Source organism: Flagellimonas alvinocaridis (assembly GCF_004916895.1).
GTDB lineage: Bacteria > Bacteroidota > Bacteroidia > Flavobacteriales > Flavobacteriaceae > Flagellimonas > Flagellimonas alvinocaridis.
In genome coordinates, this window is the sequence record NZ_SNTZ01000016.1 from 1 (window position 1) to 55,030 (window position 55,030).

The 55,030-nt window shown below is 42.3% G+C and carries 69 protein-coding genes (1 of these 69 cut by a window edge); 22 read left to right on the forward strand and 47 right to left on the reverse strand.

All coding sequences use genetic code 11. From position 1 onward, the window contains the following. Positions 1 to 196 precede the first annotated feature (196 nt). From EZV76_RS15765 to EZV76_RS17335, 5 genes are all read left to right on the forward strand, one after another. A complete protein-coding gene (locus tag EZV76_RS15765; protein ID WP_136567521.1) occupies positions 197 to 1,054 on the forward strand; it encodes a tetratricopeptide repeat protein in 858 nt (285 codons plus the stop codon). Positions 1,055 to 1,058: 4 nt separating this feature from the next. Then, entirely contained in the window at positions 1,059 to 1,631 is a 573-nt protein-coding gene (locus tag EZV76_RS15770) for a hypothetical protein (RefSeq protein WP_136567522.1), read from the forward strand. A 931-nt stretch (positions 1,632 to 2,562) separates the two neighbouring features. Next, positions 2,563 to 2,937 (forward strand): ArsR/SmtB family transcription factor, encoded by a 375-nt coding sequence (locus EZV76_RS15775; protein WP_116219472.1) that lies wholly within the window; start codon positions 2,563 to 2,565, stop codon positions 2,935 to 2,937. Next, positions 2,934 to 3,533 (forward strand): mercuric transport protein MerTP, encoded by a 600-nt coding sequence (gene merTP / locus EZV76_RS15780; protein WP_136567523.1) that lies wholly within the window; start codon positions 2,934 to 2,936, stop codon positions 3,531 to 3,533. Before EZV76_RS15775 ends, merTP begins: the two co-directional genes overlap by 4 nt. Position 3,534: 1 nt before the next feature. Next, on the forward strand, positions 3,535 to 3,744 hold the full coding sequence (locus tag EZV76_RS17335; RefSeq protein ID WP_136567575.1) for a GDCCVxC domain-containing (seleno)protein: 210 nt from the start codon (positions 3,535 to 3,537) through the stop codon (positions 3,742 to 3,744). A 10-nt stretch (positions 3,745 to 3,754) separates the two neighbouring features. On the opposite strand, the gene EZV76_RS15790 is transcribed toward EZV76_RS17335, so the two are convergent. The 21 genes from EZV76_RS15790 to EZV76_RS15875 form a co-directional block, all read right to left on the reverse strand. Further along, positions 3,755 to 4,339, reverse strand: coding sequence for a hypothetical protein (locus EZV76_RS15790; RefSeq protein ID WP_136567524.1), 585 nt, complete (start codon positions 4,337 to 4,339; stop codon positions 3,755 to 3,757). Beyond that, the gene (locus EZV76_RS15795; RefSeq protein ID WP_116219457.1) at positions 4,336 to 4,737 is read right to left on the reverse strand and encodes a 3TM-type holin; all 402 of its coding nucleotides are present in this window, start codon (positions 4,735 to 4,737) and stop codon (positions 4,336 to 4,338) included. Before EZV76_RS15795 ends, EZV76_RS15790 begins: the two co-directional genes overlap by 4 nt. Next, positions 4,727 to 4,870 (reverse strand): hypothetical protein, encoded by a 144-nt coding sequence (locus EZV76_RS17095; protein WP_161594431.1) that lies wholly within the window; start codon positions 4,868 to 4,870, stop codon positions 4,727 to 4,729. The genes EZV76_RS15795 and EZV76_RS17095 overlap by 11 nt, the downstream gene beginning before the upstream one ends. Beyond that, the gene (locus tag EZV76_RS15800) at positions 4,867 to 5,271 is read right to left on the reverse strand and encodes a hypothetical protein (protein ID WP_136567525.1); all 405 of its coding nucleotides are present in this window, start codon (positions 5,269 to 5,271) and stop codon (positions 4,867 to 4,869) included. The genes EZV76_RS17095 and EZV76_RS15800 overlap by 4 nt, the downstream gene beginning before the upstream one ends. Next, on the reverse strand, positions 5,216 to 5,650 hold the full coding sequence (locus EZV76_RS15805; protein ID WP_136567526.1) for a hypothetical protein: 435 nt from the start codon (positions 5,648 to 5,650) through the stop codon (positions 5,216 to 5,218). Before EZV76_RS15805 ends, EZV76_RS15800 begins: the two co-directional genes overlap by 56 nt. Then, a complete protein-coding gene (locus tag EZV76_RS15810) occupies positions 5,644 to 5,931 on the reverse strand; it encodes a hypothetical protein (protein WP_116219460.1) in 288 nt (95 codons plus the stop codon). Before EZV76_RS15810 ends, EZV76_RS15805 begins: the two co-directional genes overlap by 7 nt. A gap of 3 nt (positions 5,932 to 5,934) precedes the next feature. After that, positions 5,935 to 6,429 carry a peptidoglycan DD-metalloendopeptidase family protein gene (locus tag EZV76_RS15815; RefSeq protein WP_116219461.1) on the reverse strand — a complete coding sequence of 165 codons (495 nt, stop codon included), beginning with the start codon at positions 6,427 to 6,429 and terminating at the stop codon, positions 5,935 to 5,937. A 57-nt stretch (positions 6,430 to 6,486) separates the two neighbouring features. Beyond that, positions 6,487 to 6,708, reverse strand: coding sequence for a hypothetical protein (locus EZV76_RS15820; RefSeq protein WP_136567527.1), 222 nt, complete (start codon positions 6,706 to 6,708; stop codon positions 6,487 to 6,489). 3 nt (positions 6,709 to 6,711) lie between these two features. Further along, positions 6,712 to 7,173, reverse strand: coding sequence for a hypothetical protein (locus tag EZV76_RS15825; protein WP_136567528.1), 462 nt, complete (start codon positions 7,171 to 7,173; stop codon positions 6,712 to 6,714). Positions 7,174 to 7,179: 6 nt separating this feature from the next. Then, positions 7,180 to 7,302, reverse strand: a complete 123-nt coding sequence (locus EZV76_RS17410; RefSeq protein ID WP_262709771.1) for a hypothetical protein — start codon at positions 7,300 to 7,302, stop codon at positions 7,180 to 7,182. Positions 7,303 to 7,421: 119 nt separating this feature from the next. Next, positions 7,422 to 8,210: a hypothetical protein gene (locus tag EZV76_RS15830; protein WP_136567529.1), complete on the reverse strand. Its 789-nt coding sequence runs from the start codon at positions 8,208 to 8,210 to the stop codon at positions 7,422 to 7,424. Between the two features lie 89 nt (positions 8,211 to 8,299). Beyond that, a complete protein-coding gene (locus EZV76_RS15835; RefSeq protein ID WP_116219465.1) occupies positions 8,300 to 9,052 on the reverse strand; it encodes a hypothetical protein in 753 nt (250 codons plus the stop codon). 144 nt (positions 9,053 to 9,196) lie between these two features. After that, positions 9,197 to 9,376 (reverse strand): hypothetical protein, encoded by a 180-nt coding sequence (locus tag EZV76_RS15840; protein WP_116219466.1) that lies wholly within the window; start codon positions 9,374 to 9,376, stop codon positions 9,197 to 9,199. Positions 9,377 to 9,379: 3 nt separating this feature from the next. Further along, positions 9,380 to 10,522 (reverse strand): replication initiation factor domain-containing protein, encoded by a 1,143-nt coding sequence (locus EZV76_RS15845; RefSeq protein ID WP_136567530.1) that lies wholly within the window; start codon positions 10,520 to 10,522, stop codon positions 9,380 to 9,382. Further along, the gene (locus EZV76_RS17100; RefSeq protein WP_161594432.1) at positions 10,516 to 10,671 is read right to left on the reverse strand and encodes a hypothetical protein; all 156 of its coding nucleotides are present in this window, start codon (positions 10,669 to 10,671) and stop codon (positions 10,516 to 10,518) included. The genes EZV76_RS15845 and EZV76_RS17100 overlap by 7 nt, the downstream gene beginning before the upstream one ends. Positions 10,672 to 10,752: 81 nt before the next feature. Then, on the reverse strand, positions 10,753 to 11,004 hold the full coding sequence (locus EZV76_RS15850; protein WP_136567531.1) for a hypothetical protein: 252 nt from the start codon (positions 11,002 to 11,004) through the stop codon (positions 10,753 to 10,755). Between the two features lies 1 nt (position 11,005). After that, the gene (locus EZV76_RS15855; protein WP_136567532.1) at positions 11,006 to 11,308 is read right to left on the reverse strand and encodes a hypothetical protein; all 303 of its coding nucleotides are present in this window, start codon (positions 11,306 to 11,308) and stop codon (positions 11,006 to 11,008) included. Between the two features lie 3 nt (positions 11,309 to 11,311). Then, positions 11,312 to 11,725 (reverse strand): hypothetical protein, encoded by a 414-nt coding sequence (locus EZV76_RS15860; RefSeq protein WP_136567533.1) that lies wholly within the window; start codon positions 11,723 to 11,725, stop codon positions 11,312 to 11,314. Positions 11,726 to 11,935: 210 nt separating this feature from the next. Further along, on the reverse strand, positions 11,936 to 12,712 hold the full coding sequence (locus EZV76_RS15865; RefSeq protein ID WP_136567534.1) for a universal stress protein: 777 nt from the start codon (positions 12,710 to 12,712) through the stop codon (positions 11,936 to 11,938). 132 nt (positions 12,713 to 12,844) lie between these two features. Then, positions 12,845 to 14,215 (reverse strand): aldehyde dehydrogenase, encoded by a 1,371-nt coding sequence (locus EZV76_RS15870; protein WP_136567535.1) that lies wholly within the window; start codon positions 14,213 to 14,215, stop codon positions 12,845 to 12,847. A gap of 117 nt (positions 14,216 to 14,332) precedes the next feature. Continuing rightward, positions 14,333 to 15,118 carry a hypothetical protein gene (locus EZV76_RS15875; protein ID WP_136567536.1) on the reverse strand — a complete coding sequence of 262 codons (786 nt, stop codon included), beginning with the start codon at positions 15,116 to 15,118 and terminating at the stop codon, positions 14,333 to 14,335. Between the two features lie 147 nt (positions 15,119 to 15,265). On the opposite strand from EZV76_RS15875, the gene EZV76_RS15880 reads away from it, so the two are divergent. Beyond that, positions 15,266 to 15,742, forward strand: coding sequence for a hypothetical protein (locus tag EZV76_RS15880; protein ID WP_136567537.1), 477 nt, complete (start codon positions 15,266 to 15,268; stop codon positions 15,740 to 15,742). 9 nt (positions 15,743 to 15,751) lie between these two features. Here EZV76_RS15880 and EZV76_RS15885 read toward each other — a convergent pair whose 3' ends face one another. The 3 genes from EZV76_RS15885 to EZV76_RS15895 all read right to left on the reverse strand — a co-directional run bounded on the left by EZV76_RS15885 (position 15,752) and on the right by EZV76_RS15895 (position 20,190). Next, a complete protein-coding gene (locus EZV76_RS15885; protein WP_136567538.1) occupies positions 15,752 to 16,411 on the reverse strand; it encodes a class I SAM-dependent methyltransferase in 660 nt (219 codons plus the stop codon). A gap of 6 nt (positions 16,412 to 16,417) precedes the next feature. Next, on the reverse strand, positions 16,418 to 19,669 hold the full coding sequence (locus EZV76_RS15890) for a VPS10 domain-containing protein (protein WP_136567539.1): 3,252 nt from the start codon (positions 19,667 to 19,669) through the stop codon (positions 16,418 to 16,420). A gap of 101 nt (positions 19,670 to 19,770) precedes the next feature. Continuing rightward, positions 19,771 to 20,190, reverse strand: a complete 420-nt coding sequence (locus EZV76_RS15895; protein WP_136567540.1) for a DUF3052 domain-containing protein — start codon at positions 20,188 to 20,190, stop codon at positions 19,771 to 19,773. A 99-nt stretch (positions 20,191 to 20,289) separates the two neighbouring features. On the opposite strand from EZV76_RS15895, the gene EZV76_RS15900 reads away from it, so the two are divergent. From EZV76_RS15900 to EZV76_RS17220, 4 genes are all read left to right on the forward strand, one after another. Then, positions 20,290 to 20,718 (forward strand): SRPBCC family protein, encoded by a 429-nt coding sequence (locus tag EZV76_RS15900; RefSeq protein WP_136567541.1) that lies wholly within the window; start codon positions 20,290 to 20,292, stop codon positions 20,716 to 20,718. After that, complete coding sequence (locus tag EZV76_RS15905; protein ID WP_136567542.1) at positions 20,708 to 21,028, forward strand: ArsR/SmtB family transcription factor; 321 nt, start codon at positions 20,708 to 20,710, stop codon at positions 21,026 to 21,028. Before EZV76_RS15900 ends, EZV76_RS15905 begins: the two co-directional genes overlap by 11 nt. A gap of 61 nt (positions 21,029 to 21,089) precedes the next feature. Then, the gene (locus tag EZV76_RS15910; protein ID WP_136567543.1) at positions 21,090 to 21,740 is read left to right on the forward strand and encodes a GntR family transcriptional regulator; all 651 of its coding nucleotides are present in this window, start codon (positions 21,090 to 21,092) and stop codon (positions 21,738 to 21,740) included. Between the two features lie 45 nt (positions 21,741 to 21,785). Beyond that, positions 21,786 to 21,929, forward strand: a complete 144-nt coding sequence (locus EZV76_RS17220) for a hypothetical protein (RefSeq protein WP_201741879.1) — start codon at positions 21,786 to 21,788, stop codon at positions 21,927 to 21,929. A 1-nt stretch (position 21,930) separates the two neighbouring features. Here the strand turns inward: EZV76_RS17220 and EZV76_RS15915 are convergent, their stop codons facing one another. The 11 genes from EZV76_RS15915 to EZV76_RS15965 all read right to left on the reverse strand — a co-directional run bounded on the left by EZV76_RS15915 (position 21,931) and on the right by EZV76_RS15965 (position 32,296). Continuing rightward, on the reverse strand, positions 21,931 to 22,950 hold the full coding sequence (locus EZV76_RS15915) for an amidohydrolase family protein (RefSeq protein ID WP_236640943.1): 1,020 nt from the start codon (positions 22,948 to 22,950) through the stop codon (positions 21,931 to 21,933). A gap of 73 nt (positions 22,951 to 23,023) precedes the next feature. Next, entirely contained in the window at positions 23,024 to 23,611 is a 588-nt protein-coding gene (locus tag EZV76_RS15920) for a nucleotidyltransferase family protein (protein WP_136567545.1), read from the reverse strand. 1 nt (position 23,612) lies between these two features. Continuing rightward, the gene (locus tag EZV76_RS15925; protein ID WP_136567546.1) at positions 23,613 to 24,611 is read right to left on the reverse strand and encodes an XdhC family protein; all 999 of its coding nucleotides are present in this window, start codon (positions 24,609 to 24,611) and stop codon (positions 23,613 to 23,615) included. After that, entirely contained in the window at positions 24,608 to 25,807 is a 1,200-nt protein-coding gene (locus EZV76_RS15930) for a molybdopterin molybdotransferase MoeA (protein WP_136567547.1), read from the reverse strand. The genes EZV76_RS15925 and EZV76_RS15930 overlap by 4 nt, the downstream gene beginning before the upstream one ends. Then, the gene (locus EZV76_RS15935) at positions 25,804 to 26,586 is read right to left on the reverse strand and encodes a sulfite exporter TauE/SafE family protein (protein ID WP_136567548.1); all 783 of its coding nucleotides are present in this window, start codon (positions 26,584 to 26,586) and stop codon (positions 25,804 to 25,806) included. Before EZV76_RS15935 ends, EZV76_RS15930 begins: the two co-directional genes overlap by 4 nt. Next, a complete protein-coding gene (locus EZV76_RS15940; RefSeq protein WP_136567549.1) occupies positions 26,577 to 27,644 on the reverse strand; it encodes a HesA/MoeB/ThiF family protein in 1,068 nt (355 codons plus the stop codon). The genes EZV76_RS15935 and EZV76_RS15940 overlap by 10 nt, the downstream gene beginning before the upstream one ends. Further along, positions 27,634 to 28,242 (reverse strand): NTP transferase domain-containing protein, encoded by a 609-nt coding sequence (locus EZV76_RS15945; RefSeq protein WP_136567550.1) that lies wholly within the window; start codon positions 28,240 to 28,242, stop codon positions 27,634 to 27,636. The genes EZV76_RS15940 and EZV76_RS15945 overlap by 11 nt, the downstream gene beginning before the upstream one ends. A gap of 32 nt (positions 28,243 to 28,274) precedes the next feature. Next, the gene (gene moaA / locus EZV76_RS15950) at positions 28,275 to 29,261 is read right to left on the reverse strand and encodes a GTP 3',8-cyclase MoaA (protein ID WP_136567551.1); all 987 of its coding nucleotides are present in this window, start codon (positions 29,259 to 29,261) and stop codon (positions 28,275 to 28,277) included. 48 nt (positions 29,262 to 29,309) lie between these two features. Further along, a complete protein-coding gene (locus EZV76_RS15955; protein ID WP_136567552.1) occupies positions 29,310 to 29,564 on the reverse strand; it encodes a MoaD/ThiS family protein in 255 nt (84 codons plus the stop codon). 4 nt (positions 29,565 to 29,568) lie between these two features. Then, positions 29,569 to 31,806, reverse strand: coding sequence for a xanthine dehydrogenase family protein molybdopterin-binding subunit (locus EZV76_RS15960; RefSeq protein ID WP_136567553.1), 2,238 nt, complete (start codon positions 31,804 to 31,806; stop codon positions 29,569 to 29,571). A gap of 28 nt (positions 31,807 to 31,834) precedes the next feature. Then, positions 31,835 to 32,296 (reverse strand): (2Fe-2S)-binding protein, encoded by a 462-nt coding sequence (locus EZV76_RS15965; RefSeq protein ID WP_136567554.1) that lies wholly within the window; start codon positions 32,294 to 32,296, stop codon positions 31,835 to 31,837. Positions 32,297 to 32,471: 175 nt separating this feature from the next. Between EZV76_RS15965 and EZV76_RS15970 the strand changes: the two genes are divergently transcribed. Further along, complete coding sequence (locus EZV76_RS15970) at positions 32,472 to 33,572, forward strand: vWA domain-containing protein (protein WP_409557932.1); 1,101 nt, start codon at positions 32,472 to 32,474, stop codon at positions 33,570 to 33,572. A 51-nt stretch (positions 33,573 to 33,623) separates the two neighbouring features. After that, a complete protein-coding gene (locus tag EZV76_RS15975; protein WP_136567556.1) occupies positions 33,624 to 34,571 on the forward strand; it encodes a 3-keto-disaccharide hydrolase in 948 nt (315 codons plus the stop codon). A 56-nt stretch (positions 34,572 to 34,627) separates the two neighbouring features. Here the strand turns inward: EZV76_RS15975 and EZV76_RS15980 are convergent, their stop codons facing one another. After that, entirely contained in the window at positions 34,628 to 35,233 is a 606-nt protein-coding gene (locus EZV76_RS15980) for a 3-keto-disaccharide hydrolase (RefSeq protein ID WP_136567557.1), read from the reverse strand. Between the two features lie 166 nt (positions 35,234 to 35,399). On the opposite strand from EZV76_RS15980, the gene EZV76_RS17105 reads away from it, so the two are divergent. Then, positions 35,400 to 35,567: a hypothetical protein gene (locus EZV76_RS17105; RefSeq protein WP_161594433.1), complete on the forward strand. Its 168-nt coding sequence runs from the start codon at positions 35,400 to 35,402 to the stop codon at positions 35,565 to 35,567. Here EZV76_RS17105 and EZV76_RS15985 read toward each other — a convergent pair. The 4 genes from EZV76_RS15985 to EZV76_RS16000 are packed head-to-tail and all read right to left on the reverse strand — an operon-like array spanning position 35,564 to position 39,019. Beyond that, entirely contained in the window at positions 35,564 to 37,009 is a 1,446-nt protein-coding gene (locus tag EZV76_RS15985) for a M14 family zinc carboxypeptidase (RefSeq protein WP_136567576.1), read from the reverse strand. The two genes, EZV76_RS17105 and EZV76_RS15985, sit on opposite strands and share 4 nt — an antisense overlap. A 4-nt stretch (positions 37,010 to 37,013) precedes the next feature. Further along, positions 37,014 to 37,673, reverse strand: coding sequence for a peptidoglycan recognition protein family protein (locus EZV76_RS15990; RefSeq protein WP_136567558.1), 660 nt, complete (start codon positions 37,671 to 37,673; stop codon positions 37,014 to 37,016). Continuing rightward, the gene (locus tag EZV76_RS15995; RefSeq protein WP_236640945.1) at positions 37,670 to 38,104 is read right to left on the reverse strand and encodes a 3D domain-containing protein; all 435 of its coding nucleotides are present in this window, start codon (positions 38,102 to 38,104) and stop codon (positions 37,670 to 37,672) included. Before EZV76_RS15995 ends, EZV76_RS15990 begins: the two co-directional genes overlap by 4 nt. A gap of 42 nt (positions 38,105 to 38,146) precedes the next feature. Further along, positions 38,147 to 39,019, reverse strand: a complete 873-nt coding sequence (locus EZV76_RS16000) for a pirin family protein (RefSeq protein WP_136567559.1) — start codon at positions 39,017 to 39,019, stop codon at positions 38,147 to 38,149. A 51-nt stretch (positions 39,020 to 39,070) separates the two neighbouring features. Here EZV76_RS16000 and EZV76_RS16005 point away from each other — a divergent pair, with 51 nt between their 5' ends. From EZV76_RS16005 to EZV76_RS16015, 4 genes are all read left to right on the forward strand, one after another. Further along, positions 39,071 to 39,997, forward strand: coding sequence for a serine hydrolase (locus EZV76_RS16005; RefSeq protein WP_313790968.1), 927 nt, complete (start codon positions 39,071 to 39,073; stop codon positions 39,995 to 39,997). Then, a complete protein-coding gene (locus EZV76_RS17445; protein ID WP_313790969.1) occupies positions 39,937 to 40,413 on the forward strand; it encodes a serine hydrolase domain-containing protein in 477 nt (158 codons plus the stop codon). Before EZV76_RS16005 ends, EZV76_RS17445 begins: the two co-directional genes overlap by 61 nt. A gap of 201 nt (positions 40,414 to 40,614) precedes the next feature. Beyond that, positions 40,615 to 40,956 carry a hypothetical protein gene (locus EZV76_RS16010; RefSeq protein WP_136567560.1) on the forward strand — a complete coding sequence of 114 codons (342 nt, stop codon included), beginning with the start codon at positions 40,615 to 40,617 and terminating at the stop codon, positions 40,954 to 40,956. After that, positions 40,938 to 42,068: an HTTM domain-containing protein gene (locus tag EZV76_RS16015; RefSeq protein ID WP_136567561.1), complete on the forward strand. Its 1,131-nt coding sequence runs from the start codon at positions 40,938 to 40,940 to the stop codon at positions 42,066 to 42,068. The genes EZV76_RS16010 and EZV76_RS16015 overlap by 19 nt, the downstream gene beginning before the upstream one ends. Here the strand turns inward: EZV76_RS16015 and EZV76_RS16020 are convergent. Further along, complete coding sequence (locus tag EZV76_RS16020; RefSeq protein WP_136567562.1) at positions 42,037 to 42,879, reverse strand: 1,4-dihydroxy-2-naphthoyl-CoA synthase; 843 nt, start codon at positions 42,877 to 42,879, stop codon at positions 42,037 to 42,039. The genes EZV76_RS16015 and EZV76_RS16020 overlap by 32 nt on opposite strands. Before the next feature lie 185 nt (positions 42,880 to 43,064). Here EZV76_RS16020 and EZV76_RS16025 point away from each other — a divergent pair, with 185 nt between their 5' ends. The 3 genes from EZV76_RS16025 (at position 43,065) to EZV76_RS16035 (ending at position 46,731) form a co-directional block, all read left to right on the forward strand. Then, positions 43,065 to 44,747 (forward strand): N-acyl-D-amino-acid deacylase family protein, encoded by a 1,683-nt coding sequence (locus EZV76_RS16025; protein ID WP_136567563.1) that lies wholly within the window; start codon positions 43,065 to 43,067, stop codon positions 44,745 to 44,747. A 38-nt stretch (positions 44,748 to 44,785) separates the two neighbouring features. Then, positions 44,786 to 45,889, forward strand: coding sequence for a hypothetical protein (locus EZV76_RS16030; protein ID WP_136567564.1), 1,104 nt, complete (start codon positions 44,786 to 44,788; stop codon positions 45,887 to 45,889). Positions 45,890 to 46,041: 152 nt separating this feature from the next. Then, entirely contained in the window at positions 46,042 to 46,731 is a 690-nt protein-coding gene (locus EZV76_RS16035; protein ID WP_136567565.1) for a DUF8692 domain-containing protein, read from the forward strand. A 2-nt stretch (positions 46,732 to 46,733) separates the two neighbouring features. Here the strand turns inward: EZV76_RS16035 and EZV76_RS16040 are convergent, their stop codons facing one another. Then, positions 46,734 to 47,966: a glycosyltransferase gene (locus EZV76_RS16040; RefSeq protein ID WP_136567566.1), complete on the reverse strand. Its 1,233-nt coding sequence runs from the start codon at positions 47,964 to 47,966 to the stop codon at positions 46,734 to 46,736. A gap of 2 nt (positions 47,967 to 47,968) precedes the next feature. Further along, a complete protein-coding gene (locus tag EZV76_RS16045) occupies positions 47,969 to 49,480 on the reverse strand; it encodes a DEAD/DEAH box helicase (protein ID WP_136567567.1) in 1,512 nt (503 codons plus the stop codon). Between the two features lie 236 nt (positions 49,481 to 49,716). Here EZV76_RS16045 and EZV76_RS16050 point away from each other — a divergent pair, with 236 nt between their 5' ends. Next, the gene (locus EZV76_RS16050; protein ID WP_136567568.1) at positions 49,717 to 50,580 is read left to right on the forward strand and encodes a sigma-70 family RNA polymerase sigma factor; all 864 of its coding nucleotides are present in this window, start codon (positions 49,717 to 49,719) and stop codon (positions 50,578 to 50,580) included. Between the two features lie 437 nt (positions 50,581 to 51,017). Here the strand turns inward: EZV76_RS16050 and EZV76_RS16055 are convergent, their stop codons facing one another. Further along, on the reverse strand, positions 51,018 to 51,371 hold the full coding sequence (locus tag EZV76_RS16055) for a hypothetical protein (RefSeq protein WP_136567569.1): 354 nt from the start codon (positions 51,369 to 51,371) through the stop codon (positions 51,018 to 51,020). A 10-nt stretch (positions 51,372 to 51,381) separates the two neighbouring features. Further along, positions 51,382 to 52,149, reverse strand: coding sequence for a hypothetical protein (locus tag EZV76_RS16060; RefSeq protein ID WP_136567570.1), 768 nt, complete (start codon positions 52,147 to 52,149; stop codon positions 51,382 to 51,384). A gap of 125 nt (positions 52,150 to 52,274) precedes the next feature. Here EZV76_RS16060 and EZV76_RS16065 point away from each other — a divergent pair, with 125 nt between their 5' ends. Continuing rightward, entirely contained in the window at positions 52,275 to 53,558 is a 1,284-nt protein-coding gene (locus tag EZV76_RS16065) for a dipeptidase (protein WP_136567571.1), read from the forward strand. Positions 53,559 to 53,561: 3 nt separating this feature from the next. Here the strand turns inward: EZV76_RS16065 and EZV76_RS16070 are convergent, their stop codons facing one another. Continuing rightward, a complete protein-coding gene (locus EZV76_RS16070; RefSeq protein WP_136567572.1) occupies positions 53,562 to 53,972 on the reverse strand; it encodes an acyl-CoA thioesterase in 411 nt (136 codons plus the stop codon). Between the two features lie 169 nt (positions 53,973 to 54,141). Further along, on the reverse strand, positions 54,142 to 55,030 hold the 3' portion of the coding sequence (locus EZV76_RS16075) for a DUF72 domain-containing protein (RefSeq protein ID WP_136567573.1). The gene runs 8 nt beyond the window's last position; 889 of the gene's 897 nt are visible here — the last part of the coding sequence; its start codon lies off the right edge, out of view; it ends in the stop codon at positions 54,142 to 54,144.

Sequence of the window (55,030 nt, forward strand, 5' to 3'; positions counted from 1 at the left end):
TAACAAAAAAAGCACTTAGACTTTTTACAGATAGATCTAATCTAAAGGTGGTCCACTTTGGCCCGGCGCGGGTGGGTCACTTTCGTCCGGCCAGCTATGGTCACTTTAACCCGGCGAGGGTGGTATACTATGTCCGGCGTTTCCACCTATTGCCTCCACTGATCCTTGGATATTAGCATCAATTTTGGCATTGTCAATGGAAATAGAAAAGCCGTCTAACCATTACAACAAAGGGTTGAAGTTCATAAACGATAAAGGATTTAACCCATACGATATTTCTGAATTAAGCTCTTCCATGGCAACAATGGACTTATATAATGGTAAATTTAAAAGTTCAAGAAAATTATTCGCTCAATCATTAAAAAGGCCTAACGACAATTCTTTGGCTCAGGTGTTTTGGAATAATTCAATTTCCAATTCTAAAAAGTCGGAGGTTATTGAAAATGAGCATTATGCTTTTGAGGCTCGGACTGTTCAAGAATATAAGTTGGAACACATTGAGGAGTCTTTACAGCAAAATATAGAATGGATAAATGATGAACCTTTTTCGACAAGGCCATTTATACTAGCATCCTATAATTCCTTAACGTTTTTAGAAGATTTTGAAAGAGCTGAAAACATTGCGTTACTAGGTCTGAAAAGTAATCCTGCTGACAAGTTTTTAAAAAACAATCTGGCTTACTCTCTAATTATGCAGGATAAAATTAATGAGGCAAGTAATATTTTAGACAGCATACAAGTATCAGACTCTACATTTTCTTCCGTGGCAACTAGAGGGTTATTAGAGTTTAGAAAGGGAAATTATGAAAACGGCAGGCGATTATATAAGTCAGTGATTGAAGAAGCGGGAAAGCGTAAATTGGGATATGTGGAAGCCCTAGCTTATGCTAATTATGTTAGAGAGGAAATCTTGGCAAAATCTGATGATATAGTTAATCTAATGTCAGAATTAAAAAGGAAGTGTAACAAGCGTGATGAACTCGATATAAAGTTCATTTATCAAAAATCTATGGAATTGTTTGAGCAATCAAATAAATTAAATTCAATTAAATAGTTTCATGATAAGTATGGAAAGTGTTTTGCAAGATTGTCAAATGTATATTGACTTTCTCCAAAAATGTGACAGAGGCTATTTTCTAACTCGAGGGGTTCTTGATAAGAATGTTGAAATTGTAAGGAAAGAATATTCTGTTGCACAAAGGAAACCAAAGACTATTGGTCAAGAGCTCCATGACTCGTTGAATATGCATTTTAATGAAATTTTTGGGTGGCCTGTACGTAATGGTTTGTTCTGTTATGGAATAAGAATAGATCTGGAAAAAGAAATAAAAGATTTAGGATATGGAAAAACCCATTTGCTATTCCCTTGTGGAGAATTCAGGTATATCTATGACCCAGATATATTTGATCTCGCTTCATTCCATTTCAAGTTCAAGAAGAATCATGAAGATGGCCCAAATTTTCAAAACTTCATTGAAAAAATCAATTACTTAGATTCTGGTCTTTCAGATTACATATCAAAAGTACATTATGAATGTAGGAGTGTCGAAGTTATGTTAAATTGTACATCATATTATTTATTGGATTTAAAATATTCGAAGGATCTAATTCCAATAATTTGGGGAGCATAGTAATTATTTATCAAACAAACTTAATTTAAAATTCCGGCTCAAGACAAGGTAAGAAGAAAATGCGGGCCGGCGGTGGAGTGAATTTGTGATTTGGCACAATGAGCCATTGCCCTGGGCTTTGTGTGTGGGCGTTTACGCCCAAATAGCGAAGCTATAAGACACAAAGAGCGCGTGGAAGCATATTTTCTTCTTGATTTTTTGTTTCTTTTTTATCAAGAAAAAAGAAAGGGAAACCTCAATTAGACTTCAAGTAGCATGTGTATGGAAATTTGCAGCGCAAATTTTATACTTATGCGGGTTCTGGGCAGGATTTTCAACAACTTTTCTTCTCTAATTATCAAACTAAGAACATAGTTCAATTGGGGCGGAAAATTTTTTGCTTTTGGCCGGGGCAAGCGTGGGCAAATTGTGTGGAAAAGAAAATGCCTCGAGCATTTTGCTTTTGTAAAACAATCGAGCGTTTGCGCGCGGCAATTAAATATAACGACAAATTATGGTACAAATGTGCTTGCACATTCACGAACTCCCGTAAAGTAAAATTGACGTGAGTAAATGCAAAGATGCGCCGTAGCCGACCGCTAGTGAATGTTTCATGACCCCGTTGCAAATTTCAATAAAGAACGCTCACATGAGGGATATTTTACATAATGGAAAATTATAGCTTACGGATGGCGAAACCCTTAAAATACAACATGACGACATTTGTACTATAATTTATGCTTGGATAAGTACAATGACAGATAAGAGGTTACTAATATAGTATTTTCAACCCAAAATTTTGTTGCCGAAAATAAAATTTTCGATGTAAAACATCATTTTACCACATCATTTAGTTTTCTAGTTAATGTAGCTATGCACATACAATATTAGCATGATGAAAAACTTTATTTTAGCATTTGCTAAAATAATAAAATATGTTACTTTTGTATATATGAAAAATAATTCTTGCATAAGGCAACAGGCGGACATTAATCAAATAAACCGCTGTAAAGAACGGGTCATCGAACTTAATGAATCCTTTGAGTTTTTGTCCAATGGCATTGAACTAGCAGGCAACAACGTAAGGTTGAAAATTCTTTTCCTACTTTATGAAGAGAAACAACTTTGTGTTTGCGACTTGAGCGATATTTTAGGAATGACTATTTCATCGGTTTCGCAGCACTTACGTAAACTCAAAGACCGAAAGCTTATACGGACAGAAAGACAAGCGCAAACTATATTCTATTCTTTGACAGGGGAATATGAGAATCTTTTCAAGCCGTTTTTCGAGATACTTGAAGAAAACAAAATTTTTGAAATGATATGAAAAAGGATGGTAATCTAATCGGAGCTGGAATTATAACTGCGTTTACGGCATCAATATGTTGTATCACGCCAGTATTGGCACTAATGGCAGGGACTAGCGGAATTGCTTCAACATTTTCTTGGCTTGAACCAGCTAGGCCATATTTTATTGGCATAACCATTTTGGTACTTGGTTTTGCATGGTATCGAAAATTGAGACAACCAAAAGGAATTGATTGTAACTGTGAGCTTCCGCAAAAAACAAAATTTACGCAAACAAAAACTTTTTTGGGTATAATAACGGCTTTTACAATCCTGATGATGGCCTTTCCTAACTATGCACATATTTTCTATCCCCGAACACAGAAACAAGTAATCATCGTAGACCAATCTAATATCCATACCATGGAATTTACCATTAGTGGCATGACTTGTACTGGATGTGAAGCACATGTAGATCATGAAGTGAACAAGCTTCCGGGCATACTCAGTACAACCACTTCATACGAGAATAAAAACTCAATAGTTGAGTTTGACACTTCAAAAATCACAGTTGAAGATATTGAAGCATCAATCAATAGCACAGGATATACAGTTACAGGAAAAAATGAAAAATGATATGGAAGTGATATTGCAATCTACAATCACATGTACAAATTGTGGCCACCAAAAAGAAGAAACAATGCCAACTGATGCATGTCAGTATTTTTATGAATGTGAAAACTGTAATACTATATTAAAACCCCAACAAGGTGATTGCTGTGTCTATTGTAGCTATGGAACCCATAAGTGTCCACCAGTTCAACAAGAAAAGAATTGTTGCCAATAAAAGTTGAAAATCAACTAAAACCAAACATGTATATAGTAACACTATATGCACCAGTTCCACCATCAACGGTTAAATCACCAAGTCCTATGGGTATTGAACCATTGGCACCAGTTCCACCTGAATCCAAAGAGATTTCAACCTCGCCCACATTACTTATAGCAGTAGTGCCACCTTCAAAAACTGATAGAGGAACATCATTGTTGCCAATGGCCAAGGCGTAACCACCGACTTCAACATCTTCAGTCCATCCATTCAAGGCTGTATCATCAAGAATGACATTTACCATTACAACAGGTTGGGGCAATTCAGAAAGTAAATTCTTTAAACGTACTTCATATCCCGTAAACGAATCATAAAGAAAACCATCCACGTGATCAAACAAAATGTCATTACCAGTATTGGCAATGGCCATACCCCTATAACTTAGGTTCATCACCTCATTTGGGTTTGCAAATGCACCATAATAAACCGTCTTGCCATCATTGGCAAAACTTTGATTGTATGACTTTACAATGGGGGATATGCTATGCACACCGTTTTCACCATAAAGGCGTTTAAATGCCTTTTCAACCTCGCAACAACTAAAATCTATCATTTGGCTACGTTTTTAATCTTTTCATAAGTTCTGTATCCACTCATACCGAGCATGGCAAGAAGTATCGAAATCAATTGGCCTAATTCAATCGAGGGTAGGGGAGCGACATCCAGTCCAACCGCATCCATAAACCAACTCAATAAATCCCTTATAATGAAATGGTAGGCGAGGGCAGTACCACAAACCCAACCAATGAAAGGGCGCCAACCACTAACAAAGATGCTTTTATTGGCAGCTTCGATTTTGTTCAATTCAATCTGATGAAAGTTTGCCTTTTGCATTTCCCTGGCCATGGCCAACTGAAATTCTTGCAGCTTCTTTTCCTGACCTTTAAAAAGGTTCATGAATTCACGGCTTCCGACCAATCCCGAGAATATGCCCAAAATTTTATCTATCATCTTTATCGAAGAATTTTTTAACGTTCAAAACAATTGCAGTTACAAGAAGAATCACGGTCAATCCCTTTTCCAAATGCACGAACAGACTACCGAGCGACACCAAGGACACCGCATTTACTTCCGCTAATCTCATTGGCCCACGATTTCAAGGTAAAGTCCATTCTTTGCATGTACCGCATCAAAGGCATTCATTTCAGAACCGAAGAAAGGCACATACATTTTGAGCGTTTTATTGAACCTCTTTTTTCCATACACCTCAAACATTTTGCGTACCTCTTCCGATGTCATTTCATATTGCATCCCTGCAAAATAGTCCTGATTAAAAAAGGGGAGTGCCAAATAAATAAACCATGTACGGGCATTTTTCACGTCCTTTTCGGTATGGTCAGATTTTGTAGCCTTAATTGTGAACAGTTCCACCAAAAGACATATGGACCAAACCACCAATGCAATTAATGAGGGGATGAAAAGCATCCACTTAACCAATCGGAAGCCAAGGATTTTGGCCTTTGATTTTTTCTTTATCATCATCATCTAATGTTAAATTCAAGATTTCCGTTAAGTTCCTATCCTCGCCCGTAAAATTAAATTCGTCCAAGGTGGCGTTATAACGCTGTATTCCAAATTCAGCTTTGACCTTGTAATAATCTGCCAATTTGAGAGGGATAAGGGCATCAACTATATTGTCTTCATTGGTGAACATGGAATGTATTTCCTGATAAATGGAATTTGCAAGGGCTTGCGCTTCGTCCCTAGTCAGGTTGGAGCCAATCCCCCTAGCGGAATCCCGCACATAGGAAAGACCTTTAACCAACGTGCCCCAAACCAAGGAAACCAAAGCCAAGAGTAAGGCCAAGGCAACCAAGAGCAAAACGGGGTTGGTGGCCCAAAGATGTTTTATCTTCCCTAGCATCCGCAACCGCTTTTACCTACGTTCAAAAGTAAATCCTTGTATTCTTCCACGGTCATGGAAACGGTGTTAGAACCATTGGAAGAACCAGTACCGCCAGTATCACCGACATTCGTTCCACCTTTTCCAGTTCCACCGCCCTTTCCAATAGGATCGGAACCCTTTTCCTTTTCACATTCACAGGGCTTTTTAGTTTTGCCCAAAAGCCATAGTATCAATACACCAACGGCAGCGACCAAACCACCTATGACATACATCCACTTTTTATTCTTGTTCTTTTTCATTGCTTAAAAAAATATTTCAGGGTTGACCAGTTCCCCATTGGCATATAGTTCAAAATGTACATGGTTGGTCATTCTTGAATCATACTTGCGGGCCAAATCATCCGCAACGCACATTTGTTGCTTTTCATGGAAAACAGTTCCAACAGCGGGCAAATTGGTCACATACATGATTTTCGCCTTGTAATCACTATAACCCCCAATGCCTTGAACCTCGACAAGCCTATAACTCAAATCATCCGCATACGGATAACCCAACCTGATTACCTCGCAAGGGAATGGAGCATAAACGGGATTGCCCTTTGGGATAAAGAAATCCAATCCTTTGTGCTTCCTGTTTCCACGGGAAGCCCCAAACTCTCCACAGCCCCAAGCATCGCAGCCCCTAAGACCCTGTTTGTAGTTTATAGCTGAAAACCTCATGAACCTTGACAATAGAAGTACCAGTAACGTGATTACCGATACGATTAAACTTTCTTTTGCTCCAATATATCGGGCCATATGAACCAAATCACAAATGGAAGGGTCAAAACAGTCATTAAGACCCAAAACCCAAGATTATCCTTCTTGAACATTTTTAGAACCTTCTTTTTTAGTTACCGAATCGACAAGTTTTTTCACGGTTCGTTTTGGGGTGCTGCCCTTGGTTTCTTCATTGTCCCAAATGGAATCTAATTCAGAATGCAGGGTTTTCACACATTTTGCGACAGCCTGAAAACTCAAAGCGTACTTTTCGAGCTTGCTCCCAAAGGATAAAACCTTAATTACCTTGTGCACCATGGGTTAACGGCTGAATTTTCCGAAATATCCCGATACCTTTTTACCGCTAGAGGTAAGCCCGCTACCGTTTTGGGTAATCACCATACCAATGTCCGATAGGACAACGGATTTAGTGGCTTTGTTCATGCTACAAGGGATAATCCTTGTATGGCCACTATTGTGATAGGTTATTTCGGCTATCATGGTGATATAGGTCTTTCCGCTAGATGGTGCGGTGTATTCCTTTGAATCACCATACGGGGCAACCTTTGCCGTGATCAGACCCTTGCCCCTTGATTTGTTCCAAGCGTTGATGATGGTCTGGCCCTCAAACTTGCCCTGCCTGATAATCGAATACTTTGCCCCGCTTCTTTTGGGTGCTTGACGATTACCGCCATTTCTGTTACCGTAGGCATTACCGTTACGGTAATTGGAATTCCTGTTGTAACCGTTGTTCCTATTGTAATTGTTGTTTCCGTATGACATAACTCGCTATTTTGAAAATTTCTTCAAATAGATTACACTCGCAAGGACACCCAACACGGTAAGCGTGATATGTCCCACGGTAAGACCCCAAAACAGGGGCTTCATAAAAAATTCCTTCACTTTTTCCATTTATGTTTGTTTTTAATCCTTTTTAAAAATCCGTTCTAAAATCAAGAAGAGCGTAAGGGCAGCAAAGCCAATCAAGACCCAGCCTATCCATTCTATGCCCTTCAATGCATCCGTGGCCATTATCGGTACAGTTTTTTTGCCTTCGACCTTCCTTTCTTTTTATTGTCCGTTTTGGCGAACAGAGCAAATAGGGCAGCAACGGCAAGACCTACACCTCCAAAGAATTGAAGCGTTTTATTGCCCGCCAAGTCCTTCACATCCTCGACAACGTCAGCTTTCAATTTGACCCTGATTTGAGGAACTACCTTCGTATAGGCTTTTTTGGTTCCACCGCTACCATCTTTGTTATTTGTCCTACGAAGAGTAATCTGCGTACTGGTCACGGTAATGGTTGCATTTATTTCAGGGCCGATTTGCTTTAAAGTGGAAACCAAAGTATTGTTGATGTAGGAATCAACACCTTTTTCCAAGGCAATAAGACCCCTCAAAGTACAGTCCTTTGCCGTGTCATAACGCCAACCTATCCAGTTTTCCAAAGTAGTGGAACCCGCCTCAAAACTTGATTTGCCCCAAAAGGTTTTGAAAAAATTGTTTACGGATTGTTCCAATTCCCCCCGTGGGACATCCAAGGCCTGTTTAAAATGGTTGGATATGATGGAAATCCATTGGGGAAGTTCGTTTTCGGCCCTTGTGGGTGTCCAAGTGGAACCCCAACACTTAAAGCCATCCTTTAAGGCCTGACCAATGGTCTTTCCTATGACTTCGGAACTGACTATACCACCAAGAAGATTGGCAACGGAACCAATTGCACTAACTGAACCGAGCACGCTACCGCCTGTTGTTCCACCGCCCGCAATTGGGGGAGTGGTACTTGCAGGGGAACCACCACTAATAGGTAAATAACTCATTATAATTTGTCTTTAAATAGAAAACCCCGCCTTGCATGCCAATCAAGGTGAAAGCGGGGAAACCCTAAAATTCACGACCAAAATTTGTTTTATCTGATTACCCGTTTGGGTTTATAGTCCACGGTCAGGTAGGCCATATCCTCGTCAAGGGATGTATCGTGGTGGATGGTAATGGCATCCAATTCTTCGATCGGGAAACCCTGTTGGCCCACACCGTTGGAATAGGCGGTATCATCGACTTCCAATTGAGATAACTCAAAGGAGTTTTTATAGGCCCTCATTTGTTCGGCAGAGATTTCAACCTTGCGCACCTTCTTTTGGCCATTGCCAAGACCATCGCTTACCAAATAGGTAATCTTATCGGGGGTATGGTCTCCATTGAAAAGGAGGAAGTCCACATGTTCGTAATTTTCGGTGCGTTCGGCCTGTGTAGACCTCAATTCCGCTTTCTTGATTACGATGGGTTCACCCATTTTGGCATTGTCCATATTGTACACGTCAAAGGTGGCACCGCCCAAATTGGTAAGGGTCACCTTGTATTTGGTGTCATCATCGAAAAGGAGTACACCCGAAGCGGAGAAGAACAGCAAGGGGCTGTTTTGGTAAGTGGAAGTACCCGCACTATAAGACCTGAACCTATCCAAGCCCAAATAGGTGTTCAAATCAAAGATATGACTGTAAGCGACCTCGGGAATACGGTTCACATCATTTGCATTGGCAGTAACCAAATCAACTTTAACGGTCGCACCCGTTGGAAAGCCATTTGAAAAAATCAATCCTTGACTTGGGATATCGACCTCAAAGGTCAATTCGTTTGCAGCGTTCGCACTCGCTAGTTTCATACTTGTATTAATTAAAAATTGTTGTTTCTAAATCGTTACAAGACAAACATATAAAGGGGAGAATTGCATTTTTGCAGATGTGTGCATCCTTGTGCACCGTTGTGCACCATTGTGCATTTTTGTGCATCTTTTTTGTGGCCAAAATCAAATTGCGCCCATCTTTTCCCGTACATAGTCCAAACTGACCCCGTCAACTTTGGCAACATCCGAAAGCAATAGATAACGCTTGCTTCCTGAATCTTCCAAATAATCATTGAAGTAGGGGGCGACCGAATTTCTATGTATGCCCAAATAGTTGGCCAGCATTTTCTTTGTAACTACCATAGCTTAACATTCAAGTTCAAAATCCGATTCATATCTGGAGAGGTCAATACACTTTATCATTTCCCTATATTTGAATTCGTGTATGTACTGGCTTATTTTGCGGTCGTACCAGTCCCAAAGGTCGAAGTCGTTGAGAATCCTGCGAACGGGGAGAAGGAAACGGACATCGTGATTGGTGGCAAAGTAGGAGCGGAGCAGCCCTTTAATCATACGTTGTTGGCCTATGAAAGTCTCTTTTATGTTGCGCACCAAACGACCTATGGCCTTTTTCGCAAGCCCGACAAATCGGCCGACTTTTTCAAAGTCCACAAAGTTGTAGGTTTCTTCCTTGTTCACCTCGGATTTGCCCGTGTTGTGCTTAATCTCAAAATGGTTTTCACTTGCCTTTTGCAACAGATTGAAAATAAACTCCCTATCGAAGAGGGATTCAAGGGTGAGGCCCTCAATTTCCGATAAATATTTGTTGCTCAATTGGTATTCGTAGCGCCATATCTTTCCATCAAGGCCCAAGGTTTCCCACAGGCTTGATATATAGGGCTTCAAGGTTCCAGTTTGCATTTCACGGGATTTGTCATAAATACGGCAAAAGCGACTGGATGAGCGTTTGCCAATCTGTACGCCCGTGAACTCGATTTGGCCCTTTTTCGTCTTGGTGTATACGTTCACATCCTTTTCACGTCCGGAGATCAAGAAATCACCATTGAAGATACCCTTTAAAAGTTCCGGTATATCGTGTTGTTTTTCGCTGAAATCGAGGGCTATATCGAGACGGTTAACGCCCACGTAATCAAGGCCCAAAATGTCCAATATTTCCGTGGTCATGGTGTACAGTTCCCTAGGTTCGACCGTATAGAACAAATGGTTTTCCAATTGGAGCTGCACAAATTTTTCATCTATGACGTTGCTCCGTGGCTTGAACACCATTGTGCCGAAGGCATGGCCCTTATAGGTCAGCGTTGCACGATGTTTGTAGACCTTTGTGCCGTAATCGGCCAAATCTATGGTCAAACCATCTTGGGTATCAGTAATCGGGTCGCCCGTCAGGTTCAAAATCAAATAATCCGTACCCAAGGAATACACACCGTCGAGTAAGTCCCCGTTATACCTAGCGGGGACATTAACGCCTTGTTTCACAGTATCTAACATAGGGTGAAGTGTTTAAAAAGTTCGAGAAATAATAAGAATAGGGAGAGGGTAAAGGCATAAAATGCCAAGGTATGCACCATTGCCAATGGCATTTCCCTAAAGGTCGTTGGATTCGGTTTGGTAAAGAACCGCTTCGCTAGTGTTTTCATTTTCTTGGTTATTTTGGTGTTCATTTATTCCAATGGTTTTTCGCTACGCTGCAAGACCGCGGGAGGATGTCAGTTAGGTAGCTAATTGTATTTTACGGTCAGAAAACCATCCTTGTCCCAATAGATATAGGCAACTTGTTCCCGATTGAAACCTTTGTTCCTTCCTAGGCGTTCGTACCTGAAAATCTTTGCGTAATAGAAATTCGGCAACGATGAAAGGTTACGGGCCAAGGAATCTATGTTCCTACGGGTCAAACGATACTTTTTGAAGCCAGTAGGGGGAGCCCCTTTGACTCCAAAGGCAACAATTGCAGTACCTTGGGATATTGTCATTTCAGAATGCGTTTTTAGTCCGTTTTACATGTCGTTTATGGGATTCGATTCCCTGTTTCAGTTCCGAAGGATCTAGACGACCCTTTAAGGTTTCCATATAGTCCACATTGACCATTTTCCTGTACGTTGCCTGCACATAGGGATTCAAGGATTGGTAAAAGCTATCTTGCTCATTTTCATAGGTTGTACAAGCATGTAGTTTATGTACCACCTCAATCCAAAATGTGCAGAAAACGAACTTTGGTTCGGGCATAGCTTGCCCATGCATGCACTTATGGCATGCTTCACCAATACGTTTTTCCACAGCTTATAACAGCTTGTGTTCCAGTAACTTTTTGTATAAATCCCTATGGCTGCGCACATGCAGGGCCATATTGTAGTTTACGGCCGTAACCCCGAATTCATTTTCCTTTACAGGTTGGAAAGGCTGTACATGGACATATCCCGTATTCTTGAAAAGGGAGAAATCCAATAGAACCGTCTTAAGGTAACGGCCATGGACATCCGTATAGGGATGCGATAAGGTCAGTCTGGAGCCAATCATGTGGGTAACATAATATTGGCGTGCGTGTCGTTGGAATGTTTCAGGGTTTAAAGGAGTATCACGCATGAAGTACACGTGTTTATCCGTAAGGAGTTCCTTTTTCTTGTGCTTTTTGACGATTTTCGTCAACGAGCGTTGGCGTTTTGCGCCAATTGTGGTAAATTGGTCGTCAGACATTTATTAGAGTATTATCGAACGCACTGGCACCTGTATCACCAAAGACCAGTGCGTTCATGGTTAATAATCGTTTCCAATTCCTACATATTTTATCGGTTGCCCAAAAAAATACGTAAGACTCTAACTGTCATATGTTGTACTATAATTTATGTTATGTAAAATAGAAAATATATAAAGAAAGGGAAGCCAATAAAACTTCCCCTATTTTACTTAAGCCATCACAAAAATAGGCACATTGGATTTTCGAACCAAATGTCTGGCCTGTGCCTTGTTGTGTACACACAATAATTGCGTGTTGGTACGGGCTACGTAGCTTACCAGACCATCCATGGCATTAGAGCCTTCCGTAAATACATAGCTCACCGTTTTTTTCCATAGATTTTCTTGCTGCGGTTCGTTGGCATCCTGATTCTTTATTTGGAACAAACGTACGGGTTTGTCGTTGTCACGTTTTAAGTCTTTAATGATTTCTAGACCTTTAAGTTGCATTTCATTTCCAAAAAAGCCCAAATTCAGGTCCCTAAAAGTGTGAAATTTGTGGTCTTCACCCATAATCAGTACGTTCGTTTTGGCTTCGGAAACGACAAAATCCGTAAGACTGTCCGCCCACAGACCAAGTCTGTTCCGGCGTTTGCCCAATATTACAATATCAGGTTTATGTTGTTCCAAATGCTCCTTTACCGTGTTTTTCACATTACCGTAGACCAAGGTATATGCAATGGGCAGCTCCTCTCCCACCGGTACATGTTGGATTAGGCTGTGCATCTTGGCACGGGTCTCACGGTCGTCTTTATAGATGGTATCAATGGCGGAAAACTGACTTTCCCGTTTTACCACGTCAATGGCGGGTTTAACATGCAGAACCTCGATGCTGGCGTTAATGGTCTTGGCCATTTCCACCGCGTTGATAAATACTTGGTCAGAATTCTTGGATAAATCCAATACAACCGAAATACGGTATTTAGGGTCATTTTTTTTAGGAATCATTTGCTCTAGATTTGATGTGTTACCCTAAATATACTGTACAATCCCAAAATCAGCTGAAGTTTAACTTTTGATTAATATTTTAATTAGTTGATGCTCAATTAAATACTGTTTAAATTGAGAATTTCTAAAAAACTAGAACAAGTGCCGTATTCTCTTTACCCAACGAATGGGAATATTATACGGCGCATAACGCATGGGCACATCCAACCAATTGGCCCGTTTTACCACCGATTTTTGATGTGAAAACAAGTCAAACGAATGCTTGCCATGGTATCCACCCATACCGGAATGCCCCACGCCCCCAAAAGGCAAATTTTTATTGCTGATATGGATCACGGTGTCATTTATGGCGCCTCCCCCAAAACGGTAGCGCCCCATGATTTCTTTCTGAAACTTACGGTTTTTGGAAAATACGTATAGAGCCAATGATTCGGGATAGTGTAAAATATAACGGTCCAAATCCTCTTGGGTCGAATAAGAAACAATGGGCAATATAGGCCCAAAAATCTCCCCTTCCATTAAACCACTTTGTATTTGGGGCTCGTTCACCAAAGTGGGCGAAATATACAGGTCTGCATCTGAACAGGTGCCTCCAAACAGCAGGTCTTCCCCTTCCAAGCTTTGTTTGAGTTCCTCATAATGTTTTTCAGTGGCCATCCGGGCAAAATCAGTGGAACTCTGCACATCTTCGCCATAAAACTTAACAATATTCTTCTTCAACTGTTCTACCAATTTCCCTTTTACAGATTGATGTACCAGAATGTAATCCGGGGCCAGACAGGTCTGCCCGGCATTGATAAATTTTCCCCAAGCTATTCGTTTTGCAGCCAAATTGATGGAGGCCGTTTCATCAACAATGCAGGGGTTTTTACCGCCGAGTTCCAATGTCACCGGAGTTAGGTTCTCGGCGGCGCTCTGGTAGATGATCTTTCCCACATGGGTGCTTCCCGTAAAGAAGATGTATTCCCATTTTTCTGCTAAAAGCGCTTGGGATACCTCTACTCCACCCTCAACAACTGCCACATACTCCGGCGGAAAGACTGCGGTAATGATTTTGGCAATGATTTTTGATGTATTGGGACTAAGCTCGGATGGTTTCAGTACCACAGTGTTACCAGCAGCAATGGCCCCTACCAATGGTGCCATGGCCAACATAAAGGGATAATTCCATGGGGAAATGATCAATACCTTACCGTAGGGTTCTGGTTGAATCCAGTCCTTGGATGGAAAATTGGTCCATGAAAAATCCACGGGATTTGGTCGGCTCCAAATCGATATATGCTTTATGGCATGCTTCAATTCGGCAAGCAACAATTGCGTCTCCGTGGCCAAAGCTTCAAACTTAGGTTTTTTAAAATCGGCATAGAGCGCATCACAGATAGCGTCTTCCATTTTCAAAACTTCTTGCATCAACTTTTTTAAGTATTGCTTGCGAAAATGCGAATCCCTCGTACGTTGCGACGCAAAAAAGGCGTTCTGGGTTTGCACTATGCTCTTAACCATGCTGTCATTTGAATGATTTCTATAAATATAACCAAATCCCTCAATGCCTAGAGGTCATAAAAAAAGAGCACCGAATAGATCGGTGCTCTTTTTTATATTGTATAAGGAAGGTGGCACTTATAAAGTTATCTCTTCGGTGGCACCATTGGGGTAGATTACGGTGGCTTTGTCATCACATGTGCCATCGCCAAAATCCACAGTTACCTCGAGTCCGTTTTTGGAAACAACCATGCTTCCAGAAGTGAAGTGACCACATTGGGCATCGGCCTCAATACCGCTGCTTTCTATGGAATAAGTATTTCCGTTGGCCTGGATGGTCCAAGTACCGGAAAGACCTATGGTAAAGTTTTCCAAGGTTTCACCAAAACTAAAGGTGAAGGTTTTATTGCCATTCTCCACGATGGTACTTCCATCGGCCAATTCAATGGTCATATTGCTTGTCACGGTAATCGAAAAGGAATTTCCTTCCATATCGCCATTTACCACAAAGTTTCGGGTTCCGTTCAGTTTTATGTTGCCTACATAGAAATCTGTAAAGGTCACGTTAAAAGATGTAGCCTCTCCCCCTGTGTCGTAGGTGGCGGTCACGGTACCGTTCACATTATCGGTGCCATTTAACACACAATTGTTAAAAGTAGCGGTATATCCTGTCTCGGTATATTCTGCAACATAGCAATCATTGGATTTTGATGTTTTTGCGGTTTCACCGTTATCCGCAAAAAGTTCAGCCAAGGCGTTATCGGCAACACTCGCCAATTGGTCGGAAGTTAGAATGGTCTGCACTTCAACCTGGGTCAATTCTTGATCGTTGGGTGCTTTGGCATCATCACTACAAGATTGCCCAACAAGTAGCGTTAAACTTAAAAAAGCAATTTTACCGAAGTATTGTATGGCTTTGTTCATGTTATATAAGTTTGGGTTCATGCTGCTTTAACGGCAATACATACACTTTAGTGTATTTGTTTGTCATAGATCGATAAAATGTTTGGGTGTATTTAAGTATTTTGCCTCGAAATGTGTTATTTTGAGATATCAATCTAAAAAGCTATCATGAAAAAATTAAGAAAAGCTTGTCTATACCTTTTTGTTTTTGCTCTTGTATTGTCTTGTAGCAATGATGATGGGGGCTCTACAAACACGACCAACCTCCAAGTGATAGGGTTATGGGATTTGGCCGAAGTAAACGTAAGCTCGTCACAGGATATAGATATGGACGGTTCTTTATCATCCAACCTAATGGATGAATTGGAATGCATTTCCGGCACACTTTTGATTGATGGTGATATGGTATGGACCTTTGAGCAGACCAATGTGAGCATTACCGCTATAACCAATGGTCATTTTTTCGCCCAATGTTCTAGCACTGTAGTCGCCACGGGTGCATGGGCTTCTTCGGAAACTGAAGTCGTATTGCAGGGTAGCGATTTATTGGGAACCTTATCCATAAGTGGTGACCGCCTCATTAAAAATGTTGGGGACGATCTCCCGGGAATACGAAGTTATGTATATGTGCGTAGGGCGGAATAGGATTTGAAGCTATTCAGGTTTTTGGGCCACAATCACCCACATTTGTTTATCGTTTTCGCGCTCCCATTTACCATGATCATCAATTTCGGAAACAATCGTAAAACCAGCTTGTTTCAGCTCTTCCCGGACATAATTCGGAGCTAGTGAGTGAGATGCCACTTGGGTTTCCCTAGATGTATCGCGAACCCATTCCTTGAGTTTTTCCAGAATCATCACTTTTCCACCGGGTTTCAACGCATTTTTTACATGTTGTAGGATTTCTTTATGGGCATCCATTTCATGGTAAGTGTCCATTATAAAGACAAAATCCAACTCCCTTTGTGGCAATTTGGGATCATCATAATCCCCTAATATGGTAACAATGTTCCCCAAACTTCTCTTATGGGCATTTTCCCGCAGCTTTTCCAACCGGTCTGAACGGACATCTACCGCGTATACCCTTCCGCCTTCAGATACTTTTTTGGCTAGATGAATGCTTAAATATCCTTCATGGCAGCCTATATCGGCCACTCTGTCCCCCTGCTCTACCCCTACCATTTTTAGCAAGAATTCGGTTTTCATCCATAGGTCCCGTTCCTTCCAATCGGTTTCGGTATATTGCCCAAATACCATTAATGGGAAAGAAATCAAAAGCAACAAATAGAGGGAACGGGTGGATTCTTTTATCATACTTGACTAGTTTTCAATAAGCCCCTGTCCTTCTATCCATGGAGCACCAGCAGCTTTTAGATCAGCTTCAAGGGCAGGTAATGTACTTTTGACCAAGGTTGATAGTGCTTTTTTGATTTCCTGTAACTGATCATCGGCTCTTTTCAAAGCGGCTTTGTGGTTTCCTGTTGGACCATAGGTATTACCAAGGGCCACCATACCCACAAAATTGCCATCACCCGGTGTTGGTGCATTGTTCTCCCCTATCTCATTCTTCGCGGGGTTTCCGTTCATTTGTTGATTCAAATCCAATAGCTGTGTTTTGGCCGCATAAATTTTTGATGAAAGCTCAGCATTGGGGTTCTCAGCTTGATCTAGAGCACGTCTCATTGCATTAACTAGGCTGATGCTTTTGCCCAACACGGTGTTGGTCGCCGTAAGGTCTTGTTGAAACTGCTGGAAATTAGCCCTGAAGGCGTCTATTTCAGCAATGGGTTTGGATGGCAATGCACCTGTACCCAATGCCTTTACCTGAAATGTTTGAGGATTGGATAATGGCTTTAATTCTCCGTCTATCCGTTGATGAAGCTCCACGGAATAGGTTCCTGGTGTAGCCAAGTAAGGAACTGCAAAATAGTCTTCATCCCCTCCACCTTGAGGACTGTCTAAAGAAATTCCTCCTCGGGATGCATAGGAAAGATCCCATGCTACACGGTTGAATCCTTTTTTGTTGGTACCTGAAACGGTATTTACCACTTTGCCCGAACTGTCCTTTACCAAAAGGACCAATGCGGGGTCTTCTTGGGTGGTTTCTTGAGCTAGTTTGTCCCATCCGGGGAACTGGACATTGCTTTTTTGCTTGTTTAGGTCCTTTTCTTTTTCCGTTCTGATTTCTTTTAAGGATTTCAGTTTTTCAGGTAGATAGTAAGTAAAGGTGGCCCCAAAAGCTGGATTTTTGGCTGCATATTCAGAATGTCCTTGACCGTACACCTCGTCTTTTTCAATATACCAATAGGCAGGCTTTACCTTAAACAATGTTGGGGTTGTGGTAGATGAATCAAAATCCCGAAGAGGGGAAATATCATCCAAAACAAAGATTCCACGACCGAATGAACCGCCAACAAGATCATCTTCCCTACGTTGAATGGTAATATCCCTAAAAGAAATGGTTGGGACACCTCCATCCAACTTGGTCCAACTACTACCGCCATTATTGGTAAAATAGATGCCAAATTCTGTGGCTGCGAACAACATCCCCTTCTTTTTATGATCTTGAACAATTCTCCAAGTAATCAAACGATTGGGTAAATTCCCATTGATGAAGTTCCAAGTGTTTCCTTTGTTCGTACTTTTTAGTAAATACGGTTTAAAATCCCCTTCCTTGTGATTATCGAGTACCAAATAAACCGTGTTTGCATCGTGCAAATCCGCACGAACATCATTAACAAAGGCTCTGCTGGGAACCCCCTTGATGTTACCCAACATGATTTTTTTCCATGAATCCCCTCCATTTTCAGTGACTTGTAGTATGCCGTCATCAGTTCCGGCATAAATAAGACCTTCCTGTAGTGGAGATTCTGCCAGTGAGGTGATGGTATTGTAGTTGGACATGGCCCCAACATCCCAGGGATTGTCCCAACTTTGTTGGCGTCCCATGATGGGTAATGGCAACCGTTCCTCGTTTCGGGTAAGATCAGATGATATTGGAATCCAGTCATCTCCCCTATTTTCCGATTTCCATACCCGGTACGAAGCAAAATACAAACGTTCCGGTTTGTGTGGACTTACCAAAATTGGAGAATCCCAATTGAATCGCTCAAAAGGATCTCCAGCCTTTGGCTGAGGCTGGATAAAGACCGTTTCACCAGTAGTTTGGTCTATACGCCACAACCAACCTTGTTGAAACTCACCATAGGTGATATTAGGATTTCCAGGTTCTGTGGCAGATTGGTGCCCATCAGCCCCGAGAGTAATCCACCAATCCGAATTTAGGATACCGGCCTTGCTCTTGGTACGAGAAGGCCCACCATGGGAACCGTTATCCTGGGTACCTCCAAAAATATTATAGAAGGGTTCGGCATCATCCACGGCAATCTTATAATATTGGGTCACGGGTAGATTGGCAAAGAAACGCCAGGTCTGGGTATCGTCATAGGATTCATATAGGCCGCCATCAGTCCCGAAGAGTACATAATCAGGGTTTGAAGGTTTAAAGGCCACTGCATGGCTGTCCACATGCTTTTTGTCCTCATTCATTTGTCGGAACGTCTTCCCATGGTCATCCGATATCAAAACGATATAGCTCATGAGATACAATCGACCTTCATGATGGGGTGAGGTATACAATTCTTGATAGTAGTGTGGTCCAGTTCCTCCGGAAACTGCATCAGACTGCTTGGTCCATGAAGCTCCACCGTTTTCTGACATGAAGACCCCTCCTTTTTTACGGTCCAATTCAATGGCTGCATAAACAGTTTCATGATCGAATTGGGAAATGGCCAATCCAATTTTCCCCAAATTGGAAGTGGGAATACCGCTAGAAAGTTGGGTCCAACTCTCCCCTCCGTCAGTACTTTTGTGGATTCCCGACCCGGGACCTCCACCCATATAGGCGGCAACGGTCCTATGTCGGTCCCAAGTGGCAGCGTAGAGCACGTCTGGGTTGGTAGGGTCTATGACAAGATCTGTGGCTCCGGTCCATTCACTATTGCCTAGGGTTCTGTTCCAGGTTTTTCCGCCATCAGTGGTCTTATAGAGACCCCTTTCGCCTCCTTTGGACCATAGTGGTCCTTGGGCCGCGACCCAAACGATATCAGAATTTTCAGGATGTACTATGATCTTTGAAATATGCTCGGAAGTTTTAAGTCCCATGTTGTTCCATGACTTTCCTTCATCATGGCTTACATATACTCCATCGCCAAAACCTACATGTCTTCCGCCAACATTTTCCCCAGTTCCTATCCAAATGGTACTGGGATTATTGGGGTCTAGCGTGATGCATCCAATGGAATAACTGGATTCCTTTTCAAAAATGGGGGACCAGGTTACCCCAGCATTTACGGTCTTCCATATATTGCCCGAACCAACGGCAACATACCATGTATTTTCATTGTTGGGATGTACGGCAATATCGGCAATACGTCCTGATGTCAATGCAGGTCCCAAGTTGCGAAACTCTAGCCCCGCATATGGGGATGGGTCGGTTTTTTGGGCTTGGAAGGTAAAAATACAGGAGAAAAATAATAGAAATAGCGTGTAGACTTTGTAGTAATGTCCCATGTGTAACAGTTTAGTCGGATTAGCAGTGTAATATAACTAAAAGCCTGTATGCCAGTTCTAAAAGAAATGTGAAAAAAACAGTAATCTTAAGCTGAATAGTTTCATTTACGGTCTTTGAGGCGATATACAAATTTAAGCCCGCTCCAGTCTTCATCAATAGCAGCCACTTTAGTATCCACAAGGCCTATGTAAAGAAAATGCTCTCGAATGTGGTCTCTATTGAGATTCGTTTGGATTTTGGAAGTACCCTTGGGCCAACTCACCCATAAACTACCGTTAAGTTTTAGGTGTTCTTTGCAAAGCACGGATTGTAGAATCATTTCCTCTTGGGTAGTTATAAATAGATGGATGAAATCTATTCTGTCTTTTCCGAAGCCCTGTTCAATGTTCAATTTATTGGGAAGGTCGGCAAAAAGACTCCAATATTGTTTGGGAGCATTTAGAATCAAAACAGAAAAACCTTCTTTAATACCAAGCTTTTTTGCTAGTGGTGTTCCAGAATATCCCGATGCTGCTTTCATAATAAATTAAAATTAAGCAACCAAAAAGTTGCGTAATAGAAAAAGTTTTGTAAATTAGCAACCAATAAGTTGCATGAATATAATCAAAAAACGATAGATATGAACGATGTAATTAAAAAAGAACATGTATTTGCCCATCCCATTCAAAAAGTATGGGACGCCATCTCCAAAGCGGAAGAAATTTCCAAGTGGTTTCTCAAAACCGATTTTAAAGCCGAAAAAGGCTTTAAGTACACCTTTCAGTCCAGTGGTGAGGCCGATTGCACCCAAATTACAGGTGAAGTAAGAAGTGCCGATCCCTACACTTTAATTTACACATGGATTGTGAAGGATACCAATGTTGAGACTGTGGTTTGTTGGGAACTTGAAGAAACGGATGAAGGAACCAAATTGTATTTGAAACATTCCGGTATTTCAAACTATCCCGAAAATTCTGCGGTTACATTCTTCAATAGTTTTGATTCGGGTTGGGAGCACTGTGTGAACGACCTCAAATCATTCTTAAAGGAGGAAGTACATGCAGGATAATATTACAAAAATCTTCAAGGCTATTGCCGATCCAAAAAGGCGTGAAATATTTCACGCCTTGATCATTGCTTCCTCTGCCCTATCCATTACACAGATCTGTGGTCAGTTTAGTATCAGCAGGCAAGGGGTTACCAAGCATATCAAGACCTTGGAGGAGGCTGGTTTGGTTACCATTTCGTCACAAGGAAGGGAGCGCTTTTGTATGGCCGATGCACAGCCGCTCAAACAAGTTTCTGAGTGGATGAAATTCTATGAAAAATTCTGGGATGGTGCGTTGGACAATTTAGGGGCCTATCTGGATGAAAGCTAATGGATTATTCATTACTTCTGTGGATATGACGGGTTAAGCTAAGGATTTGTATTTTAGGGATATGAATCAAATTGGAGCCTTACGGGACATTGTGAAGAATCATCTGCTTGTCCAAATCCAAAATGGGGAGCTGGAAGTGGGCAAAACCATTAATTTGGCCCAACTTTCCCGTGATATTGGGATAAGCGCCACTCCAATTCGGGAGGCTTTGAGCCAATTGGCCTATGCAGGGGTAATAAAGGCAGTGCGAAATAGAGGCTTTGTCATTGCACAATTAAGTGAAAAGGAAGCCAAACACTTGTACGAAACCATAGCGCAACTTGAGGTAATGGCCTTGGAAGATTCCAATTTCAGTGCTGATTCCATGGAAAGATTGCGACGCACCTTGCATTTGTTTGATGACGAAAAAGACTCAACGGAGTGTTTACATCTTCGGTTTATGTTTCACAAGCTGTTGGTGCAAGACTGTGCCAACCCCATTTTATTGCAAACCTTGGACAATTTGAAACTCAGATTACGATTCTACGAGCAAGGTTTGATTCATGACCTTTCCTTTTATGCAGAAATGAATCAACAAAACGAAGCAATTCTTAGTGCAATCGAAGAAGATAATGTGCCTACAGCAGCCCTTATTTTAAAAATGAATTGGATGACTGTATTGGAATATGTTACAAGAAAGATGACATCAAATGGAACAACACGGGTCCAGTAAAAAATAATTTGGGCTCCATTACGTTTTGATACAAAAACAGTTTCGATGCAATTTTTGAACAAAGAAATAGAAGCGTTGACCAAACGGAAAAAAACCAAGACATTGGTAAAAAGACAAGTGTCCTGCGGTATTTTTCAGGATTTGGATACTGAAGGACTTCGAATCAATAAAAGTGCTCCTAGAAAATAGGCTATTCTTTGAATAGGGATTTGTCCAAACCGGGAATGAGCTCCAATGCATTCTTGTAGTATACCTTTTTAAGGACTTCATCTGGAAGGTCCAATCCGTACATAGCCCAAAAGGCATGGTATTTTTTGTAATATGGAAAATACTCATCTGCGGTTTCCAACACCCTGAAATAGGTGGGGAACTCTTCAGGTTTCCAGCTATCTTTTCCGAATAGTATTCTGTCTTGATATTTAATGAAAAATGCCCGGGCACGTTTAGGTTGACGTCCCAACTCGGCAATAATGGCTCCAATACCCACATACATGTTGGGCATTTCTTGCATCATGCCGTCCAATTGGTCTAAATCGTTCGCATACCACCCCATATGCGCATTAATGAACTTGGTCTTCGGATGTTTTTTAAACATACGATGTTGTTCGTCAATGATCTGTTGCCATGGGGCTGGGTCTGTTGCGGAGCGTTTCCGCCTGGGATGGGTCTTTAGCTCCAACCATCGTTCATTGTAGCTGTCCATGGGGTCCCAAAAGGATTTTGGGTCAGCGGAATGAATCAATACTGGAATGCCAAGCTCAGCACATTTTTCCCAAATGGGGTCTAGCCTAGGGTCATCTACTGCGACTCGCTTGCCATTTACATCATTGTTTCTTAATCCCAAACTTTTATATACTTTCAATCCTTTGGCTCCACTTTTTACATCCTCATCCAATTGTGCCGCGGCACGTTCTCCCCAATTGGACCCGCCAACGCCGCTAAAATCCACATTGGCAAAAATGGCAAACCGATTGGGATAGTGCTGGTTTACATTCCGCAATTTAGCTTTTAGGTCTTCTCCAGACCCACCGCTTAAATTCACCATAATACCCTCATTGAGCCTGTCCATATCTTTAATCAGTGTAGACAAGTCTTGGGTGTCCATGCGGAACTGGTGACTATGCACATCAATAAAGGTAAACTTGGCGCGTTCTACAGGATTTTCAGGAACCACTAAAGTGGATTTTGGATTGTATTCCTCAAATCCCATTTGCTGGGCATTACATTGAAAAAATATTAATATATAAATTAAAGTAATACTATAAGTAAATTTATTCATAAGTTTATTTATCAGTTAGTTGATTATAATCTTTAAGGGTGTCTATGTCGATTTCCCTTCCATGGGGATTTATGGCTATACAATTTTCGATTTGATTTTCAATTACATATTTTGCACCCACATCTAAATTGAGTTGGAGGAGTTCCGGAAAAGCAGCTTTTGGGAAAATTGCAGGAACGCCCATTTTTTTTCCATAGGAAGTTGTTATGATTTTGGACTTATCTTTTTCAAAACTAACCATTAGCTGATGCAGGTAATTTGCATCCAATAACGGTTGGTCGGCCAGCATGATCATGATTCCATCCAAAAAATCATTCTTTTCTAAAATGTGGTGCGCGCCAGCGGCGATGGAACTTCCCATTCCCGATTCCCAATTGGGATTGTAAATAGATTCGACCTTCTTGGGAATTATATTCTTGATGGTTTCGGCATTGGCCCCAATTACCACTGTTACCGAATCCGATACTTTTCTAGCTTGATCGATAGCATGTCCTAAGAGCGTGGTGTTTTTCCAAGGAAGGAGCTGTTTGGCCTTATCCTTCATTCGGGAAGAGGCCCCCGCTGCCAATACTAGAATGGAAATTTCGGCCATATTAAGTGTGTATTTTTCCCATTTTATCCTTCAAGAGTTGAGGATCCTTTTTGTTGATCACAGATAAAATCTCGGACAAAATGGAGATGGCAATTTCCTGAGGGGTTTCCGCACCAATATCAATTCCTGAAGGCCCATGGATTTGATCCAGAAACGTTTCCGAAACATCAGGGCAACGTTCCAAGAGTTCATCAAATAGTTTTTCCCTTCGTTTAAAAGGTCCCAATAGCCCAATGTAAGCACCAAGTTCATCCTTTAGGGCCATCACGAATTGTAGGTCCTTGACAAAACTATGGGTCATAATGATCACGGCCGTTTGTGGATCTAGACTATATTGAAATGCTTCAGGCTCCACCTGAATGAGTTTATGGATGCCGGGGAAATCCTTTTCCGATTTTTCTTCCCTCGGGTTGACCACCACACTTACTTCCCAACCAGTGAGGGCCGCATATTTACATAATTGCACGGCATCGTGCTCCGCGCCTATGATCAATAACTGAAAACAAGGCTGCATTTCCTGTTCAAAAATAGCAAGTCCTTTTTTAGATTCAACCTCATCGCATAGAGGAAACATTTCATCCTCGAACTGGAACATGGAATGATAGTTTGGGTTATCACTCTGCTCCTTTTGGTAGTAAGAATGGATACGGAAGGGCCTTCTGTCTTTAATGGTATTCCAGAAACGGGTCAAAAAGGCTTCGTTGGGCTTAAAAGTCTCCAGTAAAATATACAGAATACCCTCGCAACCTAAACGGTAACGTCCGTCATACACCATAATCCGGGAAAGTCCGGTGGTAAAGACCGTTTGGGCCTGTCGCAATACTTCTTTCTCCACACATCCGCCACTCACGGCTCCGACCATGTCTCCATTCTCAAAAATGAGCATGCGGACACCAGGTCTACGGTATGATGAACCATCCAAAGCAACCACAGTGGCCAGTATAGCAGCCTCACCCCTTTCCTGATAGCTTTGTATGATCGTTTTAAGTTCGTGTGTCATTGCCAAAGATTTCGGGTTGGTATAAACATTGCTTTAGCTTCTTTCTGCAGGCTTTCCTTTGGGGGAATCGATACGAATCCATCTACTTTGGAAAGTCCTACCAAATCCCCAGAACCGGATGATGACAGAACTTCGGCCATCAATCTTCCTTCTTTCATATCAATTTTGGCCCCTAGGAATAGGGTCAAATCTGTTTCGTTGGTAAAGGATTCAGTTAAAAGTACGGCAAATTGTGGTGCCTCCCTACCTAAAGTTTTGTTAAGCCAAGCCTTAAAATACAAATGATAGTTGACAAAGGTCGATACAGGGTTCCCGGGAAATGAAAACAAAATGGTCTTGTGTTTCAGATGTTTTCCAAACCAAAATGGTTTTCCTGGGCGCTGCAATACCTTATGAAAGGCTTTTTCCACACCCAGCGCTGCAAAGGCTTCTGGTAGGAAGTCAAACTTTCCCATGGAAACGCCTCCGCTGAGGAGCAAAACATCATAGGTTTTGATGAGATGCTCCAATGCTTTTTGGATAGCTGTCGGTTCGTCCACAAGATGATGGATGTCCGCTGCAATGTGCTCCGTTTCCAAAAGCGCATAAAGGGAATGGGAATTGGATTTTCTAATTTGAAATGGTAACGGGATTTCCTCTACGTTCACCAATTCGTTCCCTGTGGAAATTACTGCAATTTTGGGAAGTTTTTTCACCACGACCTGTGCTTTTCCCACTGAGGCCAATATCCCTATTTCGGCAGAAGTAATGGAAACCCCAGATTGAAGTAAAACTTCACCTTGATTAATGTCGCTAGCTTGATAATGTATGTTTTGCCCTTTTTTAATGGGTTTATTAACTGTAAATATGTCACCCTCCCTGGAAGTATGCTCGTACATGATCACCGTGTCGGCATTTTTGGGTACGATTGCCCCAGTCATGACTTCTGTGCAATTACTGCTATTCTCAAGGAGTATTTGGGGGGTTCCCGCTTGGGCCATTCCAGAAACGCCAAAAGTTTGCCCTTGGGATTTAATAGCATCAAATTGTATGGCAATGCCGTCCTTGGTGGATCTATCAAAAGGAGGAAAATCCCTGTCGGCTATAATATTTTCAGCCAAAACCCTCCCTTGGGATTCATCCAAGGATACAGTTTCTTTCCCATAATCTTGTGCATGGTCCAGCACTTTTTTTAGTGCATCATTAAATTCAATCATGAAAAAAAGTTTACTTCCAATCCGTTTTTGAGCAATACCCGAACCCCTACAAAGAGTACCAAAAAGCCAGTCAACAGTCGAATACGTTTTGCTGATAACTTTCCAATGCTCAACCGTACTCCTAGCTGCCCACCCATTAGAACGGCAAATAATAGTCCCAATATTTCGGGCCAGAAGATTTCAAAAGAGTCACTGACAAATAGCCCCCCAATCCCCGAAACGGAATTGACCAAGATGAAAAAACTGGCCAAAGAAGCAATGACAATAGGTTTGTCCCATTTCATATGATTGAGTACGGGCGCCAAGAATATCCCCCCGCCAATGCCCACCAATCCAGACAAAAGGCCAATGCCCGCTCCCAGAAGATAGGAAACATAGCTTGGATATTGTTTTACATTGAAGTTGGAGCGCAACGACAAGGTTTGATAAATCAATGCAATGGCAGATATAATCAAGGCCAAAGCCAGTAAAATGAAAAACACCTGTTCTTTTAATCTAAATGAGGCTCCCAAAAAAGCCATGGGTATACTGGCGACCACAAATGGGATGAATTTTTTCAAGGGCAAATGCCCATTCTTGTAGTAGAGATAACAGCTTCCTGTGACCACTGTTAAGTTGCAGAGCAACGCAGTTGTCCTTATCGCAAAAAAACTGGTCAGGACCAAGGTAAGTATGGCCAAGTAACTGGAGCCTCCCCCAAAACCAACCGCCGAGTATAGCGTTGCAATTACAAAGAACGCAAGTGTTAATAAGATGAAATCTACAGAAGCTAGGGACATAGCATCATCATTTTGTTCATGCCGCCCAAGACGTTGTAAAATTTTATGGCAGGAAAAGAAGTTTCCAATTGCTGTATGGCCTGTTCACTTCGTTTTCCAGATTGACATATGACATAGACTTCTTTTGTTCCTACAATGTGTTCCGCTGCCAATTCCAAACGGTTCAAAGGGGTATTGATTGCCTCATTGAGATGTTGGGCATTAAACTCATTGGGGGTACGTACATCCAATAGGGTAATATTTTGTTGGGATTCCAATAAGAGTTGAAATTCTTCCGCACGGATTGAAGGCACTACGCTACAATCCAGTTGTTGATATTGGTCCTGTAATTTTTTGATTTTTTGATTTTCGGGGTTGACTTTAAAACCAATTTTGGTGGACTGTTGGGTTAGTCCATCAAATAGCAATAACTTTCCTGATAAGACCTCCCCTATCCCTGTCAGTACTTTTACAACCTCCAATGCTTGAAAGGTTCCAATGATTCCGGGAATAACGCCCAAAACCCCATTTTCATTGCAATTGGGCACCTCATGGGGGCTTGGCATGTTGGGATATAAACAGCGATATGTTGGTCCATCATTATAGTTGAATACGCTTACATGTCCTTCAAAACTGTGCAATGCGCCATAGACAAAAGGTTTTCCCAAGATAACACAGGCGTCGTTGATGAGATATCGTGTTGGAAAATTATCCGTGGCGTCCAGGATCAAGTCATAAACTTCCAAAATATCCAAGGCATTATCCTTAGTCAGAAAGGTATCGTGTAGATGAAAGGTTGTGCCAGAATTCTGTGCGCTCAATTTTTCATGAGCCACCTCCAGCTTCGACCTTCCCAAATCGTTTTCGGTATAGAGGGTTTGTCGTTGCAGATTGTGCAATTCAACGGTGTCTTGATCCATAAGGCCCAAAGTCCCCACTCCCATGGCGTTAAGGTATTGTAATGCTGGAAGGCCCAATCCGCCCAAACCCACGACCAAGACTTTTGAATCGGCCAGCTTTTGCTGTCCTTCCGGACCAAAATCCTTTAATTGGGTTTGTCTGATATACCTAGGTTCCATGGTTGATTGCTATTTTGGATTTTGCAAACTCGTATTCCGATAGTGAATTGGCATTGTACAACACCTCGTCATGTTCGGGGAAGACCAACTTGGTATCCGTATTGAGCAAAAATTTTCGAGGACAGGAACTTTCCGATGTTTCCAAGTGGGTTATGGCCTTTTGAAGCCCTTTGGGTTCCCAAATGGTAATCAAAGGTTCGGGCAGCTTTGTTTGGTTGGTGGCAAAGGAAGTAGCTGATGCATTGGAATCCCTTTGTTCTACCAATTGTTTTATACTTTCCAAGTCCAATAAAGGGAGGTCGCAGGCCAACACTAACCAAGCAACATCTGAATGCAAAGCATGTGCACTAAGAATACCATTAAAAGGACCACGATATTCATTTTTGTCCACAATGGCCCTATATGCTTTTTCAACAGTTGCTTCCTGTTCTTCGCGAACGCTCAAGAAAACAGTATCGCATAGCTGTTCCAATAACCGGTAGAGATATTCCTGCTGGGGAATATCATGGTAGGTAATCAACCCTTTGTCCGACCCCATGCGGGTACTTTTACCTCCCGCAAGGACCAATCCGTATAATTTGGGTGTTGCTTTTTCCATTTTGTCTGCGTTTAGATTAAGATATGGGTTACCTATCCGCCAATGGATGTCATTGAACTATCAAAAACGGTATTGGAATGTTCGTTTTGTGCTTCAAATCCTGTTTTGGCTCTAGAACCAATGGTTTTTAAGATAGTTTCTTTCACTTTTTCCACTGATGATTCGCCACGAATTATATCCCGAAGATTTGCCTTAGGCTTTCCATACAAGCAGGTGATCACATCTCCAGTAGCTGTAACTCGCAAGCGATTACAACTGCCGCAAAATGTTCTGCTAAAAGATGGGATGATGCCAAAGGTTCCCGTATGCCCCTTAATCTTATAGTTTATGGATGTGGATTCCTTGGGCGACTCCAATTTTTGATAATCAGGAAAGGCCCTGGCAATATGTTCCAATATGGCCTTATAGTTCCAAGCAATGGATTTAAAGTTTTTGCTTCCCCCATTGAATGGCATTTCCTCTAAAAATCGAACTGAGACATCATGGTGCTTCATAACGTCCAGAATAGGAATAATATCCTGCTCGTTTTGCCCTTCCAACACAATAAAGTTGATACGTACATTGAATCCTTCGGTAATCAGACGGATTAAATTATCATGGACGGTATCAAACTGCTTCCTTCGGGTAATACGTTCAAAAGTTTCCCTGTTGATGGAATCCAAACTCACATTAATATTTTTAATGCCCAATGCTTTAAGCTCATTAATATGGGGGCCAATCAATGTGGCATTTGTGGTGACCGAAATATCTTTAAGGCCATCCAAAGTTGCCAAATGGCGCAGTAACACCATTAGATCCTTTCTCACAAAGGGTTCGCCTCCCGTGATTCGGATTTTATCAATGCCTTGGGAAACCAAAATTTCACTGACCTGTTTAAGTTCAGGGATGGTGAGCAATTTATCATTTTGGACAAAATTGATTCCCTCAGAAGGCATGCAATAGTTGCAACGTAGATTGCACCTGTCGGTTACCGCCAACCTGAGATAATTGATCTGTCTTCCGTGATTGTCTATCAACATAAATCCAAATAATTGCTTTGTAATGGAAAGATACCGATTTTATGCGGATTATCCCCCACTCACTGGGGGGATAAGCGCAATTTCATCATAGGAATTGATGGTATCATCATCATTAGCATAGTTGTGGTTTACGGCCACGGCCAAGGATGACAATTTGTTGAGTTCAGGGTAGGTATCCCCCAAAAATTGTTTCAATTCCCTAACGGTTTTGGGTACTTGTTTACCGGTTACACTGGAAGTGGGAACGGACAAAGTGGGACTTCCCACAATGTCCTTCGTGATTCCAAACAAAAGTATCGTCATATAATCAGCCTATAATTTCCTTTTCGGGTACTTTTAAAAGTTCTGGTGTTTTGGTAAATGGTTGTTTATAGAGTCTATTTCCTGTGGCAGATTTAAAAGCATTGGCCACTGCACCTCCTGCTGGCGGCAGAGTGGGTTCGCCCAAACCGGTAGGTGAAAGACCATTGTCTATAAAATGGGTTTCCACAACAGGGGCATCCTTAATCCGCAGCAATCGATATTTGTCGAAATTATTGGCGGTGGGCTTCCCGTCCTTAAATGCCAATTCCCCGAACATGGAATGTCCTACACCATCCAACACACCGCCTTCCACCAAGTTTTTGGCTCCGAGGGGGTTCACCACAATCCCGCAATCAACAACACAGGTGATTTTTTTCAGTACAGGCTCTCCATTTTCAATTTCAACATCGGCCACTTCGGCCACGTGGGTGTTGTGGCAGTAATAGTTCACGAAGCCTTGGTGTACATGCTCCGGCTTTTTGCCCCAACCTGATTTTTCAACCGCCACCTTGATGACTTCTTTCATGCGGTCTGGAGAATATTGGATACGCTCATCCTCTTCAGGCTTTACATTGTCCAACAAATCCAAACGCAACTGTATCTTATCCACTTCCATCAATTCGGCCAGTTCATCAAAGAAACTTTGTTCGGCATAGGCCAAAAAGTTGGTATATGGGGCACGCCATGCGCCTGTGGTAATGTTACTGTCATATTTAGCGGTATCCACTTGGTAATTTTCAATGGCACCGGCTGGGAAGAAATTGGGAACGAGTCCGTACATATTGGAATTCACGGCGGCCTCTTTTAAGTGGTAGGCCGTTACTTTTCCATCTTTCACTCCTGCTTTAATACGGTATTTGATGGACATTCTGTAGATTCCATCTTCCATATCTTCCTCTCTGGAGAAAACCAACTTTACAGGTTTCTTGGCTTTATCGGCAATTTCAGCAGCTTCAATGGCAAAGTTACCATAGAGTCTTCGTCCAAAGCCACCACCAATACGGGTCATTTCCAAATGGATATCATCGGCTTCGCGGCCTAACAATTGTGCCACAAAACCAGCAGTGCCTTCTGGAGTTTGTATAGGGCCCACTAGGTGCACTTTCTCTTCGGTGACATTTGCGAAGAAATTCATGGGTTCCATACAGCTATGGGGTAAGAAAGGAGATTCAAAGGTGCGTTCCAGTACTTGGTCCGCATCAGCGAAAGCTTTCTTTACGTTGCCATCAGACCGTAAAGTCTCAAATTTGTTCCCATCCAAAAGACTGGTCAGAATTTTGTCATGTTCCTCGGTACTTTCAGCCTTGGTTACCTCTTCCCATTCGGCTTTGATAGCTTTTTTGGCTTTCATGGCCTCCCATGTAGAGTTGGCGAGTACTACTATTTTGTCGCTATCACTAATAATACTTGTAATCCTAGGAACCGATTCTGTAAGTCCTCGTAACTTTTCTCCTATGGTAAAGATATCCACCACACCGGGCATGGCCCTGGCGGCCGAATCATCATAGGAAACCAATTTTTGTCCAAAAGCAGGTGGACGCATTACAGAGGCATAGACCATGCCCTCAGTTTTGTAATCCATCCCATAAAGAGATTTTCCAGTGATGATTTTATCAATATCCACATTTGGGGTGTCTTTCCCCATGATTTTGTACTCGGAAGTCTTCTTCAGAGGCACATTTTCGGGAACTTCCAGTTGAGCGGCGTCTTTAACAACATCGCCATAACCCAGGGTTTCTCCTGCTGCATTGGTAATAATCCCTTCGCTCACGGTACATTCCGATGGGTCCACGCCCCAACGTGCCGCTGCCGCACTGACCAACATCTGTTTGGCCGCAGCTCCGGTCTGGCGTAGGGCATCCCATCCAAATCGGATGGATTGACTACCCCCAGCCACCTGTCGGGTGTAATTATTGGTATCCAGAATACCTTGTTCCACATACACATTGTCCCAAGCAACATCGAGTTCCTCGGCAATGATCATGGGCATGGAAGTCTTTACCCCCTGCCCTACTTCGGGATTGGGGGAAAATATGGTGACCGCACCATTGTCTGCAATTTTGATAAAAGCATTAAAGTCGTTATAGTCCAAACTGGCCAAATCTATGGCAGGTTCGGCAATGACTTTAGGTTTGCACGCCTGGAAAAGGTTAAAGCCAATGAGCAGACCTCCTCCGGCTAGGGAAGAATTGCGCAAAAAGGCTCTTCTATTTAAAGTGTTGAATGTATTGTTAGTTGACATGATTCTGTTTTTAGGTGAAAAGCTGGTGTTAATCCATATTTTCCGCAGCGATCTGCACCGCTTTGCGAATTCTAGTGTAAGTGGCGCATCGGCAGATATTGCCGTTCATGGCATTCTCAATGTCCTCTTCAGAAGGATTGGGGTTTTTCGCCAAAAAAGCAGAAGCGGTCATGATCTGTCCCGCTTGACAGTACCCGCATTGGGGTACATCCATCTCTTTCCAGGCCTCTTGCACGGGATGGGTGCCATCTTCGGAAAGGCCCTCGATTGTAGTAATGGATTTTCCATCAATCTGGGCAAGGGTAAGGGAGCAGCTTCTCATGGCAGTGCCATCAACATGGATGGTACATGCACCACATTGGCCAATTCCACAACCGTACTTGGTACCCACAAGATCAAGGTGATCACGCAGCACCCATAAAACAGGAGTGTCTTCGGCAACATCTACAGTTTTGGATGCGCCGTTGACATTGATTTGATACGTTGGCATAGTTTTTTGATTTGAATGAATATAGTTTGTATGCTGTTGAAGTTACCAAAAAATGAATCCAAAGCTTCTTTTTTAACAAGAGAGACGATTTTTTAACTTTTCTTTAAATCTATTACTCATTTTGAAAATAATTTTTGGACCAATTGAACGTTCTGCATGTTGAACCTTAACTTTTATGAAAATGAAAAACGTACTTCGTTATTTTTTCCTAACCTCCTTAGTTCTTGTTTTTTTCTCTTGCGGCAATGCTGATGATGATGTGAATTTCAACATAAATGATGGTGAATTGGGTCAGGGCAAAGAGCCGGATGACTGTCTGGGCTTTGGTGAAAATGACCTCTTATTATCCATTCAAGACCAGTTTACCACCTTACCTGGAAAAGTATCCATTCTCTTTAAGGTTTCAGATGATATGGGTAATCCCGTTTCTGGATTAACAGCCAATCAGTTCACCATTTATGAGCAAGGTAGAAACGATGATTGTTTCAATATTATATCCTCTTCGGAATCGCAGGCGCGTATTTCCCCAAATTCCCAAGTGTTCAACAACAACACTTTATTGGTGCTGGATTTGAGCAATAGCGTATTGCAGGGAAGTCTGGAAGAGTTGAAGTCAGCTTCCATCAGTTTCATCAATAACGTAATGCCCACTGGCGAAGATGAAACAGGCTCATTTAAAATGGCGATTTATTGGTTTGATGGGGAAGATGAATTGCATGCATTGAATCCGTTATCCTCATCTGCTGAGGAATTGACCGCTGCCATAAATGGGATCACTGCCGATATCAGTAATGACCCTTCCACGGATTTGTACGGTGCGGTGATCAAGTCCACCAAAAAGGCGGAAGATCTGCTCAAGGAAAACAACAACAGTGAAATCATAGGGGCGGCATCCATAGTGTTGTTTACAGATGGAACAGACCAAGCTTCCCGATATAAAGAGGCCGATGCCCTGAAAGCCGTAGAGAACGCCAATAGAAATATTTCTTATTTTTCCATTGGACTTGGAGCAGAAATCGATACCGAGGTATTGACCAAAATTGGGAAGACGGCCAGTGTGTTTGCTTCCAATAAAGAGGAATTGGAGAACACCTTCAATCAAATTTCCCAACGAGTCGCCGAACAGGCCAACAGCTTCTATCTTTTTGAATATTGTACCCCAAAACGTGATGGTAGTGGCGAAAGCAACTTGGTGATCCAGTTGACCGATGGCAATAGCAAAGGGGCTGTTCAGACCAAATTCAGTGCCAATGGATTTACCGGAGGTTGCGAATAGTGGGACTTTTGAATAATCCCTATCTTGGTCGTCATAATTAATAAACAAACTATGACTTTCAAGAAAAAAACCTTGTACGTTTTATGTAATGCCCTACTCCTAGGGGCCGTCTTTGCAATGAATGCCCAAAATAAGATTCCATTGGAAGGTCGATGGGATTTGGAAATGGAGTTTGAGGGAAAGACTGTTCCATCTTGGTTGGAAATCAAACATTCCGGACACGCAACACTTATAGGCCGCTTTGTCTTTGCTTTTGGCAGTGCTAGACCTGTTGCGGAAGTAAAAACTTTTGGTGACAATCAATTTTCTTTCAGTATTCCCCGTCAATGGGAGCCAGAAGGAACCGATATGGTCTTCCATGGTGCTTTGGTAGACGGCAAACTAAAGGGTACCATGATCTATACTGATGGGTCTGTGAACCATTGGACAGGTGTAAGAGCCCCTAAATTGGCTTATACCGAAAATCCAAAATGGGACAAACCCATTGAAGTGTTCAACGGAAAAGACCTTGCAGGATGGCATACCGACCGTGACTCAAACCAATGGGTGGTCAAAGATGGTATTCTCACCAGCCCTGAATCTGGAGCTAATTTGATTACCGATGAAAAATTCCAGGATTTTAAGCTACACGTGGAGTTCCGCTATCCAGAAGGAAGTAATAGTGGTATTTACCTTCGTGGCAGATATGAGGTGCAAATTGAGGATGATGAAGGATTGGAACCTTTGGATATCTATATTGGTGGTGTCTATGGTTTCTTGGAGCCTACGGAAAATGCAGCCAAAGCTGCCGGGGAATGGCAAACCTATGATATTACCTTGCTAGGGCGAAGGGTTTCTGTAGTCCTTAATGGGAAACCTGTGATTACCGATGCCACGATTCCTGGGATTACTGGTGGGGCGTTGGATAGTAAGGAAGGAGAACCTGGTCCATTTATGATCCAAGGAGACCATGGCCCAATTGAGTATAGAAGCTTTGTGGTCACTCCATTGAAGAAGTAGAATACATATTGATTGAACATTAAAAAAGCCGGAATTTAATTCCGGCTTTTTTGTGTTTATGATTTTATTGGTACAATCTTAATGTTGCGCCAGTTTACTTTAATTCCGCCTCCATCATGAATCTGAAGTGCAATGGAACCTTTTCCCTCACCAATCTTTTCATCAGTCAGTGTAACCATTTCAACTCCATTCAACCATGAGGTGATTTTAGCTCCTTCTGCACGGATTTTCATGGTGTTCCACTCTCCCATTTTAAGGTTCTTGTCTTTTTCCGGATCGGGCTTGATCAACCAGCCGCGACCATAGGATTCGTAGATTCCTCCAGTATCCTTACCGGGAGGCGCCACCTCTACCTGCCAACCACTTACTTTGGTGCCATCAACGGTAGAACGGATAAAAACACCACTATTGCCATTGGCCTCTTGTTTGAATTCCAAGGTCAACTCAAAATCATCATAAAACTCATTGGTGGACAAATACCCATATCCAGCTTTAGGTCCACTTTCACAAATGAGCAGTCCGTCTTCCACATACCATTTCTCATCTCCATGAACAGTCCAGCCGACCAGATTTTCCCCATTGAACAATTCGATTGCGTTTTGTTGGGCACAGCCCACTAACGAGATACATGCCAACAAAAGGCCAAAAAAAGTTAGTTTCATAATGTAATGATGGTTTCTTGATTTTAAGATTCTGAAAAGATACTGAAACTTTGATGGATTTGACAAGACCCATGGTAGGGTTTTTCTAACAAAGGTTGTTTATTATGTAGCGACCACAACTAAATTACATCCTAAAAGCTCTAACGTCTAACTCAAAAACAATACCATGGATGTAGTCAAAGAAATCATTCAGAACAGTGCCATCGGACCATTGCCGATGGGATACAAAAGATTGGTGCTCTCCCTTTTTGTATCCATTGTGTGCACATTGCTTTTTATGTTGATCCTATTGCTGATCAACGGGGCCACGGCCAATTTCCACTACGGTTACTAACGATAAATCAAGGCATTTCCAAAGTTTTGTTCTTCAATGGGTTTGGATAAATCCAGCAGAAATCCATTGATGACGGCATGGGTTATTTTATCTCCTTTCTTTAAAAAGAAAGTAGGGTTTACGCCGGGTTGTAAACGAAAAGGTGTCAATTTGAAATCTTCCCCTACAAGATGGACAGGGGTGTTCACAGCAGGATCTAGCTTTGGTAGCGCAGTTTTTAAATAGGCCACACCTTCTTTCAAGAGGTTTTGGGTATACCCCTCACCTGTAGCGGAAACCATTCTTGGAGGAACAATAGTATATCCCGAAGCATCAAAGGTTTCATATCCGTAGAAAGTGGATAAATCCCCTTGATCACCTACAGAACTTCGGTAATAAAAATGATTGTGGTCAGTAAGGTCCACTTCGTTACGGTAAATTCCCAAGTCCAGAATATAATCCTCACCCAAAAGATTATAGGTGGCGTTCGCAATTTTTAGATCGAACAACTTCCTATCATTATGGGGTATTTTCTCGTAATCCTCAATGGGAATATTTTTGTAGGTGTCTTTGGCTATGGTATACAATGCTGAGAGAATGGACACATAGTTCAACTTTCTGATTTCCTGTTTTTCCACATCGTTGGCATAACCACCTGATTCTATCAAAATTAAACTGGTTCCCCATTTTGCTATATTATCCCCAAAAGCACGGGGTTCAAAATCATCGCTATAACGTCCAACCTGGCCCGGGGCATAATTCTGGATAATCTTGTTCATGTACACAATGATTTTCATGGCATTGGCTCGAATTTCATTGATGTCCTTTTCATAATTATAGGCTGTGGCCAAATAAGAGATAGTCGCGGGTTTATTGGTCAATTCTGCATTGTAGTACGTACTTTGATCATGTAGATTGAAACCGAAATCGGCATTTAGGCTGTCCCGTATACGCTTTAAGGCCCTTCCTTCAGGAGATTGTAAGCGAAGCGCATCCCTATTGATATCTATACCCAAGGTGTTCCTGCGTTGGAACACTTCCGCTCCATCTGGATTGAGCATCGGTAAAAAATGTAAGGACAATTGGGATAGTATTTCTTGCTTTTCCTTTTTGAAGTCATTAGAGTCCAGAAAATGAAGAATATCAAAAATCGCTTGGGTGGCCGTTGGCTCATTGCCGTGCATCTGTGACCATAAAAACACATTGATTTTCCCCGTTCCAATACTGATCAAATTCAGATTTCTGCCCTCAATGGATTCGCCCACTTTTTGGACCTTGAACTTTGAATTTGCATCAAATTGTTGGATCAGGGGTTGGATATCGATATGTTTTACCCTCCTCTTGTCCAAAGAAGGCTCTTTGTACTTTTCATAGGTTTCATACAATTGGGAAGTAATTGCCTCTTGTCCGTAAATAGACAACGTGGTCAATACCAATATAAAGGGCAACAGTTTTTTTAGCATCATCTTATTTTGTGGGTACAGGCTTAAAGTTATATTTTTTAGTGGCTTTTCGAACTTTTTCCATGAAGTCCATTCCAGGGTCTGTTTTTGTGGTACGGTAGCCATCATCCACTTCCAACCAAAGGGGATGACCTTCAAACTGTGTATATTCTTGATGGCCGATTACGTACTCAATATCGTATTTTGATGCCAAATATTCCACCAAATAAATGTTGGATTTAAGCTGCGCTTTGGTCAACGGCAAATCTTTGCCCCCACCCACATTTTCCACTCCAATGGCACAATGGTTCAACCCTATGGTGTGTCTTGCCATCGTAGTTTCGGGCATCAACCGGTAAATGGTACCGTCTCTGTCCACCAAAAAGTGGGAAGAAACGTTTAACCCGCTCACATTTTCCAGTGCAGGGCGCCAGTTGGGCAGTGTTGGGTTGTTAAATGCCCTAAATGATGCTTCCAAGGTTGGGATGACTGTCCAGTGCAACACGACCATTTTTGGAACAATGTCCGGGGTGTCCTGTTCCAGCTCATAACGCTGGGCCAAGTATTCCTTGGTAAGTTCTATACGTTGTTCGTTAAAAAGGATGGGGATATCCACAATTTGTCTTTTTACGGAACAAGACCAGGTTGCAATTGCCAATAAAGAGAGGAACAGTATTTTTTTCATTGAAGGGTATTTTGCGTAAAAATAGTGTCCAAAGGGAGAGCATAGCAAATTTGCAACCTCTTTTTTCCCCATTCCCGCGCTTTTTTTACATCTTTTCCCATGTAGATGTCAATTCGGTTTTTCCACTTCCAGTGCATTTTGTCCTTTACATAAAAGGTGTCTGGAAAGGTGTCTATTTTAACCATCGTATTGTGTGTAAGCCCCATTTTAATGAGGTCGCGTGAGACCGCAATGCATTTCATGCCGGGTTTTAAGGTATCCCCCCATGCAGCTACCGAGGGAGAAATACTATCCGTTTGCCAAAAGACAGAATTATAGGCCGAAGCAGTTACCTCATGCCCCAACCATTCAAACTGGGGAGGTTTCAATTTAGCATCAGGCTTTTTGGAGCAAGCCGTGGCAAGAATAAATATGAAGAGTAGTTTTCGCAATAGGCCTTGTGTTGATTTCTTAAAGGTACATATTCCTTGGAATCAGCTAGGAAGTGGCACATAGGTGTCATCATCCGTCATCATGGGAAAGGTTTTGTTCTTCCATGCTTCCTTGGCCTGTTCTATGGTTTCCTTGCTTGAAGAGACAAAGTTCCAAAAAATATGACGCTCCTCTGGGAAGGGTTCACCGCCAAACAGTAACAAATGTGTGTTTGGGCTAAGCTTGATGTTACAGGTGTCTTCGACTTTGGATACCAGTATATTTCCTTTTTCGACGACTTCACCACAGGCTTCTATACTACCTTCCACAATGCAAATTCCAATTTCCCCTTTAAGTTTCCCGTTCACGTTAAGTGAATAGGCCCCAGCGTTCTTTACTTCAATCATGAACAAAGGGGAATGTGCCGGAACGGGTGACATTTTCCCATAGCCCTCCCCTGCCACCAAGGTGAATTCTGCATTTTCGTCGTTCCATTTGGGGAGGTCTTTCCCTTCAATATGATGGAATTGGGGTTCCATGTTTTCCAATTCTTTGGGCAGTGCCGCCCATATTTGATAGCCATGTGCCGTGAACTCGTTCCCATGCCTCATATCTTCTGGAGTCCGTTCCGTATGGCTTACCCCCTTCCCTGCGGTCATCCAGTTTACGGAGCCTGGCCGTATGCGCTGATGCGTTCCCATTCCATCCCTGTGGATAATTTCCCCTTCTAGCATAAATGTCAGTGTGGATAGGCCAATATGTGGATGTTGGTCCACATCCATATATTTTTGTGGCCCCAGTTGGGTAGGTCCCATATGGTCTATAAAAATGAAAGGGCCTATCATTCGCTTCTTTCGGAATGGGATAAGTCTTCCCACCAAAAAATCGCCTATATCCCTGCTGCGTTCTTCAATGATCAATCCTATGTTGGACATGTGGTAAATGTTTATATTTAGAAACAGAAAGTTACAAATACATCCAACACCATGAAACTACTTAAACGTGTTTTGCTGCTCCTGCTTATTATAGTCGGAGTGGCGGTATACCTAAATTACCCCAAATTGAATATCATTTCTGGTTATGCGGCAAAAAATATGGCCTCTGGGGTCTTTGTGGCAGAGCGTTCGGCCGCATCCATGAATACGTATGATAACAATGTGCCTTTAATAGAGTTGGCCGAAACCCAAGTGGATGAAACAGAAGAATCAGCTTCCTCTACGGTTTATGGGTTGATGGAACGTACTGCAGTGTATCGTGATGGATTGGGAACCGTACTGATTAATGATAGCTATGATCCTGACAAATTGACCATTCGCCCCCATCGGAACAAAATTATGGACACCATTCCATACCCTTACGGACAGGCAGAACCTCTGGATTCCATTTTTGAGGAAGTGGATTTGGGGCAACTCAGTAAAGCAGTGGCCATGGCCTTTGGCAATCCAGATGTACAGAAAACACGTACCCTTTTGGTGCTCTACAAAGGTCATTTGCTCACCGAAAAATATATAGAGGGCTTTACCAAGGATACTCCTATTTTGGGGTGGTCCATGACCAAAAGCGTTTTAGCCACCTGTTTTGGGGTTTTGGAACATCAGGGCAAGTTGGAAATGGATTGGCCTGCTCCAATTGCAGAATGGAAAGCCGATGAACGAAAGAACATTACCTTAAACCATTTGCTGCGTATGCAAAGCGGGTTGGAATGGAATGAGGATTATAGCGGAATTTCTGATGTTACCCAAATGTTGTTCTTGGATAGCGATATGACACAAAAACAAAGAGAAAAAAAACCATTGCACCCCCTACGGAGATTTGGAACTATTCTTCAGGAACCACCAATCTACTTTCCGGGATACTCAGACAACAGTTCAGAAGCCATCAGGAATATTTGGATTTCCCCTACTCCAGTTTAATTGATAAAATTGGCATGCATTCCATGGTTTTGGAGGCCGATATTGCCGGGAATTATGTGGGGTCCTCCTATGCTTGGGCCAGCACACGTGATTGGGCCCGTTTTGGACAGTTGTATCTGGACAGGGGAAAATGGAATGGGGAACAAATCTTTGCCCCAGAGTGGGTAGACTATATCACTACCCCTACCCTGCACTCTAACGGAACCTATGGGGCACACTTTTGGCTCAATGCCGAAGGCAAGTATCCAGATGTGCCCAAAGACCTATTCTCCTGTAATGGCTACCAAGGACAATATGTGTTTGTGATACCGTCCAAGGATTTGGTCGTTGTGCGTACCGGTTTGGCCGAGGAACCGGAATTTGACGTGAATGGCGTATTGTCAGCCATCGTGAAATCTGTTCAGAATGTCGATTAAATCATACCGAAGTTGAAATAAACCACAATAAAGGATATATTCACAACAATAATTTCTTTTACAGGGACACAGATGGTAGTTTTACCATGTAATTGATTCGAAAGTAAATTTTTTCATTTTCATATAGTGTTCTCGTAAAAGAGTCTTGACCCAAGTGGCAAGGCTCTTTTTGGTTTATACAAGGATTCATAATATATATACATGAGAATTGGATTAGTCTTAGCCTGGTTGTTCATAGCTTCCCAAGTTGTTCTTATTGTTTATTCAAGGTTTATTCCCGAACGTTTTTTCTGTTGGGCCCCTTTTGATGAACAGACCGTTTATACAATAAATGTTGTTATAGATGGGGATTCGTTATCCATGGAGGAGGTCGAAAAAAGATATAGATACAGTCCAGATGCCATAGAACCTAGGGCTATAGATAACATTTTTTCCATCGTGGAACAGTATGAAAAAACATATGGTAAAACTGACAATGCCAAAGTGAGCATAACATATTCAACTAACGGACATCCTTCAAAAACATGGTACTATCCTCAATAGAACAAAACTACCCTTGGCTTCCAAAATTTTATCCGTGGCGCAGTGACACTACTGAAAGGCGTTGGAACATTTTGGTCATGTGCAAACTGCTTTTGGTTATTCTAATTCTAAATGGGTTTATTTGGAAAATCGGCGACCCCTATATTCCGCATTTGTCATTTTTGGACATGTTCCAAGACTTCCCGGGTACGTATAAAACCGCAATGCGGGTTGCCTTTGCCATACCTGCGGGATTTTTGCTCATTAATTACAAACCACGATTGATGTGTTTTATTTTAGGAATTGCCATTATACTGATTTTATTGGCATCCAAAAGCATTTTCAGGAACCACATTTTTATTTGCGCCTGTGTCTTTTTAATGTCATCCATCTATAAAAAGGGAGACATTCCCCGTCTTATTTTCATTCAATTGGGAATTGTTTATATAGGTGCAGCTGTCAACAAGCTTTTTCATGTTGACTGGTGGAATGGACTTTATATGCACAACTGGATGGGCATTCTTATGGAAAACAAGCCGTATTTGCTAATTTTCAATAAAACAGAAAATCTGGTCTTTGCCCAAGCACTGTCATGGTTTTCCATGTTTTTGGAAGTGGTGATTGGGATATTCTTGTTCACCAAACGATTTAGGAATACAGCGGTCTATCTGATTGTGTTTTTTCACTTGGTGCTGTTCACGGTGACCATGCAACGTTTTGGGCATTTCTTTGATGACATTGTCATTATTTTGATTGCTTTTGTCACTAAAGAATCCGTTCCCATGCAGGTTTATGCCAAAGGAGGATGGTATTCCCTGTCCATGTGGATAAAGAAGTTGTTTGATTGGAATCAAAAAATCACCATTAAGAATACAAACTCTGAAAGCTCTGAAGCCGGTCTTTTGGTTTCAACAGATACCCATGAGTATAGAAACCTTGGTGCGGTAACCCACCTTTTGTTTAGCAGTGGTGGATTCTTTATAATCTTTTTCTTTTTGGATTATTTTTTACAGCTATTTGTTGGCCATCCCGTGGAACACTACATATTGTCTGTTGTTTATTGGGGTATGCTAATAGTGTTTGTTTTAGGGAAGCAATCGATCAAGGAATCCAGTTATTCTTTCCAAAGTTAGGTTTGCGTTTTTCCAAAAACGCATTTCTACCTTCTTTGGCTTCCTCGGTCATATAGGCCAATCGGGTGGCTTCACCGGCAAATACCTGCTGACCAACCATGCCATCGTCGGTAAGGTTCATGGCAAACTTGAGCATCTTGATTGAAGTGGGCGACTTGGCCAAAACTTCCTGAGCCCATTCATAAGCAGTAGCTTCAAGTTCTTCATGGGGTACAACGGCGTTTACCATACCCATTTCATAGGCTTCTTGTGCCGAATAGTTTCGACCCAAGAAGAAAATTTCCCTAGCTTTCTTTTGTCCAACCATTTTAGCCAAATAAGCCGATCCATAACCACCATCAAAACTGGTCACATCAGCGTCTGTTTGTTTAAAAATGGCGTGTTCCTTACTGGCAAGAGTCATATCACATACCACATGTAGACTATGTCCACCTCCAACGGCCCAGCCTGGCACTACAGCAATGACAACCTTGGGCATAAAGCGGATGAGGCGCTGTACCTCCAAAATGTTCAAACGGTGATAGCCATCTTCACCCACATATCCTTGATGCCCCCTGGCCTTTTGGTCTCCGCCACTACAAAACGCCCATTTACCATCTTTGGTGGAAGGTCCTTCTGCCGAAAGTAGCACTACCCCTATGGATGTGTCCTCTTGGGCATCATAAAAAGCTTGGTAGAGCTCACTGGTTGTTTTTGGGCGAAACGCATTGCGTACATTGGGTCTGTTAAAGGCAATTCGGGCGACCCCATCACTTTTTTTATAGGTGATATCTTCAAATTCTTGGACAGTTTGCCAGTTAGGTGATTTCATAAATATGGTATTTGAAGCACAAAGTACGGTATTTTTAAAATTTATGGGACAGTGAACTATCAAGACTTTTCTAGCATAAGTCATCCATACAAAGGATTGGTTTTTCTTTTTTTACGCTATGCACTATGCAGATGGCATGAACATAAAATTCACTAAATTGGTTACCATCACTAAATAACCTAATTATGAAATTCAACCCAATAGCAATCCATGTCCTTGCTATCTTCCTATTTTTTAGCTGTTCCAAACCACAAAATTTTGATGTGCTCATAAAAAATGGCCGCATTGTGGACGGTTCTGGGAACCCTTCCTATTTTGGTGATTTGGGCATCAATGCCGATACGATTGCCGCAATTGGCAATCTAAAGAATGCTACTGGGAATACGGAGATTGACGCATCCGATTTGGTGGTGGCCCCTGGGTTCATCAATATGTTGAGTTGGGCAGTGGAATCTTTGATTGAGGACGGTCGGTCCATGGGAGACATCAAGCAAGGGGTTACCCTGGAAGTATTTGGGGAAGGGGTGTCCATGGGGCCCTTGAGTGAAAAAATGAAAAGACAGGAGCAAGAGAGTCAAGGCGATATAAAATATAATGTTAGCTGGACCACATTGAATGAGTACCTTGAATTCCTTACCCATAAAGGAGTTTCCCCCAATGTAGCCTCTTTTGTAGGCGCTACTACCCTACGGGTCCATACCGTAGGTTATGAGGATAGGGAACCCACCACCCAAGAATTGGATTCCATGAAAATTTTGGTAAAACAAGCTATGGAAGAAGGTGCTTTGGGCGTAGGCTCTTCCTTGATTTATGCCCCAGCATTTTATTCGAGCACGGAAGAACTGATAGAGCTTTGTAAAGTTGCGGCAGCCTACGACGGGATGTACATCAGCCATATGAGAAGTGAAGGAAGCAGGCTGTTGGAAAGTTTGGATGAATTGATCCAAATAGCCCATGAAGCTGGTATCCGTGCCGAAATCTATCATTTAAAACAAAGTGGCAAAGACAATTGGGTTAAGTTTGACGCAGTAGTTGCCAAAGTAGATTCGGCGAGGGCAAAAGGATTGAACATTACCGCAGATATGTACAATTATGTTGCAGGAGCCACAGGCTTGGATGCCTCCATGCCTCCTTGGGTCCAAGAAGGGGGATACGATAAATGGGCAGAACGTTTGCAAGACCCCACTATAAGAAAAAAGGTATTGGAAGAAATGGTGACCCCTACCGATGAATGGGAGAGTCTTATGCAGGCCGCTGGAGATCCGGAAAAAATATTGCTTGTAGGGTTTAAAAATGATTCACTCAAATATCTAACAGGGAAGACCCTCAAGGAAATTGCTGAAATGCGAGGGACCACACCAGAAGAAACTGCAATGGATTTGGTGGTACAGGATGGAAGCCGGGTGGGAACCATTTATTTTTTGATGTCGGAAGAGAATGTGAAAAAACAAATAGCGTTGCCGTGGATGAGTTTTGGTTCCGATGGGCAGTCCATGGCCGCGGAGGGTGTTTTTCTTGAATCGAGTACCCATCCTAGGGCTTATGGCAATTTCTCACGCTTGTTGGGCAAATATGTTCGGGATGAAAAAGTAATCCCGTTGGAAGAGGCTATTTATAAGCTTACTTCCCTTCCTGCAAACAATCTAAAAATTAAAAATCGTGGTGTATTGACTAGCGGCCATTATGCCGATGTGGTTTTGTTTGATCCAGAAAAAATTCAAGATCAGGCAACTTTTGAAAAACCCCATCAGTATGCAACGGGAATGGTGCATGTTTTTGTGAACGGAACCCAAGTGCTCAAGGATGGGGAACATACGGGCTCTTTCCCAGGGCGTGTGGTACGTGGACCTGGATACAATGGAAAATAGCTCGTAATAGCTGTCAAAGGATAAATAATTAAGATAAAATGAAAATAACGAAACGCTTTGCCCCTATTTTTTTGCTCTGCATGTGGCTAGGTATGGTTGCATCTTGCGCACAAAAAGCGGTAGAAACCGTTGAGATAAGAGGTGTTTATGGGAACCCCAAACCTTTATGGGACAAAGGGTATGACCTTAAGGAACTTGGGGTTAATGCGATATTTGTCCACAGTGGGTCCATCAACGCTGATATGATGAAAAGGGCAAAATCCGAAGGCATGAAGATATATGCCGAGTTTGCAACTTTAAATGGAAAAGGCTATGTGGAAGAGAACCCTGAAGCTTGGGCCATCAATGAGAAAGGCGAAAAAATAGAGGCTGCCACTTGGTTTATGGGGGTGTGTCCTACTGAACCAAGCTTCCGGAAGTTTCGGTTTGACCAACTTCGGGATTTACTTCTGGAGTTTGATTTGGATGGGGTTTGGATGGATTATGTACACTGGCATGCCCAGTTTGAAGACCCGGAACCCATATTGCCCGAGACTTGCTTTTGTGGCCATTGCCTTGACAGATTTTCAAAGGATGCCAAAATTGAAATTCCAGAAGGAACCACTGCTGAAAAAGCGGAGTGGATTCTGGAAAAACATGATAAATCTTGGCGGGATTGGCGTTGTAAGGTAATCTATGATTGGACCTATGAAATGAAAAAAATCATCAAAGAGGTTAGGCCTAATGCTCTTCTTGGGCTTTACCATTGTCCATGGAATGACGAGGAATTCGATGGCGCAAGACGCCGCATTTTAGGACTGGATTATGAACTATTGCGTGAAACCATAGATGTCTTTTCCCCCATGGTCTATCATGGCAGAATGGAAAGAGATTCCGATTGGGTGAAAGAAAATATCCTTTGGTTTAGCAACCAATTGGACATTAAGAAGGGTGAATATCCCAAAGTATGGCCTATTGTTCAAGCGCACAACAGCCCAGGAACAATTTCCCCGGAAGAGTTTGAAAATGTTCTAAGAGGAGGGCTCGCAGGTTCATCCAGCGGTGTGATGATGTTCACCACCTCTTCAGTTGCTGAGGACGAAGGCAAAACGACCGTGATGAAAAAAATATACATCAACCTAGAGGAAAAATCGGAAAATTGATTTTCATAGAAAGTTGGATAAATAAGGCACTAACTAGGCTGCTTTTTTTGCGGAAGGACATATAAGATTATTTTCAATATTTTTGCTTTTACGCAACTGAATTTGCAAGAAATTTCACAAAATATCGTTATACATTCCAAGTCAATGTTAAAATGAGTAGAAGTATTTCAATTAAAAAATTTGCATTTAAGATTACATCAATCAAATTACTGTTACTGATTATTTTTCCAGCCTTATTGATTCTTGGGGCAGCAGTTGCAATTAGTGTTAATTATCAAATACCGATTTCTACCTTTACAAAAGACACAGTTTCCTTGGGAGGTATACATCCAATTTCAGGGTTTCTTTCCAATCTAGGAATACTACTATGGTGTGTGGCAGGGACGAGTTGCAGTTTTGCGGCATTAATCCAACGCCATGCACTCTCGAAAGAAAAATTTCTATTCTTGATTTTTTCCGCCTTATTATCAGGGTATTTGCTGTTTGATGATTTGTTTTTATTTCATGAGGTTTTGGGCGGTACTATTGGGTTAAATGAAAATGTAACTATTATTCTCTTGGGAGCTGCAGTACTAACCTATCTGATAACTTTTAGAAAGGTAATCTTATTCCAAACAGATGTTTTCGTATTTATCCTTGCAATGGCATTTCTATCTCTATCGGTTCTGATGGATAAGATCATAAAACAATTCTTGATAAGTTGGATTGGTGATTGGCAAAATTTTGCTGAAGATGCTGCAAAGTGGATAGGTATTGTATTCTGGTGCAGTTATTTTGTTATTACATCATATCAGTTTTCGTCAAAAATTGCCGATCCAGCTCCATTGAGTAAGACAGAATAATGTCATGTGTTCTTCGCCTCAATCCATTTGGCCAAATATTTGCTGCTGGTTAAAGTATGGTGCTGCAACAATCGACCTATAAAGTTTTTATTGCGATGTTCTTCAAGGTTTTGATGGACACCATCCATGGCTTGCAGCAATCGGCTTTGCAAGGAATCCTTGTTAAACAGCGTATTGACCAATACCACTCCATCGGCTCGTGCCTCTTTCCATTGGACCGGGTTCTGATAGAGCGAAATCGCTGCTTGGGCAAAGGATTCCCAATCTCGGCAAATGGTTCCGTTCCAAGGCAAATTACCATGCATCCCTTCTGCCCCAATAGGTGTGGTGACACTTGGTGTTCCAAATTGCATGGCATCCAATAATTTGCCTTTGATTCCCGCACCAAACTGAAGTGGAGCCAATACAACACGGGTATTTTTCAAAATAGTGCCCATATCTTCAGCCCAACCTTTTACGAGAAATCCCTGATCGGGACGGTGCATTTCCATGATTTGTTGAGGCAGATAGGCTCCATAAACGTGGATTTGCGCATCGGGCAATTCTTTTCGGATAAGGGGCCATATTTTGGCCTTTAAGATTTTTATGGAATCTATATTGGGGGCATGTCTGCCATTGCCCACAACAACGAAGTCCCTACGGTCTTTAAATTTCGGCCATTTGAGAATCTCTTCTTTGGATATGTTTTCCACCATAAAAGGAAGGTGAAGCAGCAACTCATTTGGAATACCCAGCTTTTCTCGTAAAATTGATAGTTCATAGCTGGAAATCATCAACGAAATATCGGAGCGGTAGATACTGGCCACCTCCCTCAGGGTAACGGGGTGGGTTTTCCAAAGATCCAAATAAAATGTTTCCTGTTTTAGGTAAGCCTCTTCCCTAGCCTTTCGCAGTCCGTGTAGGTCTTCGGTATTTAGTATTCGGATAGCTCTGGGGACAAATTCAGCCACGCGCCATCCAAATTGCTCTTCAACCATAAATCGATCAAAGATTACCACATCAGGGGACAGTTCTGCTGCAAAGACATCAAAACTCGAATGGTTGAGCAAAATATCGACAGAAGTAATGCCCATGTTTTCCAAATCAAGGCTGTACTCCGTTTTCTGTGCGGTTGAAGCAAAGGTGATGTGATAACCAAACTTTTGAAAGACTTCCAGCAACTGCAGCATTCGGTGACCGGCTGCGGTGGTACTGGGCTCTGGCCATACATGACCTATGAACAGCGCCTTTTTCATGATTACATCAACGCAGCAAATTTTTTGGAAATGCTGGAACGCAGTTTACGTTCATAATCTTCCTCCAACCACTCTTTGTAGTTTTTGGTGTTGTTCATGATACAATAGGAATACTGTCGCACACGGTATGCAATTTCTTCCTTGAGTTCTTTGGCCAAGATACGGGCATCAAACACATCTTCACTGTTCTCTACACAGATTTGGGCATGCTGTTCAATACTCCGCTCCAGAACCTCTTTGGATTTTTTCCCCTGGGCAAAGACCTTTTTGTATTCCTCTTTGATATCGAATGTGATGTTTTCAGACTTGCTGAATTTAGCCCGTAGCTCATCGGGCATTTCGTAGACAAACTCACGCTCAATATCTTCATCATTTTTAATGTTCTCCAGATAAAAATCAGGAAAGTGAAAAATTTCCTGCCAATCCACAGGAGTGTCCCATGGCCCAAAACGGGCAATATTGTTCCCTAAATCAATAACATTGAACTCATCTTTGTGTGGCAATACCCTGGACCCTCTTCCTATCATCTGAAAATATAAAGTTAGGGAGCGGGTCGCCCTGTTCAGAATAATGGACTGCACAGTAGGCTCATCAAATCCTGTGGTTAAGATACTCACCGAGGTGAGGATGGCATCTGGGGTTTCCGCAAACCAATCCAAAATCTCCTTTCGTTCCGTAGCCGTATTCTTATTGTCCAGATGGCGAATGTTATATCCGGCCTTTTTAAAGGTCTCATACACATACAGGGAGGTATTGATCCCATTGTTGAATATCAAGGTCTTGGTGCCCTTGGCCACTTCTTCATAGGCGGTCAGTAACTTACCCAACATACTGTGGTTGCCATAGAACTCATCAGAAGATTTTACCGTGTAATCTCCGTGGATACCCAGTTTCAAGGTTTTTAGGCTTACATCATAGTTGTATAGATTGGCCTTGGCCAAGAAATTTTTCTCGATCAACGATTTTATGGACTCCCCAATGATCAAATGCTTGTAATGATCTTTCATGGGAAGTTTTATGTTGGAACTCAAAGGTGTTGCGGTTACGCCTAAAATGGTGGCCTTGTCAAAGTACCTGAAGAGTTTTCGGAACGAGTTGTAGTGGGCCTCATCTATAATTACAAGACCAATATTGTTGATGGTGACCTTCTCTTCCTGGAGCCTATTGTTCAGGGTTTCCACCATGGCCACAAAGCACATGTACTCATCTTGGTCATGCAGTTCCTTGACCTCACTACTGATGACTTTATTGGCAACCCCAAAACCGTGGAGCATTTGTGAGGTTTGTTTACTCAGCTCGATACGGTGGGTCAGTACAATGACCTTTTTACCTGTATTTTGAATGTATTTTCGGGTGATTTCGGAAAAAACCACCGTTTTTCCACCCCCGGTAGGAAGCTGATAAAGAATGTTTGTACCAGAGGGCAAATCATCCAAATGCTTGAAGATTTTTCTCAGGTCTTCTTGCTGGTAATTGTAAAGTGTTTTCTTTCTTACTGCTTTATCTACCTCCAATGGAAAATGATTTTTGGTTCTTGATCAACAAACCTTGCAAAATTAGCAGTTTTTTATAGTTAGGTGGAAAGTTACTGTCGCAATTCTATTAAGATACTATCAACAATGCCCTAGATCTGTAGTTTTAGCGGCTAATACTCATAACATTTGGATAACAATAACATTTAGCGTTTGGAAAATAGCCCATTATAATGTATTATGTAAGCTTATAACACTTTGAAAACCATTTTTTGAGCATGAGGCAATTAAAAATCATCAAGCAGGTAACCAACCGGGAGTCTAAATCATTGGATAAATATCTTCAGGACATCAGTAAGATTGATTTGATCACTGCCCAAGAAGAGGTTGAGTTGGCTCAGCGCATTAAGGCCGGCGATCAGGTTGCCCTTGAAAAATTGACCAATGCCAATCTTAGGTTTGTGGTCTCGGTTGCCAAGCAATACCAAAACCAAGGGTTAAAACTACCCGATTTGATCAATGAAGGCAATGTTGGTCTGGTAAAAGCCGCCAAACGTTTTGATGAGACCCGTGGATTCAAATTTATCTCTTATGCCGTATGGTGGATCAGACAGTCCATTTTGCAAGCCCTTGCTGAACAATCAAGAGTGGTCCGACTTCCCTTGAACAAGATTGGTTCCATCAATAAAATCAAAAAAACCTTTTCTTATCTGGAGCAGGCCCATGAACGACCACCTTCTGCCGAAGAAATTGCCAAAGAATTGGATATGACCGTTTCCGAGGTAAAACAATCCCTCCGAAACACAGGAAGACACGTATCCATGGATGCACCTTTAAAAGAGGGCGAAACATCCAACCTTTATGATGTGCTCAACGCTGGGGATTCGCCAAAACCGGATAGAGGGTTAATGCATCAATCCTTGAACACGGAAATCAACCGGGCACTGGACACCCTTTCGCCGCGGGAAGCTGATGTGGTTAGATTGTACTACGGCATCGGCAACCAACCTTCCATGACCCTTGAGGAGATAGGAAGTACATTTGACCTTACCCGTGAGCGTGTGAGGCAAATAAGGGAAAAGGCCATTAGAAAACTTAGGCACACTTCAAAAAGTAAAATATTGAAATCGTATTTAGGATAACATCTTAAATCACTACAAATAGAAAAGGGGATGTTTTTAACATCCCCTTTTCTATGATATCCACTTAAACTACTATGGAAAGCTCAGCTGATTGATATCAAAATCGACGAGCATATTGTTCAAATCCTGAATAAAATTAAGATATGCCGTGTTTTCGTGGTTAAGATTTTTCATGGTACAACGTTTGGTTAAACTATAAATAATCAAGCTCGGCAAGTTCGTTGATGCTCAAAATTTCGTTGAGCTCCTGCAAGAACGCCAAATATTCTTCTCCGTAGGTATCGTATAACATTGTGATTCGAGGGTTTAATGTTTGGGTCTTTGTTACTAACGTGAATCTATGGGAAAGATTATTGTGTACCAATAATTTGTGGTGAAATTCTGGATTGCAGTTGTGAAATGGACTATCTAAAGGATAAACAAAAAAGTGCCCCAAGTTATTCCGAATCAAGGATGTCCAAGGATACCCCAAACTCGAGGTCCGGGTCTATCTTGCTGGGACGAATATCGAATTCATCATAGATGAAACATAGGCTCATGGGGAGCCTTCTCCGTTCCCTTTCGCCGTCTACCCCCAACTTGGTTTCAAGTAGGGATCTTATCTCAAAGGCTTTGTTGCTGATCTTGGGATGGTCATGGCTTTCCAGTTCCTTGAGCAAGGGAATTTCCTTTTTGTCCCCTACCTCTTTTATTTCATCCAGCAACATGAGTTGGCACTCCAAGTCACTAGTGTGTTTAAGCAACGGATGAAAAATACTTTGTAGATAATCGGGAAGGGTCTGGTTTTCCATGATATGAACTTTACATGGTTCGGAGGATTTCCATTTCAAGATCTACCTGCTCCTGTACTTTGGGATATTCCATTAGAAACTGGTCGTACAAAAAAGCGTGGTGTTTAGAATCATTGTCTGTTCTACAGAGCATGAGGATTTCCTTCACGATTTCCAACAAACTGTTGGCTTTCATCATTTCCAGACTGGGGCGGACTTTCTGGCAGGCTAGATCTACTTGTTTATAACTTTCGTTTTCCAAGTGCACCTTTACGCTGCCAATAAATTCCATGAGGTTTTGTTTGAAGAGCCGTACCAACTCCTCCATAAGTTCCATCTGGCCCATGCAATCGTCTAAAATGGGCTGTAAATTGATTTTATGGGCCAAATGGCCAGGTTCTAGCTCTTTCTCAATAAATTGAAGGCTTTTGGATATGGGCAAGCCTTTGCCCAATCGCTCTGCCACCTGTTTCATGGCTTTTGCAATTTTCTGTTGTTCGCGGGACAAGCGGGTATTCTCCATGGCATCGATCAACGATAGAAACTCTTTTAGTTCGGTGGGTACATCATTCGTATCTCTTAGGGGTCTGTCGGAACCTTGGATGCCCACACTTTGGTAAATGCTTTCCAATTGCTTCATTTCAGGAACCCCAAAAACCTTGTTTTCGAGTCCGTACTTAAAGACTTCAAAAGACTTTTTCAGCTCACCGGCTTCCACAACGCCCAATTCCTCATACGAAAAGCTGCTGAGCCCAATTTCCAATTTTTCCAGATAGGTAAGTAATTCCCGAGTTCCCAAAGTTTGTTCAATTATTTATTTACCCTCTAAAAATCCGCATTGGATCAAGGGATTACAATTAATTGTTATGTAGCCCATGGATTTTGTTGTCAAATTGCTTTATTTGTAGGTGTAAACCACCAACTATGAAATACGCTTCCCTTTTGTGCGCTGTAAGCCTCTTTTTTTCATGCGCTGAAAAACAATCCAATAAAACTGAAACCTTGGAAGAAAAAGCCCGAAGAATCCATGATACCGTGATCACTGTGGATACCCATATCGACATCAATGTGAGAAACTTTACGGACAGTATCAACTATACCCAAAGACTTGAAAATCAGGTGAACCTGCCCAAGATGGAAGAAGGTGGTCTGGATGTGGCCTGGTTCATTGTCTACACAGGACAGGATTCCTTGAATGCCGATGGCTATGCCAAGGCTAAGGAGAATGCCATTTCCAAGTTTGAGGCCATCCATAGATTATGTGAAGATTATGCCCCGGACCGGATAGAATTGGCCTTGACTTCGGACGATGTGCGAAGGATTTCAGCAGCGGGCAAAAAAGCGGCCATGATCGGAGTGGAAAATGCCTATCCCCTTGGCGAGGACCTATCCCAGATAGCGGACTACCAAAAACGTGGGGCACGGTACATTTCCTTGGCCCATAACGGACACAGCCAGTTCAGTGATTCCAACACCGGCGAAGCGGACGATGTGTGGTTGCACAACGGACTCAGTGAGTTGGGAAAACAGGCCGTTGCCGAAATGAACCGAGTTGGGATTATGATTGATATTTCTCACCCTTCCAAAGAGGCCATAAAACAGATGATAGAACTGTCCAAAGCACCGGTGATCGCTTCGCATTCCTCTGCTAGGGCACTTTGCAACCATAGCCGTAATCTGGACGATGAACTGCTCCTTTTGTTGAAGGAAAATGGAGGAGTGGCCCAAACGGTGGCCTTCACTTCGTATTTGAGTACGGAAAAGAACGATGCCCGTGCGGCGTATATGAAAAGCGTCAACCAAAAAGCGGCTGATTCCCTAGGATTGAACTGGTACGAGCGCTCCGAATTTGGCTCTCTCAACAAGGATCAACAGGAGGAATTCATGGAAAACTATCCCAAAGTGACCAAATTGGGTGAGGAAATGGCGGCAAACGACCCCAATGTACCTCCAGCGGTAAATGTGTCTGATTTTGTGGACCATATCGACTATATGGTGAAACTCATTGGGATTGACCACGTGGGCATCAGCTCCGATTTTGATGGCGGTGGTGGTATCGAGGGCTGGTCCGATGCTTCGGAGACCTTCAATGTAACCTTGGAATTGGTAAAACGCGGTTATACCGAAGAAGAAATCGCCAAACTATGGGGCGGTAACCTTCTACGCGTCTTGGACGAGGTACAAGCCGTAGCAGCCACTATGGATTAAGGTCTAGGCCTTCTCTTCCTTTTCTTTTTGGGCCAAGCGGTCCTTAACGTATTCTATCTTGGTCTTGCCATGAGGTTTCGGGTTGCCGTTTTCGTCTAGGTTTACCATGATGATGTTGTCCACGGTAACAATACTCTCATGCGTCATCTTGTTCCGCACCTCGCAGTTCAACGAAATGGAGGTCACCCCAAATTTGATCACATCGATTCCAATCTCAATGATATCGCCCTCTTCGGCGGTGCTCATAAAATTGATTTCTGACATGTATTTGGTGACCACTTTTTTGTTTTCCAGTTGTATGATGCTGTACAGCGCGGCTTCTTCATCCACCCAGGCCAGCACCCTACCACCAAACAAGGTTCCGTTGGCGTTCAGGTCTTCTGGTTTTACCCATTTTCTAGTGTGAAATCGCATTATTGTAACATTTAGCGTTATATCTGTGATACAAAATTAGTCCAAATCACGGCCAGAACACTTCATTTTAGCACTCCTTTACGATGGAATTACGGATTTGAAACATTTCATTATCAGGGAATACGGACTCTGCAATTTTGCCCGTCAAAGATTCCACAATTGAAATTGCCTAGAACAAACGCTCCTGCGGACTGATGGTGGTCTTGGGGATGGCCATCCCACAATTTAGGGCAGGATTCAACTTTTCAATAAAATAGGCCGAAAGCAAGGGCGAGGCCAGCTCTAGGTTCTGGTGCACAAAAAAGTGGATGTTCTCCAATCCGAGTTCCTTCCAAGCGGTCAATCGGGTCACCCAATCGTCCAGTCGGGGATAATCTGTTTCGTGGTTGGCGCCCACGTAGCGCACAAAGGCCTCGTTGTTGGTAAGCCGCATGTGCATCAGGTCCCGCCGGCCCGCCGTGTCCACCAAAACATTGGCCATATTGTTCTCTTGCAACAGATGGTAAAGCTCTTGCGAAACCGTTTCATCGGTGAACCAATCCGTATGGCGGAACTCGAGTGCCAAGGGAAATTCCTTGGGCCAGTATTCTACAAAGCGCACTACCCTGTCCCAGTTCTTGGGGTTGAAGTTGTTGTGCATCTGCAAAAAAATGGTGCCCAATTTCTCCTTCAAGAGCGAGGTTACCTGCAAGTACTCGTCCACAATTCCATAAACTTGGTCGTTGAGACGTCGCAAATGGCTCACCGCATTGGTCATTTTGGGAAAAAACTTGAAACCCTCCGGGGTCTTGTCATACCACTTTTGGTATTGCTCTGCCGGAAAAATTCGGTAAAAGGTGGCGTTCAACTCAATACTGTTGAATTGGGTGGCGTAGTATTCCAGCTCGTCCTTGGTTCCACGGGGGTAAAAGTTCTTGAGGTCCTGCCGGTTCCATTTGGCGCAGCCCACATACACGTTGGGCACTCCCCCACCCTTGTATTGGGACAGTACCACGGCGGTGTCCGGGTGGTCTGGGGGGATGGTAAAATCAATAAGTTCCGGGTGGTCTACTTGGCCA

Coding starts and splice junctions, on each gene's coding strand:
- EZV76_RS16050 (WP_136567568.1), top strand. CDS start 49,717: ATGAGGCAATTAAAAATCATCAAGCAGGTAACCAACCGGGAGTCTAAA.
- EZV76_RS15810 (WP_116219460.1), bottom strand. CDS start 5,931: ATGAAAAAGAACAAGAATAAAAAGTGGATGTATGTCATAGGTGGTTTG.
- EZV76_RS15955 (WP_136567552.1), bottom strand. CDS start 29,564: ATGACGATACTTTTGTTTGGAATCACGAAGGACATTGTGGGAAGTCCC.
- EZV76_RS15990 (WP_136567558.1), bottom strand. CDS start 37,673: ATGAAAAAAATACTGTTCCTCTCTTTATTGGCAATTGCAACCTGGTCT.
- EZV76_RS15935 (WP_136567548.1), bottom strand. CDS start 26,586: ATGTCCCTAGCTTCTGTAGATTTCATCTTATTAACACTTGCGTTCTTT.
- EZV76_RS15970 (WP_409557932.1), top strand. CDS start 32,472: ATGAAAATGAAAAACGTACTTCGTTATTTTTTCCTAACCTCCTTAGTT.
- EZV76_RS15960 (WP_136567553.1), bottom strand. CDS start 31,806: ATGTCAACTAACAATACATTCAACACTTTAAATAGAAGAGCCTTTTTG.
- EZV76_RS17095 (WP_161594431.1), bottom strand. CDS start 4,870: ATGAGATTAGCGGAAGTAAATGCGGTGTCCTTGGTGTCGCTCGGTAGT.
- EZV76_RS15880 (WP_136567537.1), top strand. CDS start 15,266: ATGAAAAAATTAAGAAAAGCTTGTCTATACCTTTTTGTTTTTGCTCTT.
- EZV76_RS15865 (WP_136567534.1), bottom strand. CDS start 12,712: ATGATTCCTAAAAAAAATGACCCTAAATACCGTATTTCGGTTGTATTG.
- EZV76_RS16065 (WP_136567571.1), top strand. CDS start 52,275: ATGAAATACGCTTCCCTTTTGTGCGCTGTAAGCCTCTTTTTTTCATGC.
- EZV76_RS15790 (WP_136567524.1), bottom strand. CDS start 4,339: ATGATAGATTTTAGTTGTTGCGAGGTTGAAAAGGCATTTAAACGCCTT.
- EZV76_RS15915 (WP_236640943.1), bottom strand. CDS start 22,950: ATGGGATTTGAGGAATACAATCCAAAATCCACTTTAGTGGTTCCTGAA.
- EZV76_RS15890 (WP_136567539.1), bottom strand. CDS start 19,669: ATGGGACATTACTACAAAGTCTACACGCTATTTCTATTATTTTTCTCC.
- EZV76_RS15805 (WP_136567526.1), bottom strand. CDS start 5,650: ATGCTAGGGAAGATAAAACATCTTTGGGCCACCAACCCCGTTTTGCTC.
- EZV76_RS15875 (WP_136567536.1), bottom strand. CDS start 15,118: ATGAACAAAGCCATACAATACTTCGGTAAAATTGCTTTTTTAAGTTTA.
- EZV76_RS17220 (WP_201741879.1), top strand. CDS start 21,786: ATGCAATTTTTGAACAAAGAAATAGAAGCGTTGACCAAACGGAAAAAA.
- EZV76_RS16015 (WP_136567561.1), top strand. CDS start 40,938: ATGGTACTATCCTCAATAGAACAAAACTACCCTTGGCTTCCAAAATTT.
- EZV76_RS16010 (WP_136567560.1), top strand. CDS start 40,615: ATGAGAATTGGATTAGTCTTAGCCTGGTTGTTCATAGCTTCCCAAGTT.
- EZV76_RS16030 (WP_136567564.1), top strand. CDS start 44,786: ATGAAAATAACGAAACGCTTTGCCCCTATTTTTTTGCTCTGCATGTGG.
- EZV76_RS15885 (WP_136567538.1), bottom strand. CDS start 16,411: ATGATAAAAGAATCCACCCGTTCCCTCTATTTGTTGCTTTTGATTTCT.
- EZV76_RS16070 (WP_136567572.1), bottom strand. CDS start 53,972: ATGCGATTTCACACTAGAAAATGGGTAAAACCAGAAGACCTGAACGCC.
- EZV76_RS15770 (WP_136567522.1), top strand. CDS start 1,059: ATGATAAGTATGGAAAGTGTTTTGCAAGATTGTCAAATGTATATTGAC.
- EZV76_RS15840 (WP_116219466.1), bottom strand. CDS start 9,376: ATGGTAGTTACAAAGAAAATGCTGGCCAACTATTTGGGCATACATAGA.
- EZV76_RS15815 (WP_116219461.1), bottom strand. CDS start 6,429: ATGGCCCGATATATTGGAGCAAAAGAAAGTTTAATCGTATCGGTAATC.
- EZV76_RS15965 (WP_136567554.1), bottom strand. CDS start 32,296: ATGCCAACGTATCAAATCAATGTCAACGGCGCATCCAAAACTGTAGAT.
- EZV76_RS15820 (WP_136567527.1), bottom strand. CDS start 6,708: ATGGTGCACAAGGTAATTAAGGTTTTATCCTTTGGGAGCAAGCTCGAA.
- EZV76_RS17410 (WP_262709771.1), bottom strand. CDS start 7,302: ATGGAAAAAGTGAAGGAATTTTTTATGAAGCCCCTGTTTTGGGGTCTT.
- EZV76_RS16020 (WP_136567562.1), bottom strand. CDS start 42,879: ATGAAATCACCTAACTGGCAAACTGTCCAAGAATTTGAAGATATCACC.
- EZV76_RS15975 (WP_136567556.1), top strand. CDS start 33,624: ATGACTTTCAAGAAAAAAACCTTGTACGTTTTATGTAATGCCCTACTC.
- EZV76_RS15765 (WP_136567521.1), top strand. CDS start 197: ATGGAAATAGAAAAGCCGTCTAACCATTACAACAAAGGGTTGAAGTTC.
- EZV76_RS15940 (WP_136567549.1), bottom strand. CDS start 27,644: ATGGAACCTAGGTATATCAGACAAACCCAATTAAAGGATTTTGGTCCG.
- EZV76_RS15825 (WP_136567528.1), bottom strand. CDS start 7,173: ATGTCATACGGAAACAACAATTACAATAGGAACAACGGTTACAACAGG.
- EZV76_RS17335 (WP_136567575.1), top strand. CDS start 3,535: ATGGAAGTGATATTGCAATCTACAATCACATGTACAAATTGTGGCCAC.
- EZV76_RS16005 (WP_313790968.1), top strand. CDS start 39,071: ATGAAACTACTTAAACGTGTTTTGCTGCTCCTGCTTATTATAGTCGGA.
- EZV76_RS17105 (WP_161594433.1), top strand. CDS start 35,400: ATGGATGTAGTCAAAGAAATCATTCAGAACAGTGCCATCGGACCATTG.
- EZV76_RS15830 (WP_136567529.1), bottom strand. CDS start 8,210: ATGAGTTATTTACCTATTAGTGGTGGTTCCCCTGCAAGTACCACTCCC.
- EZV76_RS15895 (WP_136567540.1), bottom strand. CDS start 20,190: ATGAAAGCAGCATCGGGATATTCTGGAACACCACTAGCAAAAAAGCTT.
- EZV76_RS15870 (WP_136567535.1), bottom strand. CDS start 14,215: ATGGTTAAGAGCATAGTGCAAACCCAGAACGCCTTTTTTGCGTCGCAA.
- EZV76_RS15800 (WP_136567525.1), bottom strand. CDS start 5,271: ATGATGATGATAAAGAAAAAATCAAAGGCCAAAATCCTTGGCTTCCGA.
- EZV76_RS15905 (WP_136567542.1), top strand. CDS start 20,708: ATGCAGGATAATATTACAAAAATCTTCAAGGCTATTGCCGATCCAAAA.
- EZV76_RS15980 (WP_136567557.1), bottom strand. CDS start 35,233: ATGAAACTAACTTTTTTTGGCCTTTTGTTGGCATGTATCTCGTTAGTG.
- EZV76_RS15835 (WP_116219465.1), bottom strand. CDS start 9,052: ATGAAACTAGCGAGTGCGAACGCTGCAAACGAATTGACCTTTGAGGTC.
- EZV76_RS15900 (WP_136567541.1), top strand. CDS start 20,290: ATGAACGATGTAATTAAAAAAGAACATGTATTTGCCCATCCCATTCAA.
- EZV76_RS15795 (WP_116219457.1), bottom strand. CDS start 4,737: ATGATAGATAAAATTTTGGGCATATTCTCGGGATTGGTCGGAAGCCGT.
- EZV76_RS15910 (WP_136567543.1), top strand. CDS start 21,090: ATGAATCAAATTGGAGCCTTACGGGACATTGTGAAGAATCATCTGCTT.
- EZV76_RS15845 (WP_136567530.1), bottom strand. CDS start 10,522: ATGTTAGATACTGTGAAACAAGGCGTTAATGTCCCCGCTAGGTATAAC.
- merTP (WP_136567523.1), top strand. CDS start 2,934: ATGAAAAAGGATGGTAATCTAATCGGAGCTGGAATTATAACTGCGTTT.
- EZV76_RS15930 (WP_136567547.1), bottom strand. CDS start 25,807: ATGATTGAATTTAATGATGCACTAAAAAAAGTGCTGGACCATGCACAA.
- EZV76_RS16055 (WP_136567569.1), bottom strand. CDS start 51,371: ATGGAAAACCAGACCCTTCCCGATTATCTACAAAGTATTTTTCATCCG.
- EZV76_RS17100 (WP_161594432.1), bottom strand. CDS start 10,671: ATGAAAACACTAGCGAAGCGGTTCTTTACCAAACCGAATCCAACGACC.
- EZV76_RS15985 (WP_136567576.1), bottom strand. CDS start 37,009: ATGCTAAAAAAACTGTTGCCCTTTATATTGGTATTGACCACGTTGTCT.
- moaA (WP_136567551.1), bottom strand. CDS start 29,261: ATGTTGATAGACAATCACGGAAGACAGATCAATTATCTCAGGTTGGCG.
- EZV76_RS16025 (WP_136567563.1), top strand. CDS start 43,065: ATGAAATTCAACCCAATAGCAATCCATGTCCTTGCTATCTTCCTATTT.
- EZV76_RS15925 (WP_136567546.1), bottom strand. CDS start 24,611: ATGACACACGAACTTAAAACGATCATACAAAGCTATCAGGAAAGGGGT.
- EZV76_RS15860 (WP_136567533.1), bottom strand. CDS start 11,725: ATGTCTGACGACCAATTTACCACAATTGGCGCAAAACGCCAACGCTCG.
- EZV76_RS15945 (WP_136567550.1), bottom strand. CDS start 28,242: ATGGAAAAAGCAACACCCAAATTATACGGATTGGTCCTTGCGGGAGGT.
- EZV76_RS15920 (WP_136567545.1), bottom strand. CDS start 23,611: ATGGCCGAAATTTCCATTCTAGTATTGGCAGCGGGGGCCTCTTCCCGA.
- EZV76_RS16035 (WP_136567565.1), top strand. CDS start 46,042: ATGAGTAGAAGTATTTCAATTAAAAAATTTGCATTTAAGATTACATCA.
- EZV76_RS16040 (WP_136567566.1), bottom strand. CDS start 47,966: ATGAAAAAGGCGCTGTTCATAGGTCATGTATGGCCAGAGCCCAGTACC.
- EZV76_RS15850 (WP_136567531.1), bottom strand. CDS start 11,004: ATGACAATATCCCAAGGTACTGCAATTGTTGCCTTTGGAGTCAAAGGG.
- EZV76_RS16000 (WP_136567559.1), bottom strand. CDS start 39,019: ATGTCCAACATAGGATTGATCATTGAAGAACGCAGCAGGGATATAGGC.
- EZV76_RS15775 (WP_116219472.1), top strand. CDS start 2,563: ATGAAAAATAATTCTTGCATAAGGCAACAGGCGGACATTAATCAAATA.